Source organism: Pseudomonas ekonensis, assembly GCF_019145435.1.
GTDB classification, from domain to species: domain Bacteria; phylum Pseudomonadota; class Gammaproteobacteria; order Pseudomonadales; family Pseudomonadaceae; genus Aquipseudomonas; species Aquipseudomonas ekonensis.
On record NZ_JAHSTS010000001.1, the window covers coordinates 2,615,144 to 2,669,850 of the forward strand.

Annotated in this window: 59 protein-coding genes and 3 tRNA genes (2 of these 62 running past the window's edge); 38 read left to right on the plus strand and 24 right to left on the minus strand. The window is 63.5% G+C overall.

Annotation, left to right across the window (positions count from 1 at the left end):
• Positions 1-341: the end of an MFS transporter gene (locus tag KVG96_RS11510; RefSeq protein WP_217892176.1), read on the plus strand. Its footprint begins 970 nt before the window's first position; only the last 341 of its 1,311 coding nucleotides appear in the window; its start codon lies beyond the left edge, outside the window; it ends in the stop codon at positions 339-341.
• An 86-nt stretch (positions 342-427) separates the two neighbouring features.
• Here KVG96_RS11510 and KVG96_RS11515 read toward each other — a convergent pair whose 3' ends face one another.
• Positions 428-793 (minus strand): VOC family protein, encoded by a 366-nt coding sequence (locus KVG96_RS11515; RefSeq protein ID WP_217892177.1) that lies wholly within the window; start codon positions 791-793, stop codon positions 428-430.
• Positions 790-1,503, minus strand: coding sequence for an SDR family oxidoreductase (locus KVG96_RS11520; protein ID WP_217892178.1), 714 nt, complete (start codon positions 1,501-1,503; stop codon positions 790-792). Before KVG96_RS11520 ends, KVG96_RS11515 begins: the two co-directional genes overlap by 4 nt.
• Positions 1,504-1,603: 100 nt before the next feature.
• On the opposite strand from KVG96_RS11520, the gene KVG96_RS11525 reads away from it, so the two are divergent.
• The 3 genes from KVG96_RS11525 to rarD all read left to right on the plus strand — a co-directional run bounded on the left by KVG96_RS11525 (position 1,604) and on the right by rarD (position 4,731).
• Positions 1,604-2,503, plus strand: a complete 900-nt coding sequence (locus KVG96_RS11525) for a LysR family transcriptional regulator (protein WP_217892179.1) — start codon at positions 1,604-1,606, stop codon at positions 2,501-2,503.
• Positions 2,504-2,571: 68 nt separating this feature from the next.
• Positions 2,572-3,585, plus strand: coding sequence for an aldo/keto reductase (locus KVG96_RS11530; protein ID WP_217892180.1), 1,014 nt, complete (start codon positions 2,572-2,574; stop codon positions 3,583-3,585).
• A gap of 264 nt (positions 3,586-3,849) precedes the next feature.
• The gene (rarD, locus tag KVG96_RS11535; protein ID WP_085633693.1) at positions 3,850-4,731 is read left to right on the plus strand and encodes an EamA family transporter RarD; all 882 of its coding nucleotides are present in this window, start codon (positions 3,850-3,852) and stop codon (positions 4,729-4,731) included.
• A 177-nt stretch (positions 4,732-4,908) separates the two neighbouring features.
• On the opposite strand, the gene hppD is transcribed toward rarD, so the two are convergent.
• Both hppD and KVG96_RS11545 read right to left on the minus strand, forming a co-directional pair.
• Positions 4,909-5,985 (minus strand): 4-hydroxyphenylpyruvate dioxygenase, encoded by a 1,077-nt coding sequence (gene hppD / locus KVG96_RS11540; protein WP_217892181.1) that lies wholly within the window; start codon positions 5,983-5,985, stop codon positions 4,909-4,911.
• A 246-nt stretch (positions 5,986-6,231) separates the two neighbouring features.
• Entirely contained in the window at positions 6,232-7,179 is a 948-nt protein-coding gene (locus KVG96_RS11545) for a DMT family transporter (protein WP_217892183.1), read from the minus strand.
• A gap of 76 nt (positions 7,180-7,255) precedes the next feature.
• Here KVG96_RS11545 and KVG96_RS11550 point away from each other — a divergent pair, with 76 nt between their 5' ends.
• The 3 genes from KVG96_RS11550 (at position 7,256) to KVG96_RS11560 (ending at position 10,367) form a co-directional block, all read left to right on the plus strand.
• Positions 7,256-8,128 (plus strand): LysR family transcriptional regulator, encoded by an 873-nt coding sequence (locus KVG96_RS11550; RefSeq protein WP_217892184.1) that lies wholly within the window; start codon positions 7,256-7,258, stop codon positions 8,126-8,128.
• Between the two features lie 103 nt (positions 8,129-8,231).
• The gene (locus tag KVG96_RS11555) at positions 8,232-9,767 is read left to right on the plus strand and encodes an EAL domain-containing protein (RefSeq protein ID WP_217892185.1); all 1,536 of its coding nucleotides are present in this window, start codon (positions 8,232-8,234) and stop codon (positions 9,765-9,767) included.
• Between the two features lie 234 nt (positions 9,768-10,001).
• A complete protein-coding gene (locus KVG96_RS11560; protein ID WP_217892475.1) occupies positions 10,002-10,367 on the plus strand; it encodes a histone-like nucleoid-structuring protein, MvaT/MvaU family in 366 nt (121 codons plus the stop codon).
• A 206-nt stretch (positions 10,368-10,573) separates the two neighbouring features.
• Here KVG96_RS11560 and KVG96_RS11565 read toward each other — a convergent pair whose 3' ends face one another.
• The gene (locus KVG96_RS11565; protein WP_217892186.1) at positions 10,574-11,092 is read right to left on the minus strand and encodes a DUF4946 domain-containing protein; all 519 of its coding nucleotides are present in this window, start codon (positions 11,090-11,092) and stop codon (positions 10,574-10,576) included.
• A gap of 140 nt (positions 11,093-11,232) precedes the next feature.
• Between KVG96_RS11565 and gloA the strand changes: the two genes are divergently transcribed.
• The gene (gene gloA / locus KVG96_RS11570) at positions 11,233-11,754 is read left to right on the plus strand and encodes a lactoylglutathione lyase (protein ID WP_085583898.1); all 522 of its coding nucleotides are present in this window, start codon (positions 11,233-11,235) and stop codon (positions 11,752-11,754) included.
• A gap of 63 nt (positions 11,755-11,817) precedes the next feature.
• Here gloA and ahpF read toward each other — a convergent pair whose 3' ends face one another.
• The 3 genes from ahpF to KVG96_RS11585 all read right to left on the minus strand — a co-directional run bounded on the left by ahpF (position 11,818) and on the right by KVG96_RS11585 (position 15,152).
• The gene (ahpF, locus tag KVG96_RS11575; protein ID WP_217892187.1) at positions 11,818-13,380 is read right to left on the minus strand and encodes an alkyl hydroperoxide reductase subunit F; all 1,563 of its coding nucleotides are present in this window, start codon (positions 13,378-13,380) and stop codon (positions 11,818-11,820) included.
• A 131-nt stretch (positions 13,381-13,511) separates the two neighbouring features.
• The gene (gene ahpC, locus KVG96_RS11580; RefSeq protein ID WP_085583902.1) at positions 13,512-14,075 is read right to left on the minus strand and encodes an alkyl hydroperoxide reductase subunit C; all 564 of its coding nucleotides are present in this window, start codon (positions 14,073-14,075) and stop codon (positions 13,512-13,514) included.
• Between the two features lie 138 nt (positions 14,076-14,213).
• Entirely contained in the window at positions 14,214-15,152 is a 939-nt protein-coding gene (locus KVG96_RS11585) for a site-specific integrase (protein WP_217892188.1), read from the minus strand.
• A gap of 176 nt (positions 15,153-15,328) precedes the next feature.
• On the opposite strand from KVG96_RS11585, the gene KVG96_RS11590 reads away from it, so the two are divergent.
• Positions 15,329-16,345 (plus strand): DNA-binding protein, encoded by a 1,017-nt coding sequence (locus KVG96_RS11590; RefSeq protein WP_217892190.1) that lies wholly within the window; start codon positions 15,329-15,331, stop codon positions 16,343-16,345.
• On the opposite strand, the gene gorA is transcribed toward KVG96_RS11590, so the two are convergent.
• Together gorA and galU are read right to left on the minus strand one after the other, a co-directional pair.
• On the minus strand, positions 16,342-17,700 hold the full coding sequence (gene gorA, locus KVG96_RS11595; RefSeq protein WP_217892192.1) for a glutathione-disulfide reductase: 1,359 nt from the start codon (positions 17,698-17,700) through the stop codon (positions 16,342-16,344). The genes KVG96_RS11590 and gorA overlap by 4 nt on opposite strands.
• A gap of 130 nt (positions 17,701-17,830) precedes the next feature.
• Positions 17,831-18,670 (minus strand): UTP--glucose-1-phosphate uridylyltransferase GalU, encoded by an 840-nt coding sequence (gene galU / locus KVG96_RS11600; RefSeq protein ID WP_085583911.1) that lies wholly within the window; start codon positions 18,668-18,670, stop codon positions 17,831-17,833.
• A gap of 224 nt (positions 18,671-18,894) precedes the next feature.
• Here galU and KVG96_RS11605 point away from each other — a divergent pair, with 224 nt between their 5' ends.
• Together KVG96_RS11605 and KVG96_RS11610 are read left to right on the plus strand one after the other, a co-directional pair.
• Positions 18,895-19,083, plus strand: a complete 189-nt coding sequence (locus KVG96_RS11605) for a hypothetical protein (protein ID WP_217892193.1) — start codon at positions 18,895-18,897, stop codon at positions 19,081-19,083.
• Positions 19,084-19,224: 141 nt separating this feature from the next.
• Entirely contained in the window at positions 19,225-19,515 is a 291-nt protein-coding gene (locus tag KVG96_RS11610; RefSeq protein ID WP_217892194.1) for a hypothetical protein, read from the plus strand.
• Between the two features lie 2 nt (positions 19,516-19,517).
• On the opposite strand, the gene KVG96_RS11615 is transcribed toward KVG96_RS11610, so the two are convergent.
• Entirely contained in the window at positions 19,518-19,748 is a 231-nt protein-coding gene (locus tag KVG96_RS11615; protein ID WP_085583917.1) for a hypothetical protein, read from the minus strand.
• A gap of 70 nt (positions 19,749-19,818) precedes the next feature.
• Complete coding sequence (locus KVG96_RS11620) at positions 19,819-20,175, minus strand: hypothetical protein (RefSeq protein ID WP_217892195.1); 357 nt, start codon at positions 20,173-20,175, stop codon at positions 19,819-19,821.
• Between the two features lie 212 nt (positions 20,176-20,387).
• Between KVG96_RS11620 and KVG96_RS11625 the strand changes: the two genes are divergently transcribed.
• The 5 genes from KVG96_RS11625 to ada all read left to right on the plus strand — a co-directional run bounded on the left by KVG96_RS11625 (position 20,388) and on the right by ada (position 23,527).
• Entirely contained in the window at positions 20,388-20,690 is a 303-nt protein-coding gene (locus KVG96_RS11625) for a DUF1883 domain-containing protein (RefSeq protein ID WP_085583922.1), read from the plus strand.
• A gap of 34 nt (positions 20,691-20,724) precedes the next feature.
• Positions 20,725-20,895 (plus strand): hypothetical protein, encoded by a 171-nt coding sequence (locus KVG96_RS11630; protein WP_217892196.1) that lies wholly within the window; start codon positions 20,725-20,727, stop codon positions 20,893-20,895.
• A 92-nt stretch (positions 20,896-20,987) separates the two neighbouring features.
• A complete protein-coding gene (locus KVG96_RS11635) occupies positions 20,988-21,704 on the plus strand; it encodes a 2OG-Fe(II) oxygenase (protein WP_217892197.1) in 717 nt (238 codons plus the stop codon).
• A 5-nt stretch (positions 21,705-21,709) separates the two neighbouring features.
• Positions 21,710-22,387, plus strand: coding sequence for a DNA oxidative demethylase AlkB (gene alkB / locus KVG96_RS11640; protein ID WP_217892198.1), 678 nt, complete (start codon positions 21,710-21,712; stop codon positions 22,385-22,387).
• 72 nt (positions 22,388-22,459) lie between these two features.
• Positions 22,460-23,527, plus strand: a complete 1,068-nt coding sequence (ada, locus tag KVG96_RS11645; RefSeq protein ID WP_217892199.1) for a bifunctional DNA-binding transcriptional regulator/O6-methylguanine-DNA methyltransferase Ada — start codon at positions 22,460-22,462, stop codon at positions 23,525-23,527.
• Here ada and KVG96_RS11650 read toward each other — a convergent pair.
• Both KVG96_RS11650 and acuI read right to left on the minus strand, forming a co-directional pair.
• On the minus strand, positions 23,524-23,985 hold the full coding sequence (locus tag KVG96_RS11650) for a GyrI-like domain-containing protein (RefSeq protein WP_217892200.1): 462 nt from the start codon (positions 23,983-23,985) through the stop codon (positions 23,524-23,526). The genes ada and KVG96_RS11650 overlap by 4 nt on opposite strands.
• 61 nt (positions 23,986-24,046) lie before the next feature.
• Positions 24,047-25,030 (minus strand): acrylyl-CoA reductase (NADPH), encoded by a 984-nt coding sequence (gene acuI, locus KVG96_RS11655; RefSeq protein WP_217892201.1) that lies wholly within the window; start codon positions 25,028-25,030, stop codon positions 24,047-24,049.
• A gap of 174 nt (positions 25,031-25,204) precedes the next feature.
• On the opposite strand from acuI, the gene KVG96_RS11660 reads away from it, so the two are divergent.
• The 17 genes from KVG96_RS11660 (at position 25,205) to KVG96_RS11740 (ending at position 39,259) form a co-directional block, all read left to right on the plus strand.
• A complete protein-coding gene (locus KVG96_RS11660) occupies positions 25,205-27,658 on the plus strand; it encodes an autotransporter (RefSeq protein ID WP_217892202.1) in 2,454 nt (817 codons plus the stop codon).
• A gap of 95 nt (positions 27,659-27,753) precedes the next feature.
• A complete protein-coding gene (locus tag KVG96_RS11665) occupies positions 27,754-28,818 on the plus strand; it encodes an NAD(P)H-dependent flavin oxidoreductase (RefSeq protein ID WP_217892203.1) in 1,065 nt (354 codons plus the stop codon).
• Between the two features lie 166 nt (positions 28,819-28,984).
• On the plus strand, positions 28,985-29,752 hold the full coding sequence (modA, locus tag KVG96_RS11670; protein WP_217892204.1) for a molybdate ABC transporter substrate-binding protein: 768 nt from the start codon (positions 28,985-28,987) through the stop codon (positions 29,750-29,752).
• Complete coding sequence (modB, locus tag KVG96_RS11675; protein ID WP_085583937.1) at positions 29,753-30,433, plus strand: molybdate ABC transporter permease subunit; 681 nt, start codon at positions 29,753-29,755, stop codon at positions 30,431-30,433.
• 3 nt (positions 30,434-30,436) lie between these two features.
• The gene (gene modC, locus KVG96_RS11680; RefSeq protein WP_217892205.1) at positions 30,437-31,516 is read left to right on the plus strand and encodes a molybdenum ABC transporter ATP-binding protein; all 1,080 of its coding nucleotides are present in this window, start codon (positions 30,437-30,439) and stop codon (positions 31,514-31,516) included.
• 71 nt (positions 31,517-31,587) lie between these two features.
• Entirely contained in the window at positions 31,588-32,622 is a 1,035-nt protein-coding gene (locus KVG96_RS11685) for a DNA topoisomerase IB (RefSeq protein ID WP_217892206.1), read from the plus strand.
• Between the two features lie 91 nt (positions 32,623-32,713).
• Positions 32,714-32,944: a hypothetical protein gene (locus tag KVG96_RS11690; RefSeq protein WP_217892207.1), complete on the plus strand. Its 231-nt coding sequence runs from the start codon at positions 32,714-32,716 to the stop codon at positions 32,942-32,944.
• Positions 32,945-33,075: 131 nt separating this feature from the next.
• Positions 33,076-33,306: a hypothetical protein gene (locus KVG96_RS11695; RefSeq protein WP_085583945.1), complete on the plus strand. Its 231-nt coding sequence runs from the start codon at positions 33,076-33,078 to the stop codon at positions 33,304-33,306.
• Positions 33,307-33,430: 124 nt separating this feature from the next.
• Positions 33,431-34,060, plus strand: coding sequence for a LysE family translocator (locus tag KVG96_RS11700; protein ID WP_217892208.1), 630 nt, complete (start codon positions 33,431-33,433; stop codon positions 34,058-34,060).
• A gap of 91 nt (positions 34,061-34,151) precedes the next feature.
• A complete protein-coding gene (locus KVG96_RS11705; RefSeq protein ID WP_217892209.1) occupies positions 34,152-34,397 on the plus strand; it encodes a DUF1652 domain-containing protein in 246 nt (81 codons plus the stop codon).
• A gap of 93 nt (positions 34,398-34,490) precedes the next feature.
• The gene (locus tag KVG96_RS11710; protein WP_217892210.1) at positions 34,491-34,757 is read left to right on the plus strand and encodes a hypothetical protein; all 267 of its coding nucleotides are present in this window, start codon (positions 34,491-34,493) and stop codon (positions 34,755-34,757) included.
• 144 nt (positions 34,758-34,901) lie between these two features.
• Positions 34,902-35,759, plus strand: a complete 858-nt coding sequence (locus KVG96_RS11715; protein WP_217892211.1) for an SDR family oxidoreductase — start codon at positions 34,902-34,904, stop codon at positions 35,757-35,759.
• Between the two features lie 57 nt (positions 35,760-35,816).
• On the plus strand, positions 35,817-36,149 hold the full coding sequence (locus KVG96_RS11720) for a hypothetical protein (RefSeq protein ID WP_217892212.1): 333 nt from the start codon (positions 35,817-35,819) through the stop codon (positions 36,147-36,149).
• Positions 36,150-36,190: 41 nt separating this feature from the next.
• Positions 36,191-37,228, plus strand: a complete 1,038-nt coding sequence (locus KVG96_RS11725) for an acyl-CoA dehydrogenase family protein (protein WP_217892213.1) — start codon at positions 36,191-36,193, stop codon at positions 37,226-37,228.
• Positions 37,225-37,983 (plus strand): PIG-L deacetylase family protein, encoded by a 759-nt coding sequence (locus KVG96_RS11730; RefSeq protein WP_217892214.1) that lies wholly within the window; start codon positions 37,225-37,227, stop codon positions 37,981-37,983. The genes KVG96_RS11725 and KVG96_RS11730 overlap by 4 nt, the downstream gene beginning before the upstream one ends.
• Entirely contained in the window at positions 37,980-38,591 is a 612-nt protein-coding gene (locus KVG96_RS11735; RefSeq protein ID WP_217892215.1) for a class I SAM-dependent DNA methyltransferase, read from the plus strand. Before KVG96_RS11730 ends, KVG96_RS11735 begins: the two co-directional genes overlap by 4 nt.
• Positions 38,588-39,259 carry a glycosyltransferase family 2 protein gene (locus KVG96_RS11740; protein ID WP_217892216.1) on the plus strand — a complete coding sequence of 224 codons (672 nt, stop codon included), beginning with the start codon at positions 38,588-38,590 and terminating at the stop codon, positions 39,257-39,259. The genes KVG96_RS11735 and KVG96_RS11740 overlap by 4 nt, the downstream gene beginning before the upstream one ends.
• Positions 39,260-39,264: 5 nt before the next feature.
• Here KVG96_RS11740 and ligD read toward each other — a convergent pair whose 3' ends face one another.
• Positions 39,265-41,745 (minus strand): DNA ligase D, encoded by a 2,481-nt coding sequence (gene ligD, locus KVG96_RS11745; protein WP_217892217.1) that lies wholly within the window; start codon positions 41,743-41,745, stop codon positions 39,265-39,267.
• 33 nt (positions 41,746-41,778) lie between these two features.
• Complete coding sequence (gene ku, locus KVG96_RS11750; RefSeq protein WP_217892218.1) at positions 41,779-42,612, minus strand: non-homologous end joining protein Ku; 834 nt, start codon at positions 42,610-42,612, stop codon at positions 41,779-41,781.
• 267 nt (positions 42,613-42,879) lie between these two features.
• On the opposite strand from ku, the gene KVG96_RS11755 reads away from it, so the two are divergent.
• Positions 42,880-43,356 carry a PA2171 family ribosome-binding persister protein gene (locus tag KVG96_RS11755; protein WP_217892219.1) on the plus strand — a complete coding sequence of 159 codons (477 nt, stop codon included), beginning with the start codon at positions 42,880-42,882 and terminating at the stop codon, positions 43,354-43,356.
• 60 nt (positions 43,357-43,416) lie between these two features.
• Positions 43,417-44,379: a DUF72 domain-containing protein gene (locus KVG96_RS11760; RefSeq protein ID WP_217892220.1), complete on the plus strand. Its 963-nt coding sequence runs from the start codon at positions 43,417-43,419 to the stop codon at positions 44,377-44,379.
• 42 nt (positions 44,380-44,421) lie between these two features.
• Here KVG96_RS11760 and KVG96_RS11765 read toward each other — a convergent pair whose 3' ends face one another.
• The gene (locus KVG96_RS11765; protein ID WP_217892221.1) at positions 44,422-45,732 is read right to left on the minus strand and encodes a hypothetical protein; all 1,311 of its coding nucleotides are present in this window, start codon (positions 45,730-45,732) and stop codon (positions 44,422-44,424) included.
• Between the two features lie 23 nt (positions 45,733-45,755).
• Positions 45,756-46,643, minus strand: a complete 888-nt coding sequence (locus KVG96_RS11770; RefSeq protein ID WP_217892222.1) for a GNAT family N-acetyltransferase — start codon at positions 46,641-46,643, stop codon at positions 45,756-45,758.
• 266 nt (positions 46,644-46,909) lie between these two features.
• Between KVG96_RS11770 and KVG96_RS11775 the strand changes: the two genes are divergently transcribed.
• The 3 genes from KVG96_RS11775 (at position 46,910) to KVG96_RS11785 (ending at position 52,273) form a co-directional block, all read left to right on the plus strand.
• A complete protein-coding gene (locus tag KVG96_RS11775; RefSeq protein ID WP_217892223.1) occupies positions 46,910-49,021 on the plus strand; it encodes a type VI secretion system Vgr family protein in 2,112 nt (703 codons plus the stop codon).
• Entirely contained in the window at positions 49,018-49,605 is a 588-nt protein-coding gene (locus tag KVG96_RS11780) for a DUF4123 domain-containing protein (RefSeq protein ID WP_217892224.1), read from the plus strand. The genes KVG96_RS11775 and KVG96_RS11780 overlap by 4 nt, the downstream gene beginning before the upstream one ends.
• Positions 49,606-50,419: 814 nt before the next feature.
• The gene (locus KVG96_RS11785; RefSeq protein ID WP_217892225.1) at positions 50,420-52,273 is read left to right on the plus strand and encodes an ABC transporter ATP-binding protein; all 1,854 of its coding nucleotides are present in this window, start codon (positions 50,420-50,422) and stop codon (positions 52,271-52,273) included.
• A gap of 8 nt (positions 52,274-52,281) precedes the next feature.
• On the opposite strand, the gene KVG96_RS11790 is transcribed toward KVG96_RS11785, so the two are convergent.
• The 6 genes from KVG96_RS11790 to uvrC form a co-directional block, all read right to left on the minus strand.
• Positions 52,282-52,719 carry a GNAT family N-acetyltransferase gene (locus tag KVG96_RS11790; RefSeq protein ID WP_217892226.1) on the minus strand — a complete coding sequence of 146 codons (438 nt, stop codon included), beginning with the start codon at positions 52,717-52,719 and terminating at the stop codon, positions 52,282-52,284.
• 146 nt (positions 52,720-52,865) lie between these two features.
• Positions 52,866-52,952, minus strand: a tRNA-Leu gene (locus tag KVG96_RS11795).
• Between the two features lie 194 nt (positions 52,953-53,146).
• Positions 53,147-53,220 (minus strand) — tRNA-Cys (locus KVG96_RS11800).
• 46 nt (positions 53,221-53,266) lie between these two features.
• Positions 53,267-53,342 (minus strand) — tRNA-Gly (locus tag KVG96_RS11805).
• Positions 53,343-53,402: 60 nt separating this feature from the next.
• Positions 53,403-53,963, minus strand: a complete 561-nt coding sequence (gene pgsA, locus KVG96_RS11810; RefSeq protein ID WP_085582590.1) for a CDP-diacylglycerol--glycerol-3-phosphate 3-phosphatidyltransferase — start codon at positions 53,961-53,963, stop codon at positions 53,403-53,405.
• Between the two features lie 32 nt (positions 53,964-53,995).
• Positions 53,996-54,707 carry the 3' portion of an excinuclease ABC subunit UvrC gene (uvrC, locus tag KVG96_RS11815; RefSeq protein ID WP_085582566.1) on the minus strand. 1,112 nt of this gene lie beyond the right edge of the window, so only the last 712 of its 1,824 coding nucleotides appear in the window; the start codon falls outside the window, past its right edge — the gene reads right to left on this strand; the stop codon is at positions 53,996-53,998.

Genomic DNA, 54,707 nt, shown 5'->3' on the forward strand with positions numbered 1-54,707 from the left:
TGCCGATGCTGATGGGGGCGGCCGGCCTGCTGATCGCGGTGAACTTCGCCGCCAACCCGACCCTCGCCATCCTCGGCCTGACCCTCGCCACCATGGGCGCCCTCACGGGCCTGCCGATGTTCTGGCCGGTGCCCACGGCGATGCTCAGCGCCGGCGCGGCGGCGGGCGGCCTGGCGTTGATCAACTCCATGGGCCAGATGGCTGGCTTCCTGAGCCCGTACCTGGTGGGCTGGGTCAAGGACAGCACCGGCTCGACCGACGCGGCGCTGTACCTGCTGGCGGCCGTGATCGTCGGCGGCAGCCTGCTGGCGCTGCGCATGACGCGCACGTTGCGGGCGTAATCCGCGAGCGATGCGCAAACGGCCCTTTCGGGCCGTTTTTCATGGGCGAACCATCGCCTTTGGGAGACAGAGCCGCCATCACGCACTCAAGCAACCCCCGCTTTCGCATCCAACTCGATCACCAGCCCGCCGGGCATCTGCACAAAAATCTGCCAGATCCCGTCCTCCGGCACCTGCGCCACCTGATACGGCAAACCGCTGGCCTGCACTCGTTTGAGCACGAGCGCCGCGTCGTCATCGGTGCGAAAGGCAATGTGGCTCAGCGCCGTTTCCTCCCGCGAAGGCTGCTCGATCACATGCACCACCGCCTGGGCATCCTGGTACAGCCAGCGGCCAGGAAACGGGAACGGTGGCCGCCTCCCCGGCTTCAGTCCCAACAATTTATCGAAGGCGTCTTGCACCGCTTGTCCGTCCGGCGTGCTGAACGCCAGGTGATCGAAATGCCAGGTCATAACAATCCGCCTCCGTCGACGTCGATGATGCTGCCGCTGATGAAGCCGTTTTCCATCGCCAGCATGAACGCGGCGGCCAGGTCCTGCGGCGTGCCGATCCGGCCCACCGGCAATGCCGCCGAGGTGCGTGCGAACATCGCCGCACGTTGGCTTTCGTCCATGCCGGCGTAGGCTTCGGTGTCGGTCACGCCGGGGCTGACCACGTTGACCCGGCGCGGCGCCAGCTCCTTGGCCAACTGTTTGGCCAGCGCCTCAAGCGCTGCGTTCAGGGTGGTCTTGACGAACTGCCCGGCCACGAACTTGCGCGACAGCAGACCGGACGTCAGGGTGATGCTGCCCCGCTCGCTCAGGTACGGCAGCGCTTGCTGGATCGAACGCACCGCGCCCCAGAACTTCACGTCGAACGCCTGTTGCGCGAGCAGCAGGTCACTGTCGGCCAGGGGCTTGGCGCCGACGTTCGGGCCTGCGGTGATCACCAGATGATCGAAGGCGCCGATGCGTTCGAACAATTGGCGCAACGACGCGTCATCGGTGATGTCGGCGGACGCCTGACGGACATCGCCGGTGCCGCCGGCATCGGTCCGTCGGCCGACTGCGTAGACACAGGCGCCGCGCGCGGCGGCGCCGGACGCGACGGCGGCACCGATGCCGCTGCTGCCGCCGATGACGACGACGGTCTGGCCGCGCAAGGAAGATTCGAGTGGTTTCATGACAGTGGCTCCGCTGGGCTTTAGGAGATTCCATATTCACGGGTTGCCAATCGAAGAAAAATCCCGGTAAATCGGAAGGATCTTTAAAGGATTTTTACCAATGAGCTCGATACTCGATCTGGAGATCTTCGTCCGCACCGCCGACTCGGGCAGCATTTCCGCCGCGGCCCGGACACTGGAGCTCACCCCGGCGGCCGCCAGCATCGCGCTGAAGCGCCTGGAGACGCGCCTGGGCATTCGCCTGTTCGCCCGTTCCACCCGCAGCATGCGCCTGACCGAAGAAGGCCGGCGCTATCTGGACAGCGTGCGCCTGGCCCTGGCCACGCTGGCCGAGGGCGAGCAGGCGCTCAAGCAGCAGACCGAAGGCTTGAGCGGCGTCCTGCAACTGGCGGCGCCGTCGGACTTCGGGCGCAATGTGCTGTTGCCGTGGCTGGATGACTTCAAGCGCGAACATCCGCACATCCAGTTGCAGTTGCTGCTCAACGACCGTCACGCGGATCTGTTTCGCGAGACGGTGGACGTGGCGCTGCGCTTCGGCGTGCCCAGCGATTCGACGCTGGTGGCGTTGCCGATCCTGCCCGACCATCGTCGCGTGGCCTGCGCCAGTCCCGCCTACGTGGAGCGCCACGGTTCGCCGCAACACCCCGGCGAACTGAGCGGGCACAGCGCTCTGCTCTACCTGCGCAACGGTCGGCCGTACAACATCTGGCGCTTCAGCCGCGGCGACGAAACCCTGGAGGTCGAAGTCCGCGGCGACTACTTGAGCGACGACGGCGAAGTCGCCCGGCGCTGGGCCTTGGCCGGCCACGGGGTCGCCTACAAGGCCTGGCTCGACGTGGCCGACGACGTGCGCGCCGGCCGGCTGGTGACGCTGTTCGACGACTGGCAAGGCGAAAGCGTGCCGTTCAATCTGCTGTGCCCGCACCGGGTGCAGGTGTCGGAACGGGTCAAGGTGCTGCTGGCGTTCCTGCGCGAACGCTGCAAAACGTTGAGCCGATAATTCACTTTGCCGCGCCGGGGGCTTCTGGTATTTGATGGAGGCTTTCCCACCGGCAAAAGGAATTCGGCATGAGCTATCGCACTTTGGGGCACTCGGGGCTGCAGGTGTCCACCCTCACCCTGGGCACGATGATGTTCGGCGAGCAGACCAGCGCGGAAGATTCGCTGCGCATCATCGACAAGGCCTGGGACCAGGGCATCAACTTCATCGACACCGCCGACGTCTACACCAACGGCCGCTCGGAAGAGATCGTCGGCGAAGCCATCGCCCGCCGTCGCCACGAATGGGTGCTGGCGACCAAGGTCGGCTTCGGCCCGGCGGACGGCGTGCCGAACCGCAGCGGCTTGAGCCGCAAGCACCTGTTCAATGGCCTGGAGGCCAGCCTGACCCGGCTCGGCACCGACTACCTCGACATCTATTACCTGCACCGCGAAGACCACAACACCCCGCTGGAAGTGACGGTTTCGGCCATCGGCGACCTGATCCGCCAGGGCAAGATCCGCTACTGGGGCCTGTCGAACTACCGGGGCTGGCGGATCGCCGAAGTGGTGCGCGTCGCCGACAAGCTCGGCGTCGACCGCCCGGTGATCAGCCAGCCGCTGTACAACATCGTCAACCGCCAGGCCGAAACCGAGCAGATCACCGCCGCCCAGACTTACGGCCTCGGCGTGGTGCCTTACAGCCCGCTGGCCCGTGGCGTGCTCAGCGGCAAGTACGCGCCGGACGTAACGCCGGATGCCAACAGCCGTGCCGGGCGCCAGGACAAGCGGATTCTGGAGACTGAATGGCGCGTGGAGTCGCTGCGCATTGCCCAGCAGATCCAGCAATACACCAAAGAGCGCGGGGTCGGCATTGTCGAGTTTGCGATTGCCTGGGTGCTGAACAACGGCGCGGTAACGTCGGCGATTGTCGGGCCGCGTACCGAAGCGCAATGGGATGCCTACACCAAGGCCCAGGCGGTGAAGATCACGGCCGAGGACGAGGCGTTCATCGATTCGCTGGTCACGCCTGGGCATGCCTCGACGCCGGGGTTCAACGATGTGAGCCATTTCGTGTCGGGACGCCGGCCGCGTTCGGCCTGAGGGCTGTTTGAAGCCATCGCCAGCAGGCGGTCTCCTACAGGGACTCGGGTGAATGCGGGTTCTGCGGTCATCTGCAAACAAGGTGGGAACCAGCCTGCTGGCGATGGCGTCCGCCAGGTCGCCGCAAGGCAACATCAAGGAATCTCTCCCCCGGTTTTTGTGCTTATCTTCACGATGTGGGAAATATTGAGCACTCGGGCAATATTCAGCACAAAAACCACGTATCCTGCGCGCCCCGTTTGACCTGCAACCCGCGAGGACAGTTTGGCTAAAGGTATCGCTCTCTCGGTGACGGCTTCGACGCTGTTTGCCGTCATGTATTTCTACACCTCGTTGCTCAGCCCGCTGAGCGGCGTGGAAATCTACGGTTGGCGGATGCTGCTGACCGTGCCCTGCATGACCGTGTTCATGCTGCTGTCCGGCGAATGGCGTCGGGTGGCGGAACTGCTGCGCCGGTTGGCCGGGCAGCCGAAGCTGATCGGCGGCCTGGCGCTGTCGTCCGCCCTGCTCGGCGTGCAGTTGTGGCTGTTCATGTGGGCGCCGCTCAACGGCTACAGCCTCGATGTGTCGCTGGGCTACTTCCTGCTGCCGCTGGCCATGGTGCTGACCGGCCGGATCGCTTACGGCGAGAGCCTGTCGTACCTGCAGAAGGTCGCCGTGTTCTTCGCCAGCCTGGGCGTGCTCAATGAGCTGTATCAGGTGGGTGGTTTCTCCTGGGCGACGCTGGTGGTGGTGGTCGGCTATCCGCTGTATTTCGTGCTGCGCAAACGCCTGAAAACGGACAACCTCGGCGGCTTGTGGGTCGACATGACCCTGATGCTGCCCGTGGCCTACTGGTTCGTGCGGGGCGGCGAGCAAGGCTTCGGCGTGTTCGACCAATACCCGGCCCTGGCCTGGCTGATTCCCCTGCTCGGCCTGATCAGCGCCTCGGCGCTGGTGGTGTACATCATCGCCAGCCGTCTGCTCCCGTTCAGCCTGTTCGGCCTGCTCAGCTACGTGGAGCCGGTGCTGCTGCTGGGTGTGGCGCTGCTGCTGGGCGAAAGCATCAAGTCCGGCGAATGGCTGACCTACATCCCGATCTGGATGGCGGTGATGGTGCTGGTGTTCGAAGGCTTCAAGCACCTGATGCGCCAACGCCGCCCATAAGCCCCGCACCAGAGACCTGTAGGAGCGAGCCTGCTCGCGATGGCGTCTTCAGACTCGAATGGATATTGACTGAACGATCGCCATCGCCAGCAGGCTCTCTCCCACAAGGGCATGTGAAGGCATGAAAAAGCCCGGCCTGCAGGATTGCAGGCCGGGCTTTTTTGCATCGGTCGAAGCTTACTCGGTGGTCAGCACGCCACGACGCACCTGGTCACGCTCGATCGACTCGAACAGCGCCTTGAAGTTGCCCTCGCCGAAACCGTCGTCACCCTTGCGCTGGATGAATTCGAAGAACACCGGGCCCATCAGGGTTTCCGAGAAGATCTGCAGCAGTAGGCGCTTGTCGTTCGGCTCCGAAGAACCGTCGAGCAGGATGCCCCGTGCCTGCAGTTGATCGACCGGCTCGCCGTGGTTCGGCAGGCGGCCTTCGAGCATTTCGTAGTAGGTGTCCGGCGGCGCGGTCATGAAGCGCATGCCGATCTTCTTCAGCGCGTCCCAGGTCTTGACCAGGTCGTCGGTGAGGAACGCCACGTGCTGGATGCCCTCGCCGTTGAACTGCATCAGGAACTCTTCGATCTGGCCGGCGCCCTTGGACGACTCTTCGTTGAGCGGGATGCGGATCATGCCGTCCGGCGCGGTCATCGCCTTGGAGGTCAGGCCGGTGTATTCGCCCTTGATGTCGAAGTAGCGGATCTCGCGGAAGTTGAACAGCTTCTCGTAGAAGTTCGCCCAGTAGGCCATGCGGCCGCGGTACACGTTGTGGGTCAGGTGGTCGATGATCTTCAGGCCCGCGCCTTTCGGATGGCGGTCGACGCCTTCGAGGAACACGAAGTCGATGTCGTAGATCGAGCTGCCTTCGCCGAAACGGTCGATCAGGTACAGCGGCGCGCCGCCGATGCCTTTGATCGCCGGCAGGTTCAGCTCCATCGGGCCGGTCTCGATGTGGATCGGCTGGGCGCCGAGCTCCAGCGCACGGTTGTAGGCCTTCTGCGAATCCTTGACCCGGAACGCCATGCCGCACACCGAAGGACCGTGCTCGGCGGCAAAGTACGAGGCGACGCTGTGGGGTTCGTTGTTGAGGATCATGTTGATCGCGCCCTGACGGTACAGGTGCACGTTCTTGGAGCGGTGGGTCGCGACCTTGGTGAAGCCCATGATCTCAAAGATCGGCTCCAGGACGCCGGGCGTCGGCGACGCGAATTCGATGAATTCAAAGCCCATCAGGCCCATTGGGTTTTCGTACAGATCTGCCATGGTTGGCGCCTCATCATTCTTATCAATTAACCAGAGTTAGTTGCCAGTAATGCTGAGACCGCGGGGCGGCGCACAGGAGACGCCGCGCACACTGCGGGCGAGGAAGTCACCGTAGATCAGTTGTAACCCGAATATCTTCATTGTCGACCCAAGGCTCTTGCGGGCGAGGCTTCTGCTGCCAGAAGACGATTATTATTGTATGCGTAACCGGATTCTACACAGCGTAAAACGGATTGTCTGCCCTCTCTATAAAATCCGCCTTTTGCGCGCCGCTGCAAAGGGTTTGTTGCACAGGTAGATCCCCGCCAGGATCAACGCCCCGCCCAGGCACATGGCCGGCGTCAATTGCTCGCCGAGCAACAGGGCACCGAGGATCACCGCCGTCAGCGGATTGAGGGCAATGAACACGCCGGCACGCGTCGCACCGATCTTGCGGATGCCGTCGTAGTAGCCGATGTAGGCCAGCGCCGAACCGAGCACGCCGAGGTAGGTCAGGCTCCACCACTGCTGCGCGCCAAGGTTGGCCAACGCCGCCCAGTCCAGTTCGCCGCGCAGGGCCGCCAGCGCCCACAACATCCCTGTGCCAAGCAGGATGGAGTACGTCACTGTCTGCACCGGACCGAGGCTCCGGCTGAGGCTGCGGGAAAACAGCGAATACACGCCCCAGCCCAGCAGGCAGCCGAAGATCAGCAGATCGCCGATCCAGGCCCCGGGCGATGCCGCCAGCGATTGCGGGTCGCGGCTGACGATCACCGCCCCCGCGCCGGCGATGCACACCGCAATGCCGAGGACTTTCATTCGCCCCAGCCGTTCCTTGAACAGCAGCCAGGACGCCAGACCGATCACCGCCGGATTCAACGCCACGATCAGCGAAGCCCGCGACGCGTTGATGTATTGCAGGCCGTAAAAGAAGCACAGGTTATAGAAGAAGATCCCGAAGAAGCCCAGCACTGCCAGTTGCAGCCATTGCCGGCGGCTCGGCCGGGCCAGCGGAATCCGCGCCAGCCGCACAAAGACCAGCAGCGCCGCGCTGGCCAGCAGGAACCTGAGGCTGGCGGCGAACATCGGGCTCAGGTGGCCGGCCAGCAGCCGACCGGCCACCCAGGTGCCGCCCCAGACCATGGTGACCAGCGCCAGGTTCACGTACACCGGCACGTCCGAAGGCGCCGGACGGGTTTGCTCATAACCGGACATAACACTCCCGAGACAAAGAGAACGGATGCCGTATCATTGGTTCGATTGTTCATCATCGTAAAATGAGTAAAAGCTCATGACCCTGACTCAACTGGAAATCTTCTCGCGGGTGGCCGAACTGCGCGGGTTCACCCTCGCCGCCAATCGCCTGGGCATTTCGCAGTCGGCGGTGTCCCATGCCATGAAGTCGCTGGAGCAGGAACTGGGCGTCGAACTGCTGCGTCGGCACACCGCCCGAGTGGAGCTCAGCGACATCGGCGAACAACTGCTGCTGCGCGCCCGGGCCATGCTCGGGCTGGCCGACACTTTGCGTCAGGAAGCCGCCGATGCCCGGGGGATGAAGCGCGGCACGCTGCGCATCGGCTCGTTCGGCCCGACCTCTTCGGTCACGCTGTTGCCGGGCATCCTTGAGGCGTACCGCCAGACCCATCCGGGCATCGAGGTGCACATCGAAGAAGGGCCGGATCGGCAGGTGATCCAGTGGCTGGAGGAGCGACGCATCGACATCGGTTTCGTGGTATTGCCGCAAGAGCGCTTCGACACGTTTCCCCTGATCGAGGACCGGATGGTCGCCCTGCTCCCGGCCGGCCATCCGTTGGCGACACGGGCGCAAGTGAGCCTCAAGGATCTGTGCGACGACCCGTTCGTGCTCACCGAGGCCGGCTCTTCGGAACTGGTCTGGCGCCTGTTCAGCGCGGCCCGCCTGAGCCCCAACATCCGTTACCGCTGCTCGCAGCTGTTGAGCACGCTCGACGTCGTCAGCCGTGGCGACGCGGTCAGCCTCGTGGCCGAAGGTTCATTGCCTGCGGACACCGCCGCCCGCTACGTGAAACGGCCGTTGTCCCCCGCCGTGCGCCGTCAGGTGGGGCTGGCCGTGCTGGATCGCCGCCAGGCGTCACCCGCCACCCTCGCCTTCATAGAGTCGGCGATCCGGCGCCATCACCCTTGAACGGCACAGGCACCGACAGCCATCTATCATGGGCGTTGACAACTCATTTTCCGGAGAACGCCCTGCATTCAAGGACGGCTCTCCCCCGCGACAGGATGCGCCCATGCCGCTGACCGCCCGATCCCGCCGCAAGCCTGGCACCCGGATCCTCGTGACCTTGCTGTGCGGCTTGCTGCCGATCCTGTCGGGCACCGCCATTCTTTATCTGCAGGCCGAGCGCACCTTGCACCAGAGCGCTGAGCAGACCGCCGACGAAGCGCTGCGTCAGTTCGAACTGATGCTCGACAACACGGCCCAGGCCGCCCGCGAACTGCTGCCTCTGGCCGGCCAGCCTTGCGACACGGCGCAGCTGGCCCTGCGCGAACAGGTCACCCGCCGCCCCTTTGTCCGCTCGACCAACCTGGTGTGGGACAACAACCTTTATTGCAGCTCGCTGTTCGGCCACTTCAAGGAGGCCGTCAACCCCGGCGACTACACCCAGGGCAAGCTATGGCTCATGAACGGCAACCCGGTGACGCCCAACACCGCATTGCTGGTCTATCGGCTGAGCGATGGCCGGAGCGGCGCACTGACCACGCTGGACGGCTATCACCTGAGCAACATCCTGCGCCTGATCGGACGGCAGACCCTGTTGCTGTTGCAAGTGGGCAACAACTGGCTGTCCGCCGACGGCAAAGTGCACCAAGGCGCTCTCCCCCCGCTGCCGGTGGCGCAAAGCACGCTGAACTCATCGCGCTATGCCTTTTCGGTGTCGGCAGGATTTCCCGAGGGCGAGGTGTGGCGTTACATGGCGGACGAATACCCGCCCTTGTTCAGCCTGCTGATCTTTTTCGGCGCGGTGTCCGGCGCCATCGGCTACATCGTGCAGAAACGCTCCACATCACCGAGCCATGAAATGCTCCGCGCACTGGAGGCCGGAGAGTTCATTCCCTACTTCCAGCCGGTGGTCCACGGCGACAGCAAGCAATGGTCGGGAACCGAAGTGCTGATGCGCTGGAACCACCCGAAAGAAGGCCTGGTCCGCCCCGACCTGTTCATTCCCTTTGCCGAGCATTCAGGCCTGATCGTGCCGATGACCCGCTCACTGATGCAGCAGACCGCTGCCCTGCTGGGGCCGGTTTCGCCTGCGTTCGTCACGCCCTTCCACATCGGCATCAACATCAGCGCCCGCCACTGCCAGAACCTGGAACTGGTGCAGGACTGCCGTGAATTCCTCGCTGCGTTCGAGCCGGGCAGCATCCATCTGGTGCTGGAGCTCACAGAACGCGAACTGATCGAGCCCACCGACATCACCCACCGCCTCTTCTGCGAATTGCGCGAAGCGGGGGTGAAGATCGCCATCGACGACTTCGGCACCGGCCACTCGAGCCTGACTTACTTGCGCACGTTCAACGTCGACTTCCTGAAGATCGACCAGAGCTTCGTCGCCATGATCGGCCTCGACGCCTTGTCGCGGCATATCCTGGACAGCATCATCGAACTGTGCGCCAAGCTGGATCTGGGCATCGTCGCCGAAGGCGTGGAGACCGAAGAGCAAAGCCAATACCTGACGTTACATCACGTCAACTTCCTTCAAGGCTACCTGTACGGCAAACCCATGCCGGCGGCCGATTTCATTAACGCATTAACTCACCGTTAATTAGGCGTCCCATCCTTCCCCCTGTGGCCTGGCGCACCAATTTGAAACAAAACAACGCGATTGTTACATGAAGAAAAAGTCAGGATTTACTCTTGCGGCATTAACTACTACAATTTTTCTTACCTGTTGCAAGATAGACAGGTGAGCCAATTATCACCGAGTCGCTTCAAGGCTGACGTCCGAAGGCTTTGTTTGCGGTTGGTATCAGCCAAACACACTATTGGAGTAACGATATTGTCCAGACTCGCTGAATTTCGTGCAGCTGAAAAAGCCCTTCAGGAACAGCTCAAGCAGCTGGAATCGCTGAAGAACGATGCCGGGCTCAAGAAAGAAATCGAATTCGAAGAGAAGCTTCAGGGACTGATGAAGAGCTACGGCAAAGGCCTGAAGGACATCATCGCCATCCTCGATCCGAACCCGGCAAAATCCGGCCTGCAAGTGTCTGCAGCACCCAAGACCCGCCGCGCCCGCGTGGTCAAGGTGTACCAAAACCCGCACACCGGCGAACTGATCGAGACCAAAGGCGGCAACCACCGCGGCCTGAAAGCCTGGAAAGAACAGTACGGGGCAGCCACCGTCGATTCCTGGTTGCGCGGCTGATCTTGCGCCAACAGAAAAAGCCCTGCCGATGCAGGGCTTTTTTGTGGACAATATTTAACAAATGCAACGAATCCCGTCTGAAAAGTTGATCGGCCTTGCGCCTGGCGCACTATGAATTTGCAGCAGGATATTGCCGGCCGACTCGCGGTTATCTTTGTGCTTAATGCTTTCGGGTATCTAAAACGGTGCAGACCGCCCGGTCAGGTTTAAAGTTTCAAGCTGTTTCGTATCGACGCTATTTCGTCCGTGCTCTGTTTGAACATCTCGGCCTCTCCGGCATACGAAAGTACATAGGCCTTCTGAGCGTCGAGCGCAGCGACCAATGTTTGCGACAACACATGCCTGCCGTTTTCGGTGACCGTGCAGGTGGTCTCAAGTGCGGAAAGCGAACCCAGGACGGCTGAGTGGATCCTGTTGCACACACTCTGGTAGCCGCCCTGGAAGAAATCCTTCTGCACCGCTTTGCGCATCTCCAGCAGCACCCCTTGCAGGTTGACTTGATGGCCGGTTTCCACCTGGGTCATGGTCAACTCCATCACCATCACCTGATTCCCTTCGGCGTCGGTCTTCACCCCGCGCTGACGCGATACCTGCGGCGATGTGTCAGGCAGGGCCTCAACCTGCCAGCCGGCGGGCCAGGCGATCTCCGGCGCCTGGGCCACTGCCCCGGTGGCGCACAACGACAAGCCAAGAAAAACGAACAGCGATTTGAACGGTCGGATCATTGCGAAAGACACCGGCAGACTGAGCCGAGCAGTCTGAGCCCCGCCCTGCGGCAGGGCAAGCCTGCACGTGAGGTTTGGCGATGTCCCAAGGCATGCGTATCATTGCGCCATTCACTCGCCCCATTCGTCACGGAGGGCCCATGAGCCTGCACGAACTGAACACTTTCCCCGGCGTGACCGCCACCCCAGACAGCGCAACCCGCAACTTCGTCTTCAACCACACCATGCTGCGCGTAAAGGACATCACCCGGTCGCTGGACTTCTACACCCGCGTGCTCGGTTTCTCGCTGGTTGAAAAGCGCGACTTCCCGGAAGCCGAATTCAGCCTGTACTTCCTGGCGCTGGTCGACAAGGCGCAGATCCCGGCGGACGCCGCGGCCCGCACCGAATGGATGAAGTCGATCCCCGGCATCCTGGAACTGACCCACAACCACGGCACCGAGAACGACGCGGACTTCGCCTACCACAACGGCAACACCGACCCGCGCGGTTTCGGCCACATCTGCATCTCGGTGCCGGACATCGTTGCCGCCTGCGAGCGCTTCGAGGAACTGGGCTGCGACTTCCAGAAGCGCCTGACCGACGGCCGTATGAAAAGCCTGGCGTTCATCAAGGATCCGGACGGCTACTGGGTCGAAATCATCCAGCCGGCACCGCTGTAAAAAGCGCCCCAAAACGAAAAACCCCATGAGCGATCATGGGGTTTGTCGTTTCTGGCTAGAGGCTTATGCCGGGGCCGACGTGCGGATCAGGTGATCGAATGCGCTCAGGGAAGCCTTGGCGCCCTCGCCCACCGCGATCACGATCTGCTTGTACGGCACGGTGGTCACGTCGCCTGCGGCGAAGATGCCGTGGATCGACGTTTCGCCGCGGTTATCGACGATGATCTCACCGCGCGGCGACAACTCGATGGTGCCCTTGAGCCAATCGGTGTTGGGCAGCAGGCCGATCTGCACGAAGATCCCCTCCAGCTCGACGCTGCGCAATTCATCCGACTGACGATCCTTGTAGCGCAGGCCGTTGACCTTCTGCCCGTCGCCGGTGACCTCTGTGGTTTGCGCGCTGGTGATCACGGTCACGTTCGGCAGGCTGTGCAGCTTGCGCTGCAGTACCGCGTCGGCACGCAGCTGTACGTCGAACTCCAGCAAGGTCACGTGGGCCACGATGCCCGCCAGGTCGATGGCCGCTTCCACGCCGGAGTTGCCGCCGCCGATCACCGCCACGCGCTTGCCCTTGAACAACGGGCCGTCGCAGTGCGGGCAGTACGCCACGCCTTTGTTGCGGTATTCCTGCTCGCCCGGCACGTTCATTTCCCTCCAGCGCGCACCAGTGGCCAGAATGACGCTCTTGGCTTTCAGGCTCGCGCCGCTGGCGAAACGGACTTCGTGCAGCTCGCCGTTCTTGCCCGGGATCAGCTTGTCGGCGCGTTGCAGGTTCATGATGTCCACGTCGTATTGCTTGACGTGCTCCTCCAGCGCCACCGCCAGTTTCGGCCCTTCGGTCTCCTGTACGGAGATGAAGTTCTCGATGGCCATGGTGTCCAGCACCTGACCGCCGAAGCGTTCAGCGGCGACGCCGGTGCGGATGCCTTTGCGGGCTGCGTAGATGGCTGCCGAAGCGCCGGCCGGGCCACCGCCGACCACCAGCACATCGAAGGCCTCTTTGGCGCTGATCTTCTCGGCCTGACGCTCGATGGCGCCGGTGTCGAGCTTGGCGAGGATTTCCTCAAGGCCCATGCGGCCCTGACCGAAGTTCTCGCCGTTCAAGTAAATGCTCGGCACGGCCATGATCTTGCGGTCGTTGACTTCGTCCTGGAACAGCGCGCCGTCGATGGCGACATGGCGGATGTTCGGGTTCAGCACGGCCATCAGGTTCAGCGCCTGGACGACATCCGGGCAGTTCTGGCACGACAGCGAGAAGTACGTTTCGAAACTGAATTCGCCCTTGAGCGAACGGATCTGTTCGATCACCTCGGCGCTGGCCTTCGAAGGGTGACCGCCGACCTGCAGCAAGGCCAGTACCAACGAGGTGAATTCGTGGCCCATCGGAATGCCGGCGAAACGCAGGCTGATGTCCGCACCGGGGCGGTTGATCGAGAACGACGGTTTGCGGGCATCGTCGCCGCTGTCGATCAGGGTGATTTGGCTCGAAAGACTGGCGACGTCTTTCAGCAGTTCAAGCATTTCACGGGATTTCGCACCGTCGTCGAGAGAAGCGACGATCTCGATCGGCTGGGTGACCCGTTCCAGGTACGATTTCAACTGGGCTTTAAGATTGGCGTCCAACATACGGGCGATCTCCTGAACTTTCTTTGAGGCGAAAAAAAACGCCCGAGCGAATCTCGCCCGGGCGTTTTCATTGGGCGGTGCAGCTTACTTAGGTAGGTGCGGAGTTCCGCCCTGCATTGCGTGTCACAGACTTAGATCTTGCCGACCAGGTCCAGGGACGGAGCCAGAGTGGCCTCGCCTTCTTTCCACTTGGCCGGGCAGACTTCGCCTGGGTGGGCAGCGACGTACTGAGCGGCCTTGATCTTGCGCAGCAGCTCGGAAGCGTCACGGCCGACGCCGCCGTCGTTCAGTTCAACGATCTTGATCTGGCCTTCTGGGTTGATCACGAAGGTGCCGCGGTCCGCCAGGCCGGCTTCTTCGATCAGCACGTCGAAGTTGCGGGAGATGACGTGGGTCGGGTCGCCGATCATGGTGTACTGGATCTTGCCGATGGCTGGCGAGGTGTTGTGCCAGGCAGCGTGGGCGAAATGGGTGTCGGTGGAAACGCTGTAGATCTCTACGCCCAGTTTCTGGAAGGCTGCGTAGTTGTCGGCCAAGTCTTCCAGCTCGGTCGGGCAAACGAAGGTGAAGTCGGCTGGGTAGAAGAATACGACCGACCACTTGCCTTTCAGGTCAGCGTCCGAGACTTGCACGAAGTCGCCGTTTTTGAACGCGGTGGCTTTGAACGGTTTTACTTGGCTGTTGATGATAGGCATTGATGACTCTCCGTCAGGGGTTGTGAACTCGATGGGGTGAATCCTACCCACTCGCTCGACGGATGGCTCATTGGCAAACCTGATGCTGCTGATTTGTTTTCGCTATTAGCTGACTGTATTAATAGAAGAAAACGATATCTAAAGCGACGGCGGCTTATCCGTGATCCGAACCATCCCTTCAAAGGGGCTGGCTTCAACATAGCGCATGGCGGACTTCATATCCTTCCAGCCCACATAGCTCATCAGTGACTTGAGGTCCCAACCGCTCTGGTTCGCCCAGGTCGCGAAACCGCGGCGCAGCGAATGGGTGGTGTAGTGCTCGGCCTCGATGCCGGCGCGCTTGAGCGCCTGGCGCAGCAGCGGAATCACGCTGTTGGCGTGCAGCCCCTCCTCGCTCAGGTGCCCCCAGCGATCCACCCCGCGAAAGACCGGGCCGCGCACCAGGGCCGCCTCGGTGATCCATTCGATGTAAGCCTGCACCGGACACAGCTTGAGCAGCGCCGGCGCCTGGTAGGTCTTGCCCAGGTTCTCCCGGTCGCCCTTGCTGCGCGGCAGGTACACGGTGATGCCTTTGCCGGCGCGGGCCTGGACGTGCTCGATCTCGAGGCGGCACAGCTCGTCGCTGCGAAAGCCGCGCCAGAACCCCAGCAGAATCAGCGCCCGGTCACGGCAGGCCTTGAGCAACTGAGGCCGCTTCTGTTGAGCCCTGGCTTCGCTGATCTCCTGATCCAGCCAGGCCACCGCCTGTTCCAGGTGCTGCAGTTGCAAAGGCTCGGCCTGTTTCTCTTGGGCCGGATGCAGCGCGCGGATGCCCTTGAGCGTCTTGCGCACGAGCGGCGCCTTGGTCGGGTCGGCAAATCCCTGGCTGCTGTGCCATTGCGCCAGCGCCGATAGACGCAGCTTCAGCGTATTGATCGACAACACACCGGCATGGGCCACCAGGTAGCGGGCGACGCTTTCCGCCGTCGCGGGCAGGAAGCCGCCCCAGGTCACTTCGAAATGGGCGATGGCCGCGCGGTAGCTGCGGCGGGTGTTGTCACGGGTGGCGGCTTGCAGGTAGCGATCCAGATCGCTCATGGACGGGTTTCTCACAGGTGTACTGACGGACTGCGCACAACGCGCAATTCAGCGCTTCGCACGGGATAATACGAGTATATCCCGCCTCTTGATAATCAAACATTTAACTTATTTTTTGGCATGGTACACTGCATTTTTCATGGCATGTAGCACAGTACGTAAAGGTAGGTTCACTCATGGCCCGTGGTGGCATCAATAAGGCACTGGTTCAAGCGGCGCGGCTGGCGATTCTGGCCCGCGGAGAACACCCGAGCATCGACGCGGTACGCATCGAAATGGGCAATACCGGCTCGAAAACCACCATTCATCGCTATCTGAAGGAACTGGATGACGGGAGAGAACCCGTCGAAGCGCCGTCCGAACCGATCGACGACGAACTGACCGCCCTGGTCGCCCGCCTGGCGCAACGGCTCAAGGAGCAGGCACAGGAGCCGATCGAACAGGCCCGCGAGGCATTCGAAGAACAGCGCGAGGCGCTGGAGGCCGAGCTGAACCAGACCCGCCAGGCGCTGACGCAACTGGAACAGCAACACGACATCCAGAGTGCCGCACTGGCCCGCGAATCCGAAGCGCTGACCGACACCCGGTCGATGCTTCAGACGGAACAGACCCGCAACGCCGGACTGAACCAGGCACTGGCGGATTTTGAATTGCGCCTGAAGGACAAGGACGAACAGATCCGCTCGCTGGAAGAGAAGCACCTGCACGCCCGCGACGCCCTTGAGCACTACCGCAACGCCATCAAGGAACAGCGCGAACAGGAACAGAGCCGCCACGAAGGGCAAGTGCAGCAGTTGCAGATGGAATTGCGCCAGGCCCAGCAAAGCGCGCTGGTGCGCCAGGATGAAATCACCCAACTGCACCGTGACAACGAACGCCTGCTGACCGAAAACCGCGGTTCGCTACGTGAGCTCAGCCTGCTGCAGGATCAGCTCAAGCACAGCAACCAGCGCCAGGACCAGTTGTTCGAGCAAGCGTCCCGCGCCGACAGCGAACGCACCCTCCTCCAGGAACGCTTGCGCGTCGCCGCCCTGGAAAGCCAGACGCTCAAACAGAGCCTCGACGAACAGGCGCAACTCAATCAGGGACTGGAGAAGGAACTGACCAAGGCACAGGCCAGCCTGGAGGACAGCTTGCGCCTGGCCGCCACCGTGGCGGCAGCGGCAGACGCAGCCGAGCCGAAAGGCGCTTAAGCGCCGACCGGCGAACGCATGGTGACAAACTCTTCGGCCGCCGTCGGGTGAACCCCGATGGTGTCGTCGAAGTCACGCTTGGTGGCGCCGGCCTTCAGGGCGATGGCCAGCCCCTGCACGATCTCGCCGGCGTCCGGGCCGACCATGTGGCAGCCGAGCACTTTGTCGGTCTTGCCGTCGACCACCAGCTTCATCAGCGTGCGCTCCTGGCAATCGGTCAGGGTCAGCTTCATCGGGCGGAAGCGGCTTTCGAAGATCACAACGTCATGCCCGGCGCTCCTCGCCTCCTCTTCCGTCAGGCCGACGGTGCCGATGTTCGGCAGGCTGAACACCGCCGTCGGGATCATCTTGTAGTCCACCGGACGGTATTGCTCAGGCTTGAACAGACGCCGCGCCACCGCCATGCCTTCGGCCAGCGCCACCGGCGTCAGTTGCACGCGACCGATCACGTCGCCCAGGGCGAGAATCGAAGGCTCGCTGGTCTGGAACAGCTCATCGACCTTGACGAAGCCCTTGTCGTCCAGCGTGACGCCGGTGTTTTCCAGCCCCAGGTTATCCAGCATCGGACGCCGCCCCGTCGCGTAGAACACGCAATCGGCTTCCAGGACACGACCGTCCTTGAGGGTGGCCTTCAGGCTGCCGTCGGGTTGTTTCTCGATCCGCTCGATGTCGGCATTGAACTGCAGATCCATCCCGCGCTTGGTCAATTCTTCCTGCAAATGCTTGCGCACCGAACCGTCGAAGCCGCGCAGGAACAGATCGCCGCGGTACAGCAGCGTCGTGTCCGCACCCAGACCGTGGAAAATCCCGGCGAACTCGACCGCGATGTAGCCACCGCCCACCACCAGTACCCGTTTCGGCAGTTCCTTGAGGAAGAAGGCCTCATTGGAGCTGATCGCATGCTCGCGCCCCGGAATCTCCGGCACCTGCGGCCAGCCGCCGGTGGCGATGAGGATGTGCTTCGCCGTGAAGCGCTCACCGTTGACCTCGACCTGATGCGGGTCGACGATCTTCGCGTGACCTTCGTGCAGGGTCACGCCGCTGTTGACCAGCAGGTTGCGGTAAATGCCGTTCAGGCGATTGATCTCACGGTCCTTGTTGGCGATCAGCGTCGCCCAATCGAAATCGGCCTCGCCCAGATTCCAGCCGAAGCCCGACGATTGCTCGAAGTCTTCGGCGAAATGCGCGCCATAGACCAACAGTTTCTTCGGCACGCAGCCGACGTTGACGCAGGTGCCGCCCAGGTAGCGGCTCTCGGCCACGGCGACTTTCGCACCGAACCCCGCCGCAAAGCGCGCAGCGCGCACACCGCCGGAACCGGCGCCGATCACATAAAGGTCAAAATCGTAGGCCATATCTCTCTCCTTGACAGCTCACCAGCATACCCGCAGTCGTTCATTGGGCAAGCGCTGCCATCCAAATGGGGCCGGAAAATGAAAAAACCACCCGAAGGTGGTTTTTTCGTGCAGACGCGACAGTCGCTTATCAGTAAGCCTTGCCGGTCTTGTAGAAGTTCTCGAAGCAGAAGTTGGTCGCCTCGATGTAGCCTTCGGCGCCGCCGCAGTCGAAACGCTTGCCCTTGAACTTGTAAGCCATGACGCAGCCGTTCTGGGCCTGCTTCATCAGAGCGTCGGTGATCTGGATCTCGCCGCCCTTGCCTGGCTCTGTCTGCTCGATCAGGTCGAAGATGTCCGGGGTCAGGATGTAGCGGCCGATGATCGCCAGGTTGGACGGCGCGTCTTCCGGTTTTGGCTTCTCGACCATGCTGTGCACGCGGTAGATGTCGTCACGGATCATTTCGCCGGCGATCACGCCGTACTTGTTGGTTTCCTGAGGATCGACTTCCTGGATCGCAACGATGGAGCAGCGGAACTGCTTGTACAGCTTGACCATCTGGGTCAGCACGCCGTCGTCTTCGAGGTTGACGCACAGGTCGTCCGCCAGCACCACGGCGAACGGCTCGTCGCCGATCAGCGGACGGCCGGTCAGGATCGCGTGGCCCAGGCCTTTCATTTCGGTCTGACGGGTGTACGAGAAAGAGCACTCGTCCAGCAGACGGCGGATGCCGACCAGGTATTTTTCCTTGTCGGTGCCTTTGATCTGGTTTTCCAGCTCGTAGCTGATGTCGAAGTGGTCTTCCAGGGCGCGCTTGCCGCGGCCGGTGACGATGGAGATCTCGGTCAGGCCGGCTTCCAGGGCCTCTTCGACGCCGTACTGGATCAGTGGCTTGTTTACCACCGGCAGCATTTCCTTGGGCATGGCTTTAGTCGCTGGCAGGAAGCGAGTACCGTAACCGGCTGCTGGGAACAAGCATTTCTTGATCATATAAGTCCTTGAAAGGGCTGTGTGTACGAGTTTCGGCGCAGTCTAATCAGGCGGCGTGCACCTTACAATGCCCCGCACTGGCTAACCGACGCCAACATAGAGAAATATTCCGGCCGATAGTTCCATAGCCGCTTCAAGACTGCGCAATCAGCGTAGCTCAAATCAGCCGATGCGCCGTTTTGCCGGTATCATGGCGCCTTTGAACCAGCCGACGAGACAGAGAGATGGCCGCAGCAAAAAGCATCAACGGGTATTTGGTCAGCCAGGCGAAAGACGGCCAGTGGTGGATCAGCAACGCCAAGGGCGAGCAGGTCGTCGGCCCGCTGCCCACCGAGGCGATGGCGGTCGAGGTGGCTGCCGTGTTCGAAGACACCCCGCCAGGCCCTAAACGCCGAGGCGACGATCAGGACTGAGCTGCATCGAAGTCCCCAGGCCCTGCCGTTGCGCAGGGCTTTTTTGAGCCGTCCCTGCGGGGACTGGCCAATCGCTATAACCTTTTCGCGCCAACGCTGTCAGATCGTTTGGCCACCCTTTTTTGCAAGGATGAATGTGTCATGACCGCCCTCTTCAGAACCCTGCCGCTGATCGCCCTGCTGGCCCTGGCCGGTTGCGCCTCCTCGCAGCCCACCTACCTGGACGACGGCGAACAAGGCCTGAGCATCGATTGCTCCGGCGAAGCCAATTCCTGGGCCAGTTGCTACGAGAAGGCCGACGACTCCTGCGCCGGCACCGGCTACCGCATCATCGGCACCGACGGCACGCCGTCCGCCCGGGACAGCGACAAGACCCTGGGGCTCGACGTCGGCAACTACAAGACCCGCAGCGTCGTGGTGGTCTGCAAGTAGGCCTACAGGTGGATCTCCGCGAACTTGACCCCCAATCCGCGCACCACGTCGATCAGGTCGTCGAGCCGGCTGAAGGACTCGACCTCATCGTTGTCGTCCACCAGGAAGTAGCTGCGTCCGCCGCTCTTCTTGAAGAACACGATCCACTCCCCCAGGTTCGCCGGGTTCTGGATCACGTGGGTGGCAGAGATCAGGCCCTCTGCATGCCGTTCGCGCACTTGTTCCCGCTTCATGCCTCTCTCCAGAAATGACGAAGCCGCCAAGGGCTCCTTGACGGCTCCGATGCCGACCGCCGGCAGTCTATCAGCCCGAGATGCAGGCGTTGGCGGCGTTGCGCACATCCCGGGGGCGCACAGGGACGTTGGACATGCGCTCGTGCAGCTTGATGCTGCTGCCGCCGGAGCGCTCCTCGATGTCGAACACCGCCGCAGGGCCCGAAGACAGCTTGCCGGGCACGATCACCCGAACGCCGTCCTTATGGGGCTCGACCTGCAAGGCGCCGCGGGTGTCCGCCAGCCTTTGCGCCAGGCACCCGGCATATTCATGGGGTTTCTTGCCGGAAATCACGTTCATGGTCGGCAACGTGGCGTCGATCTCCGAAACGCTCGCGCAACCGCTCATTGCCAACACCGCCGGCAGCCAAACCGCACCCCACTTCATACATTTCCTCCAATAAAGCCCCTCCGACAGCACGAATGCCGTTTTTCTCCGGGGGCCTGTTGCGTTTATCGCGCATCGCACCGCGAAAATCCGTTTTAAATTGTCAAAGCAGCGCCCGACGGCGGGATAATAACCCGTCCGGGCTGATAAACTGCGCCCACAGCCCATGCTATCGTTTTGATTTAGCAGAAAAAGCCCTTCTGGAGGCGCCCATGAAATTCATTCACCAGCGCGAGCACCTCAACGAAGACGATATCGTCGTCATCCAGTGCTCGCAGACCTGCAACATCCGCCTGATGAACGACGCCAACTTCCGCAGCTTCAAGAACGGCGGCCGTCACACCTATCACGGCGGCGCCTTCGACAAGTTTCCGGCGCGCATCACCGCCCCCAGCACCGGCTACTGGAACATCACCATCGACACCGTCAGCCGCCGGGCGATCAGCGTGACCCGCAAGCCGAACCTGACGCACTCGATCAAGATCATCCGCCGCTCCAGCTCCAAACTCAGCTGAGCCGCCCCTCATTCCTGGACAGGCAGACACTTCCGTGGCCCAAACGACCAAATACGTCATCAAGTACAAACTCAACGGCGAACGTCGCTTCGAATTCGCGCAACTGGAAAAAGGCACGCCGGACGAAGCCGAGGCTGCCCTTAAGGCCCTGCACGGGCAGAGCGGCGACGTGATCAGCGACATCAGCGTCAGCAAGGCGCTGTAAGGCGCGGGCGGACATTCGACCGCAAGCAGCGGAGTGCCGCGAGACGGGCATCCGCCCAGACTGACCGCTTCGATCTGCGCCAAGGAGCCGGAATGTCGAACCCGCCCACCCCTTCCCCGCTGGATTCGCTCGACTGGTTCGAGCTAGAGCGGCAGCTGGATCAAGACGGCTGCGCCATCATCCGCAACCTGTTGCGCCCGGAAACCTGCGACCGCCTGAGAGCGCTCTACCCGCAATCCGAACCGTTCCGCTCGCAGGTCATCATGGCGCGCCACGGTTTCGGCCGCGGCGAATACAAATACTTCGGCTACCCGCTGCCACCATTGGTCGAACGCCTGCGAAGCGCGCTCTATCCGCGCCTCGTGCCGTTGGCCAACCGCTGGTACGAGCGGATGGGACTGGAGGAACGCTTCCCCGGCGATCATGCGCAGTTCCTGGAGCGCTGCCATGCTGCCGGACAATGCCGTCCTACACCGCTCTTGCTGCAATACGGCCCGCAGGACTACAACTGCCTGCACCAGGATCTGTACGGTGAGCACGTCTTTCCGCTGCAAGTGGCGATTCTGCTGTCGGAGCCGGGGCAGGACTTCATCGGCGGCGAATTCGTCCTCACCGAGCAGCGCCCACGCATGCAGTCCCGCCCGCAGGTCATGGACCTGAAGCAGGGCGACGCCTTGATCTTCGCCGTCAACCAGCGGCCGGTCAAAGGCGTGCGCGGCGACTACCGGGTGACCATGCGTCACGGCGTCAGTCGCCTGCACAGCGGCACACGGCATACTCTCGGGATCATCTTTCACGACGCGACATGACGGCCATGCAACCGACAACCCTCGACCTGTTCGCCGACACCGAACCACAACCGCCGCGCACCGAGCAGATCGGCGAGCAGTCGTGGTGGCTGCGGGGGTTCGCCCTGCCTTGTGTCGATCCGTTGCTCGCCGCGCTGGACAGGATCCTCAGCGAAGCGCCGCTGCGCCACATGATGACGCCCGGTGGCTTCAGCATGTCAGTGGCCACCAGCAGCTGCGGCGCACTGGGCTGGATCACCGACCGCAGCGGCTATCGCTACTCGCCTGTGGATCCGCTCAGCCAACAGCCCTGGCCGGCGATGCCGGCGGCGTTCTCCGATCTGGCGCAAGCGGCGGCGGCAGAGGCAGGATTTGCCGGATTCACGCCGGATTCCTGCCTGATCAACCGCTATGTTCCCGGCGCGAAGATGTCGTTGCACCAGGACAAAGACGAAAAGGACTACGCCGAACCGATCGTTTCCCTCTCGCTCGGGTTGCCGGCGACGTTTCTGTTCGGCGGTTTCGCCCGTGCCGACGGCACCCGGCGCATCCCGCTGCTGCACGGCGACATGGTGATCTGGGGCGGCGTCGACCGTCTGCGCTACCACGGTGTGCTGCCGGTCAAGCCCGGCCTTCACCCGCGCCTGGGCGAGCAACGGCTGAACCTGACCTTCCGCTGCGCCGGATCCTCGCGCAGAATTTGACCGCAAGCCCCGGAGTGTTGCCGTCAGCCAGGCTGGTTAACCTGAATCAAACAGGTCAACGGACGAACCATCATGAAAACGCTTTGCGCGACACCGAACACTGAAGACGATCCACGCTGGGCCGCCGTCCTCGCCCGAGATCCCCGGGCGGACGGGCAGTTCGTGTATGCCGTGAAAACCACCGGCGTCTACTGCCGTCCCAGCAGCCTGGCACGCCTGCCCAAGCCGCAGAACGTGGAGTTCTTCGATACCGCGCAAGAGGCCGAAGCGGCGGGCTATCGCCCCAGCAAACGGGCGGGCAAGGATCAGAGCAGCATGGCCGCCCAGCATGCGGCAACGGTGGCGGCGGCGTGCCGGCGGATCGAGTCGGCCGAACACCTGCCGCCGCTCAATGAATTGGCCGAGGCCGCCGGCCTGAGCCCGTTCCACTTTCACCGGGTGTTCAAGGCCGTCACCGGCCTGACGCCCAAGGGATACGGCGCGGCCCATCGCTCCCGCAAGGTCCGGGAGCGGTTGGCGGACAGCGGGACGGTCACCGATGCGCTCTACGATGCCGGATTCAACTCCAACAGCCGCTTCTACGAGAGCGCCGACCAGATGCTGGGCATGACGCCCGGCGATTACCGTGCAGCGGGCAGGAACAACGACATCCGCTTCGCCGTCGGCCAATGCTCGCTGGGGGCGATTCTGGTGGCGCAGAGCGAGCGCGGGGTTTGCGCGATCCTGCTGGGAGATGACCCGCACCAACTGGTGTGCGACCTGCAGGACAAATTCCGTCAGGCCAACCTGATCGGTGCGGACAGCGGATTCGAGCAGTTGATCGCCAGCGTCGTGGGTTTCATCGAGGCACCGGCGCTGGGCCTCGACCTGCCGCTGGACGTGCGCGGCACAGCGTTTCAGGAGCGGGTCTGGCAGGCGCTGCGGGACATTGCGCCCGGCAGCACCGCCAGCTACGCCGACATCGCCCAGCGCATCGGCGCGCCCAAGGCCGTGCGCGCCGTGGCCCAGGCGTGCGGCGCCAACAGCCTGGCGGTGGCCATTCCCTGCCATCGCGTGGTGCGCAGCGACGGCAACCTGTCGGGCTACCGCTGGGGCGTGGAACGCAAGCGTGCGCTGCTTGAGCGCGAAGCCCAGCCTTAGCGGATGCCGATGTGGACCGCCACCGAGTCGGGGCCGGTATAGGCCTCGAAGTCGGTGGCGTAACGCCGCTCGACCTGAGGGTTATCCTCGAAATAGCGCCAGATCCGGCCCCACGTGGCGATGACCGCCTCGGGCAGCGCGCCATGCCCTTCGAACACCAGGTAGTCGCCGCTCTCGATCCGCACCGTTTCGAAGTCGGTGCTGTCCCGATCGAGGATCGCGACGCCCGCCGTCACATCGAACGCCCCCGACGCATCCGACTCATAGGCCGAATACACGCCATAGACCGGTGATTCGGTCTGTTTGCCGGGAATGACGGCCGCCAGCCCTGCCTTATGGAACCGATCCCACATCGGGCCGATCTTCGCGGTGTGCCCGTCATGTTCGGCGAGGTTGGTGGTACGTACCCGCAGCCCCGCGACCGTGAAACCATTGACGTAAAGTTGCTTGAGATCCATCGAATGCGCCGCTCCATGTGCCTGAACGCGGCCCCGCAGGGCCGGGAAGGCGCTTACTGTGTCAGCGATTGACGTCCACCACAACCCGTCCGCGCAACTGGCCGGCCAGCAGCTTCGGCGCTGCGGCGATGGCCTCGCTCAGGGCGATCTCGTGGCTGATCAGCGGCAACAGGGCGAAGTCCAGGTCTTTGGCCAGGCGGTTCCAGGCTTCGATCCGCCGGGCCTTGGGCTGGGTCACGCTGTTGATGCCGGCCAGCGTCACGCCGCGCAGGATGAAGGGCGCCACCGACGCAGGGAAATCCATGCCCTGGGCCAGTCCGCAGGCGGCGACCGTGCCTTCGGCGCGGGTACTGGCGCAGGCGTTGGCCAAGGTGTGGCTGCCCACCGAATCGATCACGGCCGCCCAGCGCTCCTTGGCCAGAGGCCGGCCGGGCTCGGACAAGGTCGCCCGGTCGAGGATCTCGCCGGCACCCAGTCGTTTCAGGTATTCGTGCTCGGAGAGGCGACCGGTGGACGCCACCACGCGATACCCGAGCCGGTTCAGCAAGGCGATGGCGAAACTGCCGACACCGCCGTTGGCGCCGGTCACCAGCACCTCGCCCTGCGCCGGCGTCACGCCGTTGCGCTCCAGCGCCATGATGCACAGCATGGCCGTGTAGCCGGCGGTGCCGATGGCCATGGCCTGCGCGGCGGAGAACGCGTCGGGCAGCGGTATCAGCCAGTCGCCGTTGAGCCGCGCCTTCTGCGCCAGGCCGCCCCAATGGCTTTCGCCCACGCCCCAGCCGTTGAGCAGCACCTGATCGCCGGCCTTGTGGTCCGGGTGCGAACTGGCCTCCACGGTGCCCGCCAGATCGATCCCCGGCACCATCGGGAACTGGCGCACCACGGGGCTGCTGCCGGTGATCGCCAACCCGTCCTTGAAGTTCAGTGTGCTGTACGCCACGCGCACCGTCACATTGCCGTCCGGCAGTTGACCGTCGTCGAGGGTTTGCAGGCTGGCGCGGTAACCGCTGTCGTCTTTGTCGATCAGAATGCCGTTGAACATGACTGCCTCGCTGGGAAGGTTTCGGGGTCGTGGCATTCAAATACCACACTGCAACACATTGCCACACACGACTTTGCGCCAATCGGCAAATCCGCCGGGTGATTCCATGGCGGGCGGCTATGCTTTTTCGACGATCCCTTCGCCCCCGAAAACCTCATGTCGATGGAGCTGACAATGACCCGTCCCCGTTGGTTTCTCGCCTGTCTCATGCTGTGCCTTTTCGCCTTGGGCAGTGCCTGGGCCGCGCCGGCTCCCGCGAGCAAAGGCACGGGCACGGCCACCGACGAGCCGACATGGCCGCAAGTCATCACCAGCGGCGCCGCCAAGCTGACGGTCTACCAGCCGCAGCTCGACAGTTGGGACGGCTACACCCTCAAGGCCCGCGCCGCCGTCGAAGCCACCGGCGCCGACGGCAAGTCCATCTACGGCGTCGTCCAGTTCAGCGCCCACACGCTGGTGGACAAGGCCACGCGCTGGGTCGCCCTCGATCAGTACAACATTATCAAGGCCGACTTCCCGTCCGATGCGAGCCAGGCCGCCACCTGGGTCACCGCGCTGCAAAAGGATGCCGCCAACCGCAAGAAAACCATTTCCCTCGATCAGCTGGAGGCCGCCGTCGGGGTGCTTGCCGCCGAGCAGAAGGCCGACGCCGCGCCGCTGGAGAACACCCCGCCTGCCATCCTCAGCTCGGACGTCCCGGCGCTGCTGGTGTACATCGACGGCGAACCAGCCTACCGACCGGTGGAAGGCACCGGGCTGCAACGGGTGATCAACACCCGGCCGCTGCTGCTCAAGGACGATCAAGGCAAGCATTACCTGCACGTGTTCGACGGCTGGATGGCCGCGGACCGGTTGAACGGCGACTATTCGCGCCTGGCCTCCCCGCCCGCCGGCCTGGAGAAGGCCAAGAAAGCCGCGATCGACAGCCGCCAGGTGGACCTGCTGACCGGCCAAGGCGATCCCAAGGCCAAGGCGCCGAGCCTGGCCAAACCGCCGCAGCCGAAAATCTTCATCGCCACCACGCCGACCGAACTGATCGTCACCGACGGCGCGGCGCAATGGCAGCCGATCCAGGGCACGCGCCTGCTGTATGTCAGCAACACCACCGGGCACATCTTCAAGGAGATCGGCGACCAGAACAGCTACGTGCTGATTTCCGGGCGCTGGTTCCGAGCCGCCGACATGAACGGCCCCTGGACCTTCACCCCGGCCGACAAGCTGCCAGCGGACTTCGCCAACATTCCCGACGACAGCCCGAAAGAAAACGTCAAGGCTTCGGTGGCCGGCACGCCGCAGGCCAAGGAAGCGGCCATCGCCGCGACCATCCCGCAGACCTCGGCGATCAAGAAAAGCGCAGTGAAGATGACCGCCCCCGCCTTCGATGGCGAACCTCAGCTCAAGGCCATCACCGGCACCCCGCTGCAGTACGTGGTCAACAGCGCCACGCCGATCATCCGGGTCGACACCGACAGCTGGTACGCCGTGGAGAACGGCATCTGGTTCACGGCCACAAGCGTCAACGGGCCGTGGACGGTCGCAGGCTCCGTGCCGGCGGTGATCTATTCGATCCCGCCCAGCTCACCCATGCACTACCTCACCTACGTCAAAGTCTACGAATCGAGCGGCGACACGGTGGTGGTCGGCTACACGCCCGGCTACCAGGGCTCCACGCTGGATCCGGCCACGGGCGTGGTGGTCTACGGCACCGGGTATCCGTACACGCCCTGGGTCGGCAGCGTGTGGTACGGACCTCCGGTGACGTACGGCTTCGGCGTCGCCATCCGCTACACGCCGTGGACCGGTTGGACCTTCGGTTTCGGCTTCGGCTGGAGCTGGGGCGGCAGCACCGTGGCGATGGGCTGGGGCTGGGGCGCCTATCCGTGGTGGGGCAACTACGGCTGGGGCTATGCCTGGGGCCCGCGCCTGTATCCGGCGCCGCTGGCCTGGGGTGGCGCCGCCTACGGCTACCGTGGCGGCGCCGTTGCCTGGGGCCCGGGCGGTTGGGCAGGCACCACCGGCAATATCTACAGGCAATGGGGCGACCGGGCGACGGTGAGCCGTTATGGCGGCGGCTACAACGCCTGGACCGGCAACCGCTGGGCGGGACAGGTCGGGGCCTCCTACAACTCACGCACCGGCGTCTCGGCGGCGGGCCAGCGCGGCGCGGTGCACAACGTCTACACCGGCAACTACGCCGCCGGGCGCAGTGGCGCGGCGGTCGGCCCCGAAGGCGGCGCCATCGCCGGACAGCGGGTGACGGCCGGCAATGCGCGCACCGGCACCCAGGTCACCGCCAGCCGGGGCGCCGTGTACAACCCCAACACCGGCAACACCACCCAGTACGGCGGGATCCGCGGGCGCGACGGCGGCGCCGCGCGCATCGGCGACAACGTGTATGCCGGGCACGACGGCAATGTCTACAAGAAAACCGACGACGGCTGGCAATCGATGGTCAAGGGCGGCGCCACCCGCGCGCCGGTCAACAACACCGCGCAACTGCAGAACCTCAACCGCGAATCCGCCGCCCGCAACTTCGGTAATCAGCGCCTGAACGAATTCCACGATTCCTCGCGGGTCATGAACCGTTCGTTCGGGGGCGGCGGTGGTGGCGGGTTCCACCGACGCTGAAGGCCGCAAATCCCGGCTGGCCTTGCAGCCGGGTTTGCTGGTACAAAACCGGCTCTGCCGTCCCTGCCCGTTTTGTCGTTCGGAGAACCCTTTCCATGAGCCAATGGCCAGACACCCGCATTCTTGACCTCTTCGGCATTGAACTGCCGATCATCCAGGGCCCGATGGCCGGCGCCACGAACGCTTCCATGGTGATCGCCGCGTGCAACGCCGGCGGCCTCGGTTCGATGCCTGCCGCGATGCTGAGCCTCGACCAGTTGCGTGAAGCATTGAGAAACATCCGCCAGGGCACGTCGAAGCCGTTCAACGTCAACTTCTTCTGCCACCAGCCGCCGGCCCCCGACGAGCAGCGCGCCCGGGACTGGAAAGACCTGCTTGAACCCTACTACCGCGAACTGGGCGTCGATTTCGACGCGCCGACACCGGTGTCCAACCGCGCACCCTTCGATGCGGCAGCGTGCGAGGTGCTGGAAGAATTCAAGCCTGAAGTGGTGAGCTTCCACTTCGGCCTGCCGGAGAAAGCCCTGCTGGAGCGGGTCAAGGCCACCGGCGCGAAGATCCTGTCGTCGGCCACCACCGTCGATGAGGCCGTGTGGCTCGAGCAGAACGGCTGCGATGCGATCATCGCCATGGGCTACGAGGCCGGCGGCCATCGCGGGATGTTCCTCAGCGATGACCTGAGCAGCCAGGTCGGCACCTTCGCCCTCGTGCCGCAGGTGGTGGACGCGGTGAACGTACCGGTGATCGCCGCCGGCGCGATTGCCGACGCGCGGGGCGTTGCCGCCGCCTTCATGCTGGGCGCCTCGGCGGCGCAGGTCGGCACCGCCTATCTGTTCACGCCGGAGGCCAAGATCAGCGCCTCGCACCACAAGGCCTTGCGCACCGCCAAGGAAAGCGAGACCGCCATCACCAACCTGTTCACCGGCCGCCCGGCGCGGGGCATCCTCAACCGGGTGATGCGCGAAGTGGGCCCGATGTCGGCCAAGGCGCCGGCGTTTCCGCTGGCCGGCGGTGCGCTGATGCCGCTGCGGGCCAAGGCCGAAGCCGAGTTCAGCAACCTGTGGGCCGGCCAGGCGTTCACGCTCGGGCGGGACATCGGCACCGCAGAGCTGACCCGGCAACTGGCCGAAGGCGCGTTGGCGAAACTGGCGGGCCGATGATCCCGAGCGGGCGCAGGCTCAGCCCCTTCGTCCGGCACCGAATCGCGCTTTCCGTTTGAAGGCATTTCGCTATATAGTCACCTATATAGCGAATCACCCCTCGCATCGGCGCAGTCCACCTCCAACAACAACTGCGCACTGCACACGCCAACCACGGAGCTGTTACATGACCATTCGTGCCTCACGTTTTGCCCCCGCTTGCCTGGCTTCCCTGATCGCCGTCTTCACCCTGGGCAGCGCTCAGGCCGATGAAGTGCAAGTGGCCGTCGCGGCGAACTTCACCGCGCCGATCCAGGCCATCGCCGCCGATTTCGAGAAAGACACCGGGCACAAACTGGTGGCCGCCTACGGCGCCACCGGCCAGTTCTACACCCAGATCAAGAACGGCGCGCCGTTCGAAGTGTTCCTGTCCGCCGACGACACCACGCCGGAAAAGCTCGAGAAGGAAGGCGACACCGTCAAGGGCTCGCGTTTCACCTACGCCGTCGGCACCCTGGCGCTGTGGTCGGCCAAGGAAGGTTATGTCGACGCCAAGGGTGACGTCCTGAAGAAGAACGAGTACCAGCACCTGTCCATCGCCAACCCGAAAGCCGCGCCTTACGGCCTGGCCGCCACCCAGGTGCTGGACAAGCTGAAACTGACCGACGCCACCAAGGCCAAGATCGTCGAAGGCCAGAACATCACCCAGGCCTATCAGTTCGTGTCCACCGGCAACGCCGAGCTGGGCTTCGTCGCCCTGTCGCAGATCTACAAGGACGGCAAAGTCAGCAGCGGTTCGGCATGGATCGTTCCGGCCAGCCTGCACGATCCGATCAGGCAGGACGCGGTGATCCTGAACAAAGGCAAGGACAGCGCCGCCGCCAAGGCCCTGGTGGATTACCTCAAAGGCCCGAAAGCCGCTGCGGTGATCAAGTCCTACGGTTACCAGCTGTAAATGTCGCTGACGAGTGCCGATTTCGCGGCGATCTGGCTGACCCTGAAGCTGGCGTCCCTGACCACCGCGATCTTGCTGGTGGTCGGCACTCCGATTGCCCTGTGGTTGTCGCGTAGCCGCTCCTGGCTGCGCGGCCCCGTCGGTGCGGTGGTGGCCCTGCCCCTGGTGCTGCCGCCGACCGTCATTGGCTTCTACCTGCTGCTGGCGCTGGGCCCCAACGGGTTCATCGGCCAGTTCACCCAATGGTTGGGGTTCGGCACCCTGACATTCAGTTTCACCGGCCTCGTGGTCGGCTCAGTGCTGTATTCCATGCCGTTCGTGGTGCAGCCGCTGCAGAACGCCTTTTCCGCCATCGGCACCCGCCCGCTGGAAGTGGCCGCGACCTTGCGCGCCAATCCCTGGGACACGTTCTTCAGCGTGATCCTGCCGCTGGCCCGCCCCGGCTTCATCACCGCCGCGATCCTCGGGTTTGCCCACACCGTCGGCGAATTCGGCGTGGTGCTGATGATCGGCGGCAACATTCCCGACAAGACCCGCGTGGTCTCGGTGCAGATCTACGACCACGTCGAGGCCATGGAATATGCGCAGGCCCATTGGCTGGCCGGGGCCATGCTGGTGTTTTCGTTCCTGGTGCTGCTGGCGCTCTATTCCAGCCGCAAGACCCGCGCCGGCTGGAGCTGACGGATGATCGACGCGCGCTTGACCCTCTCCTACTCCGGCTTCAGCCTGGACGTCGACCTGCAGTTGCCCGGCCGCGGCGTGACGGCGCTGTTCGGCCAGTCCGGGTCGGGCAAGACCACCTGCCTGCGCTGCATCGCGGGCCTGGAGCGAGCCGAGAAGGCCTTCATCCGGATCAACGACGAAGTCTGGCAGGACAGCGACAAAGGCCTGTTCGTGCCCCCGCACAAGCGGGCGCTGGGCTACGTGTTCCAGGAGGCGAGCCTGTTCCCGCACCTGTCGGTGCTGGCCAATCTGCAGTTCGGCCTCAAGCGCATCGCCCGGCCGCAGCGCCGGGTCGATCTGCGCCAGGCCACCGAACTGCTGGGGATCGGCCACTTGCTGAACCGGCACCCGCAGCATTTGTCCGGCGGCGAGCGCCAGCGCGTCGGCATCGCCCGGGCGCTGCTGACCAGCCCGAAGCTGCTGCTGATGGACGAGCCCTTGGCCGCCCTCGACAGCCAGCGCAAAAACGAAATCCTGCCTTACCTGCAACGCCTGCACGACGAACTGGACATTCCGGTGCTGTACGTCAGCCATGCCCAGGACGAAGTGGCGCGGCTGGCCGATCACCTGGTGCTGCTCAGCGGCGGCCGGGCGCTGGCCAGCGGCCCGATCGGCGAAACCCTGGCCCGCCTCGACCTGCCGCTGGCCCAGGGCGACGATGCCGGCGTGGTGATCGAAGGCCAGGTCAGTGCCTACGACGCCGGCTATCAATTGCTCAGCCTGCAATTGCCGAACACCCGGATGAACATCCGCGTGCCCCATGCGCCGATGGACATCGGCCAACCGCTGCGCTGCAAGGTGCAGGCCCGGGACATCAGCCTGTCGCTGCAGGATCCGGAACACAGCAGCATCCTCAACCGACTGCCGGTCACCGTGGTCAGCGAACTGGCCGGGGACAACGCCGCGCACGTCCTGATCCGCCTGGACGCCGGCGGCACGCCGCTGCTGGCGCGGATCACGCGGTTCTCCCGGGATCAGCTGGGCGTGCACCCGGGCCAACGCCTCTGGGCACAGATCAAGGCCGTAGCCGTACTGGCGTAAATCGTTCGCACGTCGACGGGCGGGCGCGGTCAATCGCCATGACAGCCCGAACCGCCACCAGGACGTCCGACATGGCCGATACCGTCCACACCGACCCATTGCCGCCTGGCCTGCATTACGTCGATGACAGCGGGCCCGGCATCACCCGCAAGCAGGTGCGCGGCAGCTTCCGCTACTTCGACCCGGCGGGCCGGCGCATCACCGACCCGGACGAGATCCAGCGCATCAATGCCTTGGCGGTTCCGCCGGCGTACCTCGATGTGTGGATCTGCCCCGACGCCCACGGCCACCTGCAAGCCACCGGACGCGATGCCCGGGGCCGCAAGCAGTACCGCTATCACCCGCGCTGGCGCGAAGTGCGCGATGCCGACAAGTACGCCCGGCTGCGCGCGTTCGGCCTGGCGCTGCCGAAACTGCGCAAACGGCTCGAAGCCATGCTGTTGCCGCCCGGCTTCAGCCGCGACAAGGTCATGGCCACGGTCATCACGCTGCTGGACGCCACGCTGATCCGCGTCGGCAATGCGCAGTACGCACGGCACAACCGCTCGTACGGCCTGACCACCCTGCGCAACCGGCACGTCGAGGTCAACGGCAGCGCGATCCTGTTCCAGTTCCGCGGCAAGAGCGGCATCGAGCACCGGATCACCGTCCGGGACCGGCGCCTGGCGCGGATCATCCGGCGCTGCCTCGAACTGCCCGGCCAGAACCTGTTCCAGTACCTGGACGAAAACGGCGAGCGGCACACCGTCACCTCCTCCGACGTCAATGCCTGCCTGCAAGCCCTGACCGGCGCCGAGTTCACCGCCAAGGACTACCGCACCTGGGCCGGCAGCGCCCTGGCGTTGGCGGTTCTGCGCGAACAGCGGTGGGACTCCGAAGCCGAAGCAAAGCGCCAGGTGGTGGAGATGATCAAGCAGGTCGCCCGCGCGCTGGGCAACACGCCGGCGGTGTGCCGCAAGTGCTACATCCACCCGGCGGTGATCGATCGGTTCATGCTCGGCGAACTGGCCGGGCTGCCGCGCCCGCGCATGCGCAAGGGCCTGCGCGCCGAAGAGGTCGCCCTGGCGATGTTCCTGGAACGCGAAGGCATGACGGAGGTGGTTTAAGCCGCTGGCCGACGAACCGGCCTGTCCGTCTTTTGCACGTTCGGCACAGGGTTCTATAGTTGATCTGACACGAATTCGCTGTGGTGACGCCATGGAAGACATTTTCATCGTCAAGCGCTGCAACCGGATCATCATCCACGGGCGGCGCGCCGGGGAAAGCCTGCACGAACCCGCCGAGGCCATCGGCTGGTTCCGCATCTGCGACACGCGCACCGGCGGATTCATCGGCGACGGCTACGACCTTGAGGACGACGCCCGGCGCGAATGCCGCCGGCTCAACGCAGCCAGCTCACCGTTACCGGCCCGCCAGAACCGCGGCTGATGCGGCTGTTTTGCGGGTCTATACTGAAACCAGCTGAAGGAGCGGCGCCCCATGGCGGAGAGCTCGCGCGTCGCGGGCTTTTTTGCTGACTTCCCATTGCTGCGCAGCGGTTTCATGAACGGAGGTGCTCCATGTCCGAAAAAGAGTCCATCACCACCCTCCTCACCTTGCTCGACGCGCGGCAGGCGCGCCTGGCGGCGGCCTGCAAAGAGATCGCCGACTGGGTCGACCACCAAGGCGGCCATCCCACCGCCCTGCGCATCCGCGACCGTCTGAACGACATCGAGAAGGACACGCCGCTGATCCGCAGTACCCTGTCGGCGCTCAAGCCTGTGGACCGGCCGTTGCCACGGTTCAGGTGATCCGGGCGTTTCGATGTCGCACGTGGATGCCTGACTGTTGCGGCGCATTGCAGGCCCACTGTATCTGCTGGCCTGCGATGACGGCCGGTTAGGATGAGCGCTTCCCTGTCAGGAAGCCGCCCCGATGCCCGACGCCGCCAATCTCTACCTGTTCATCGTCGCCTCGTTGCTGTTGCTGATCGTGCCCGGCCCGAACATGACGTTCGTCACCAGCCATGCGCTGGCCCACGGCCGGCGCGCAGGCCTGGCCGCTGCGTTGGGCATCACCGTGGCCGACGTGCTGATGACCCTGGCGGTCGGCACCGGGCTCGGCGCACTGGTGATGAGCTGGGCGCCCGCCTTCGACTGGCTGCGCTGGGGCGGCGCCTGTTACCTGATGTGGCTGGCCTGGCAGGCCCTGAAGACCGCCCCTGAAGACCGCGAAGCGCAGACGACGCAGGCCTCACTGCGCAAGGTGTTCGCCCAAGCCACGCTCAACAGCCTGTTGAACCCCAAGGCGCTGCTGTTCTTCATGGTGTTCCTGCCGCAGTTCGTCACCCCGGGGGGCGACAACATCACCCTGCAACTGCTGTTTCTCGGCGTGCTGTTGGCGCTGATCGCCTGGGTCTTCCACGCCCTGCTGGCCTGCGGTGCCGGACGCCTTCACGGCCGCATGTCCGCCAGCCGGTTGTCCAAGCGTTGGGGGCGTTACGGCCTGGCGGCGGTCATGACGGCCCTGGCAGCACGGGTGTTGCTCCTGGGACGGCCGGAATAGGCAGGCCCGCTGGAATCATCTGGCCACCCTTTACACCGTCCCCGCAGCGTCTAGCCTTACCATGCCGTGGGCAGCGGAGATGAAACGCAACATGGACACCCTGAGCAAGAATGAACTCGAAAGCGTGCTGCTGGATCGTCTGCCGCAGTGCGCTGTCGCGTGCTCGATCAACGAGGACGGCAGCCTGTCCGTCGAGGTGACAGGGCCGGACGGGCATCAGTTCACCATCGCCAGCATCGACCGGTCGAAGTACCGGGACGACGCCGGCATCAACAGGCTGGCCAGGGAGATCCTCCAGGAAATGGTCCTGTCGCGGCAAACATCCCATCTTCATTGACGGTCCCGCCCTGCCACCGGTCAGCCGACCTGCACCTTTGCCTGCGTCCGACGTTCCAACGCGGTATGCCCTGGCTGACAAGAGGTGTGTGCCATGAACAGAAAGATCACGGTGCTGACGCTGGCCGGTCTGCTGTCGTCCTGCCCGCTGTTTGCGATGGCGGCCGAGAAGGCCGCGCAAGAATCCGCCGTTCCCCCCAGCGCCGTGCCGGGCCTGAACCAGGGCGGCTCGGCCGCCGGAGACGACAAGGCCGACAAGAAAGGCGAGGAAGCCTCGGGATCGAACTCCGGAGCCGATCCGAATACCCAGAAAAGAGACGCCGAATCATCGGACGAAGGGACAAAGCAGGACGGAAGCTGAGCCTGTCCTTTTTGGCTTCGGCTCGAACCCGGGGGGTCTCGACCGTCCGTCGCTGATTTGCCAATAATTCTCAACTTAATTCACACCGCTCGGCTCCCAATTGAACGGAACGTCACGCCTCGTCGTTCATCTGGAGATGCCGCCATGCCTGCTTATCCCCGCCCACCCTTCCCGCCTCAGTCGCAACCGGTTCCGGGCCGCCAGACGCTGATGGATCCCCGCCCGGACTGCGGCGAGCAGAGTTACCGCGGATCGGGCCGGCTGGCCGGCAAGGCCGCGCTGATCACCGGCGCTGACAGCGGCATCGGCCGCGCCGTCGCCATTGCCTTCGCCCGCGAAGGGGCGGACGTGGCGATCGCCTACCTCGACGAGCACGAAGATGCCCAGGAAACCGCCCGTTGGGTCGAGCAGGCCGGCCGCCAATGCCTGCTGCTGCCGGGCGACCTGGCCCGCCGGCAGCAATGCCTCGACATCGTCGCCCGCACCGTGGAACGCTTCGGCCGCGTCGACATCCTGGTCAACAATGCCGCATTCCAGATGACACATCCCACGCTGGCCGACATCAGCGACGAGGAATGGCAGATGACGTTCGATGTGAACATCACGGCGATCTTCCGCCTCTGCCAGGCCGCGGTGCCACACATGCCGGCGGGCGGCTCGATCATCAACACCAGCTCGATCAACTCCGACGCGCCCAACCCGACCCTGCTCGCCTACGCCACCACCAAAGGCGCAATCGCCAACTTCACGGCAGGCCTCGCCCAATTGCTGGGCGAGCAAGGCATCCGGGTCAACAGCGTTGCGCCCGGCCCCATCTGGACACCGCTCATCGTCTCCACCATGCCGCCGGACAAGGTGACGCATTTCGGCGACAACACCCCGCTGAGGCGCCCGGGACAGCCGGTGGAGGTGGCGCCGCTCTACGTGCTGCTGGCCAGCGACGAGTCCAGCTACGTGTCCGGCTCGCGGTTTGGCGTGACCGGAGGCAAACCGATCCTGTAGACCCCATGCCGGCCTGCCGGCGCACGCTCCCACTTTCGCCCCATCAGGAAACGCATCATGCCCAGTCCCCGCCAGCACACCCAGACCCGCGCTTGCCGTGAGTTCGCCCTGCAACAGAACCAGCGCCTGATCCGCCAGGCCCATGCCCTGAATGCAGAAGCCTTCGCGTTGATCGCCAACGTCCGCACGAACGTCGACACCTTTGAGCAGTACCACCTGTTGCGCAACAAGGCCGAAGAGAAGTTTCAGGAGGCCAAGGAGCATCTTCGCCTGGTCAACGAAACGTTTGCCGAGCCTGCCGCACCGGCCGATCGTCCCCGACCGTTGAGCGCAGGAAAACCCCGTCAGGCGATCGCCCATGAACCCGTCCTGCGCCTCACCGGGCGCTGAACCACTGCCGGCCCGCCGTGCCCAGTGAGAGAGATCCGCCAATGAGTGAACCCCACCGCTTCTCGATATCCGCCCTGGAGGCCGCCTTGCAGGCGCAGACGCTGCCGCCGGCCTTGACGCCCCGGGCGCTGGCGCACGTCCTGCTGACGCTGTGCCGCAGCGGCCTGGACGACTTGCCGATGCCCGGACAAGGCAGCACGCTGCTGCGCTGGCAGGCCCTGGCAAGGGTCGCGGCGTTCGACCTCAGCCTGTGCAAGCTCTATGAAGGGCACACCGATGCGCGGGCGATCATGCATCACTGGGCGGCACCCGCCCTCCCGCCCGGCAGCACATGGGGCATGTGGGCCGCCGAACCGCCGCAAGCCAAGGTCACCGTCCAGGCCCCGCGCCACGACGGCCGCGTGCGCCTGCACGGAGTCAAGGCCTGGTGCTCCGGCGCGACCACCGTCAGCCATGCCTTGCTCACGGCCTGGAATCCGGACGGCCAGCAGCAACTGGTGGCGGTCGCGCTTGATCAACCCGGCGTGCACGTCACCGGCAACGGCTGGCAGGCCGTCGGCATGGCGGCCACGCGAAGCGTGGAGGTGCAGTTCGACGGTGCGCAGGCCCATCCGGTCGGACCGCCAGGCGGCTATTTGGCGCGGGCCGGCTTCTGGCACGGCGGCGCCGGCATCGCCGTCTGCTGGTTCGGGTCGGCGCAGGTCATCGCGGAAGCCTTGCGCAAGCACTGCACCCGCAGCGAAGACCCGCACGGCCTGGCCCACCTGGGCGCGGTGGACTATTCGCTCCACTGCACCGCCAACCTGCTGCGCGCCACGGCGCACTGGATAGACCGTCATCCCACCGCAGACGCCCTGCTCCCCGCACAACGCCTGCGGGCCCAATGCGAACACAGCGCCGGACAGGTGATCAGCCATGCGGGACGGGCGTTGGGGGCCACCGCCTACTGCCGTGACGCCCATCTGGCCCGCCACTTATGCGACCTGCCGGTGTACCTGCGGCAAAGCCACGCCGAGCGCGACCATGCGGCGCTGGGCGCGGTCGCCGCCCGCGAGCGGCCGGGGAGCTGGATGCCATGAGCGCCAACCCCATCACGGGACAAGGCACCTCACCCGAGGCCTGGCAGGCTTCGCGCCGGCTCGCCGAGGTCACGCCGGTTCAGGCGCAGGCGCTGGTGCCGAACGGGTCGCGCGCGGTCATCGTCTCGCCCCATCCGGACGACGAAGTGCTGGGCTGCGGCGGACTGCTGCAGGCGCTCGCCCGCGAAGGCCGGCACATCCTGCTGGTGTCGGTGACCGACGGCGAGGCCAGCCACCCCGGATCCGCCTGGTGGACGTCGGGCCGCCTGCGGGCGACTCGTCGGCAGGAAAGCGCGCAGGCTCTCGCCCGTCTCGGCATCCCGGACGAGCGGCTGACCTGGCTGCACGGCGGCTTTCCCGACACGGCCGTCGCGCAGCACGAACAGCCGTTGGCGGATTTCCTGGTGGACTGCCTGCGCCCCGGCGACACCGTTTTCACCACCTGGCGCCAGGACGGCCATTGCGACCATGAAGCCGTCGGCCGCGCCAGCGCCGCAGCGGCAAGACAGGTCGGCGCGCGCGTGCTTGAGGTGCCCATCTGGGCCTGGCACTGGGCCGCTGCGCAGGATCCCCGCATCCCGTGGCGGCGCGCCCGCAAGGTGTTCCTGGACGAGGCCGTCCTGGCGCGCAAGCGGCATGCGGTGCAGGCCTTCGCCAGCCAGACCGAACCCGATCCGGCATCGGGCAACCCTCCCGTGCTGACGCCCCGCACCCTGGAGCGTCTGTTGCACGACTTTGAAGTGGTGTTTCTATGAGCGTCGCCAATGCCTATTTCGACCATCTGTTCAGTCGCAGCCCCGATCCCTGGTTCATGCGTGAACGCTGGTACGAACGACGCAAGCGTGACATCGCCCTGGCCGCGCTGCCGCAACGCCGCTACCGCCGGGGCTTCGAGGCCGGGTGCGCCAATGGCGAGCTGAGCGTCAGGCTGGCGGAGCGTTGCGACAGACTGCTGTGCTGCGACGTCTCGGCCCTGGCGGTCAAGCTTGCGGCCGAGCGCCTTCACAAGGCCGACCATGCCCGCGCCTATCAGGCCCGCGTGCCTGACCAATGGCCGGGCGGCGCCTTCGACCTGATCGTCATCAGCGAGCTGGGTTACTACCTCGACGCGGCGGACCTGCGCCGGATGGTCGAGTTGGTGAGGGCCGCGCTCACCGCCGACGGCGCCCTGCTTGCCTGCCATTGGCGCCATCCGGTTGCGGTGTGCCCGCAGACCGGCGACCAGGTGCATGCGTGTCTGTACGAACACCTGCACCTGAGCCGTTCGGTGCGCCACGAGGAAGCGGACTTTCTGCTGGAGGTCTGGGAAGGCAGCGACCTGTCCGTCGCCGACCGCGAAGGCCTGACGGAGCGCACGCCGTGATCGGGGTCGTGGTGCCGGCCCACAATGAGCAAGCGCTGCTGGCCGACTGCCTGAGCGCCCTGTGCCTGGCGGCGTGCCATCCCGGCCTGGCCGGGGAAACCGTACGGGTCCTGCTGGTGCTCGATGACTGCGTCGACGGCAGCGGAGCCGTCGCCGCAGATGCCGGCATCGAGTGCCTGAGCGTCAGCGCCCGCAATGTCGGCTATGCCCGCGGCATCGGCGTCAGCCATTTGATCGCCTTGGGCGCACGCTGGATCGCCTGCACCGATGCGGACAGCGAAGTGGCACCGGACTGGCTGGTGGCCCAGCTGTCGCTTGACGCGGACATGGTGTGCGGCACGGTGCACGTGCGCGACTGGGGCGGAATCGGCATGGCGATCCGGCAGCGTTACGCCGACGCCTATACCCACGCGGAGAACCATCGCCACATTCATGGCGCCAACCTGGGCTTTTGCGCCGTGGCGTACCTGCGGGCCGGCGGGTTCAAGCATCTGCCGGTGGACGAGGACGTGTGCCTGGTCAAGGACTTCGAGCGCTCAGGCGCCAGCATCTCCTGGAGCCAGAGGCCGCGGGTGGTCACCAGCGCACGGCTGGAGGGGCGGGCTCGGGACGGTTTTGCCGGCTACCTGCGAAGCCTGGTGCGCGGCGAAGAAGCCGGTTCAGGCTAGCCGCCTCATGCCTGCTTCTTGAGGCCCAATTGTTTGCGCATCACTGCGGTGATCGACTGGCGCACGTCGCCGTACCCGGCCCAAGGGTCGTCCACCTCACCCAACCGCTGCGCCAGGTTGAACAGGGTCCATTGTCCGGCGCCTTTGATGTCCGCCAGTTCGTCGCGGTGGATCGGCACGGACACCGGCAGCCCCTCGCGGGCCCGCAGCGAATACGCGCAGGCGGTGGTGGCGCCGCGGCCGTTGCGCAGGTAGTCGATGAAGATCCTGCCCACACGGTTTTTCGGCCCGGAGACCGCCGAGATCCGCTCGGGGAACAACGCGGCCAGGTGCTGAACCATCGCCTGACTGAAAGCCTTGACCTCATCCCAGCCCGCCCGGCGCACCAGCGGCACCACGACGTGCATGCCCTTGCCGCCGCTGGTCTTGAGGAACGCCTGCAGGCCGAGCTCATCGAGCAGGGTCAGCGTCAGCCCGGTGGCCTCGACCATCATTTTCCAGGGCAACGCGGGATCCGGGTCGAGATCCAGGATCAGCCGGTCCGGCTTGTCGAAGTCCTTGGCCGTGGCGTTCCAGGTATGCAGTTCCAGCGTGTTCATCTGCACCGCGCCCATCAGCGCCGGCAGTTGATTGAGGATGATGGCCACCTGCCCCGCTTCGGCCTTCGAGTACTGGCGCAGCCCGGGAATGGCCAGGTGCGCGGCGTGCTTCTGGAAGAACAGCTCGCCGGCCAGGCCGTCCGGCGCACGCACCAAGGCCACCGGGCGCCGGGCCAGGTGCGGCAGGATCCGGTCCGCCACCTGGGCGTAATACTCAGCGACCTGACCCTTGGTGGCGCCGCTGCTGGCGTCGACGATGCGGTCGGGATGGGTCAGGTGCCAGCGGCCGCCGGCCGGGCTGCCCTTGGCCTTCGCCGGCGCCGGGCGTTCCGCCGCCACAGCGTCGGCCGGTTTGTCGTCGCGCAAGCCATGGAACACCGAATGGCGCACCACGCCGTCACGGGTCATCTGGCCGTAAGCGACTTCGGCCAGCAGTTCAGGCTTGACCCAGTGCACCTCGCGGAGCGAAATACCGGCCGGGTTTTTCTTCAACGGGCTGCGGCTTACCGTCAGCGGTTTCAGGCGCGAGTGGATGTGCTGCAGAGTCGTGGCGCTGAACCCGGTGCCGACCTTGCCGGCGTAGCGCAAGGTGCCGCTGTCCTGGTCGTGCAAGGCCAGCAACAGAGCGCCGAACGCACTGCGGGTGCCCTTGGGTTCGGTGTAGCCGACGATCACGAACTCCTGTCGCTGGCTGCACTTGAGCTTGATCCAGTCGGGGCTTCGGCGGCCGACATAGAGGCTGTCGGCCCGCTTGCCGATCAACCCTTCAAGCTTCATGTCGCAGGCACTCGCCAGCAAAGACGCGACAGGCTGGTCGAAGGACTCGGAGTAGCGCAGCGGCGCAGCCTTGTTATCCGTGAGCAAGGCTTGCAGTGCAGCGCGGCGCTCCTTCAGGGGTCGGTCACGCAGATCCTGGCCGTTCAGGAAAGGCGCATCGAAAACGTAGTAGACGATGCGTGCGTCGGCGTGCTCATCAAAGGCGTTCTGCAACGCCTGGAAATCGGCGATGCCGTCATCGCCGACCACCACCATCTCGCCGTCCAGCCAGGCGGACTTCAGTCCGAGTCTGGCCAGCACCCGGGCCTGCCGGGGCATCTTCGCCGTCCAGTCCAGCCCGCTGCGGGTGAACAGCTTCACCTGCTTGCCGTCGATCCGGGCCAGCATGCGGTAACCGTCGAACTTGATCTCGTAGCACCAGTCACCCGGCGGCGGCGAATCCACCAAGGTGGCCAGTTCGGGCTTGAGCGAGGCCGGCAGCGCCGTGCGCGGTTCGGCCTTGCCTCTGGCCTTGCCTCTGGCCTTGGCGGTGGCCGCTTTCGGCGGCTGCGCGATCAGCGTGCGGTCGCTCAAGACGCTGTCCGGGCGCGCCTCCAGCACGTCGTAGTCGGCTTCGGCCCGGGCCTGGTCGTCATCGGACTTGACCAGCAGCCACTGCTCCTTCTTGCCCGCCAGCCGGGTGCGGAACAAATTCCAGGCGCCCGCCAGTTTTTCGCCCTGCAAGTGAAACCGCAACTTGCCCTTCGTGTAGCCTTCATGGGGATCGCCTTCGGGCACCCAGACGCCGCGGTCCCAGACGATCACATCCCCGGCACCGTAGTGGCCCTGCGGGATGTGCCCCTCGAACGTCGCGTAGTCCAGCGGGTGATCTTCGACATGCACCGCCAACCGCCGCACCGAAGGATCGAGCGAAGGGCCTTTGGGGATGGCCCAGCTCTTGAGCGTGCCGTCCAGCTCCAGGCGGAAGTCGTAGTGCAGGTGGCTGGCGTCATGCTTCTGGATGCAGAACTGCAGCGCCTTGGCCTTGCTGCCGCGCGCCCGTTTGCCTGCGGGTTCGGGAGTGGCGTCGAAGTTGCGCTTGCGTTGGTATTCCGTCAGGGGTTTGGCCATGTCACGGCTCCATGATCCGTCGGGGCTGCGTGGCTACGACGCCTTGCGGCGGGTGCGTTTGGGCGCTGGCTTGGCCTTGCCGCCGCCCAGGCTGCGCTTGAGCAGTTCGGTTAGGTCGACGATGTTGGTCTCTTTGCGCTCGGCGGCGGTGTCCGGCGCGGCCACCGTGGCGATCTTGCCTTTGCTCGCCTTTTCTTCGACCAGGGCCATGATGGTGTCCTTGAAGTCGTCCAGGTACTGCTCCGGCTCCCAATGGCTGCTCATGTCGTCCACCAGACGCTTGGCCATCTGCAGTTCCTTCTTGTCCAGCTTGGGCTGGGTGACGCTAGCGTCCAGTTCCAGGCCTTCGAGGCTGCGCACCTCGTCGGGCCAGCGCAGGGTGATCATCACCAGCGCATCCTCCAACGGGCGCAACAGCGCCAGATGCTGCTGCGTATGCAGCACCACCCGCGCCAGGGCGACTTTGCCCGAAGCGGTCAGCGTCTCCCGCAGCAGCGCGTAGACCTTGCCGCCGCGCCGGTCCGGGCTCAGGTAATAAGGCGTGTCGAAATGCTGGAGAGGAATCTCGTCGGCCGCGACGAAGGAGAAGATGTCGATGGTCTGGGTCGCCTCGGGCCGGGCTTTGCGGATCTCGTCTTCGCTGATGACCACGTAGCGCCCTTTCTCGAACTCGATGCCCTTGACGATGTTGTCCTTGTCGATCTCCTTGCCGCTGACCTTGTTGATCCGCCGATAGCCGACCGGCTCCATGCTGCGCTTGTCCAGCCAGTCGAAATCCAGCCGCTGGCTGACGACGGCAGAACTCAAGGACACCGGGATGTGCACCAGTCCGAAGCTGATCGCACCTTTCCAGATCGCACGGGCCATGTCGGTCTCCTGAATGAGTTTGAGGAGCGGTTTGTTGGGTGGAGCGTTCCGGGCATCGGGGAGTTCAAAAAGAATGCCGGTCGAACCGTGTCCGTAATCTGCAATGCCGGCCCACCGCGTTTCATGCAGGCTGCATGAAGGCCCTTTGCGACTGGCGCCTGCAACCCGCTGATTCGCTTGCCGCTTTCGTCAGCACCGGGTTGGCACGTCCTATGCGATGAATCAGCAATCACGCCTGTGATCCATTCATCCCAAAAGGTAAGCGCCATGAACGCCATCGACCTTCTTAAAGCCGACCACGAACGCGTCAAGGACATCCTTGCCCGCTTGAGCGAATCGACGGAACGGGCCTTGAAAAAACGCACCGAACTGCTGGGCAAACTGGAGACGGAAATCTCCATCCATACGCGCCTGGAAGAGGACATTCTCTACCCGGCCTTCAAGCAGGCCGGCAGCAAAGAACAGGACGTGATGTATTTCGAAGCCAAGGAAGAACACCGCACCGTCGATAGCCTGGTGCTGCCAGACCTCAAAGCCACCGACCCGGGAACGCCCGAATTCGCCGGCCGAGTGAAGGTGGTGCGCGAGCTGCTGGAGCATCACATCGAAGAGGAAGAAAAAGAGATGTTTCCCCAGGCCAGAAAACTCCTGGGCAAGGCCACGCTGGATGAGTTGGGCAAGCAGATGGAAAACCTGAAAGGCAAGCTCAAAAAAGAGATGGCCACCGAGCACATCGCGGCATGAGCAGGCGTCGCGAACGCACCGTCATCGTCCAGGATGATGTGGCGGCACAGGGGGCTGACGATGGGCAGTGATGTGCGCATCGGCATATCAGGCTGGCGCTATGCCCCTTGGCGAGGCGATTTTTATCCTGAAGGCCTCATTCAAAGAAAAGAACTCGCCTTCGCTTCGCGGGCCGTCAACAGCATCGAAATCAACGGTTCGTTCTATGCCCTGCAAACGCCCGACCGGTATGCGGATTGGGCCCGGCAGACCCCGGACGATTTCGTGTTCAGCGTCAAGGCGCCCCGCTTCATCACCCATGTCAAACGCCTGCGGGACATCGAAGAGCCTTTGGCCAACTTCTTTGCGTCGGGCGTGCTCCGACTACGCCGCAAGCTGGGGCCGATCTTGTGGCAGTTTCCGCCCAGTTTCAGGTTCGACGAAAACCTGTTCGACGAATTTCTCCGGCAATTGCCCCACACCAGCAACGCCGCCAAGCGCCTGGCCAAACACAGCCACGAACGACTGCACAAAGAAGGATACCTGGAGAGCGCCGCCGGACTGGCCGTGCGCCACGCGGTGGAAATCCGCAATGAGAGTTTCCTGACGCCGGCGTTCGTGGAGTTGCTGCGCCGTCATGACGTCGCGCTGGTGGTGGCCGACACCGCCGGCAAATGGCCCTGCATCGAGGATCTGACCAGCGACTTCGTCTACATGCGCCTGCATGGAGACAGGAAGTTGTACAGCAGCGGATACTCGGAAAAGGCGCTACAGCGCTGGCATGAACGCATTGAACTCTGGCGGCGGGGAAAACAGCCCGAAGACGCCCGTCTCGTGCTGCACAAGGCAGGCAGGCGGCGCAAGTCGCGGGATGTCTTCTGCTATTTCGATAACGACATCAAGGTGCGTGCCCCCTATGACGCGCACCGGCTGCTGGAAATGCTGGATCTGACCGCTCAGTTGTCCGTCACGCCCGGGACGTTGCCGGAGATGGATTCCCGCTTGCATGAAAATACCGACCCTGAACTACCAAACTTGAAATGATCGGATCAGAACAAGCAGCAAAGAGACATCACTCCCCCCCAACTAAATTGCCCTCTCTTTATACTTGAGCAAAATTTTCTCTATCATCAACGAGCGAATGCGAACCGCTGGAACTCCATACTCTTCTTCAAATTCCTTAGAAAGCTTTCCGACACTGACAACCTCGCCCTGGTATTCAATTTTGACTTCATCCTCCCAAGTCAAGGTAGACAGGTACTCATCCCGCATCTTCTCGTATGCGTTGGACCAGTACTCAGTGCCCAAACTGACTTTTTCTATGGTCTTCTGTTTCACCCTAAATGTTTTATGCGTGACGTTACCCCGCCTTCGCGACAGGTTTTCTTCCGCAACAAACGTGTCAGTCACATCCGAATCTTCCGATGAAGTAATGAAACAGGGGTCATACATCAGCTCGTCGCCGATAATAATAACCTGCTCAAGCGGCCTTTTAGCCCCGCCCTCAGTTTTCACGACGTCCATTTTACCGACCTGCTTACCACTCCCATCCGATGCCGATTGCATGTTCCACTGATGGCTCGGAGTGCCCGCACCGCTTCCCATAGAGGCATATCTAAAGGTTGACTGGAATGGATAATTTTTTTCGCGGTCAGTTTCGTAACCATTCTGCAAGTTCCCCTTGTTTACAACATTGACATCTGACATCACTACCATGCCGCGCTCACCGTAATACAGGCCAGCCTGTTGGGCTGCGAGCCTAGATATGCCGAATCCTGCAATCGCCTGATCGCTTCGCCATGCAACAATTCCGACACCAAGCTGCGCCATGGCCTCCCCAAGATATTTCACATAGCTTTTTGCCTCACTTTCATGAACAACCAAAAACGTGGGCCGCTCTTCAGCGTGCGCAGCCCACAACAGTTCCTTACAAAACTCAACATCACTTAATAACTTCGGACAACCTATTGACGGAACAGTCATGACCTTCCGATTGACTGCCTTGCAACGAGGCTCGAGCAGCATGTCAAAACAAAACTTTAATCGAGGAGTCCCCCGCCGCAGCCGCAATTCTTCGCACGCTTTGCGATTCAGAATTCGCGAACAGCTTACGGGTTGATACTTCATCGCACCTTGACCACGATTAATATGATACCGGGCAACATAAGAGCACTTTGCTACAGCCCCGGAGCTTGCTGACTCCAGAAATTTTTCAGGCTTGTCAGGATAGCCGAGCCCAAGTTCTATGCTGAACTCATCTTCCAGCACTTCCATTGAATCGTTTTCGGCACTAGGGCACTCTTCCATAATGATGGGTTCGCCTTCATCTCCCTCGTAATAATCCTCATAGACCGACTCAATATCCTCCATCATTCTCATAGATCTGGTATCTTCCATGGCATCGTGCTCCTGAAGTGCCGCTAAATACGAAATTCGTAGATCCTGTTGCAGGTGCCGTCGCTCGGCGGTGTTATTTCTTTTCCCCCCAACACCTCAACCAATCGTATTGACGGCACATTCGTTCGAGCTATTTCCGTCAGAAGGCTCATGGAATGACATTTCCTGCTCAGATGGTTAAGTAGCTTTCCGACGGCTGCGGTAGCGACACCATGTCCCCAAAAGGGCCTCGCGACCCAATAGGCGACAGAGGAAAAGAGCCGTTCTTCACGCAAGGTGATTGCGCCGACGCACCCAGCCTCCGGGTGGCTGATGGCGTACGCTTCGCGCCCCTCATCGGCACTGACTGACCTGATGTGCGCCTGAACCTGCTCCAGGCTTGTGTACGGCCGCATTCGGCCAAGCTTCCAGACATCAGGATGGAGCGCGTGGCGAAAGTAGGAATCGGCATGGACTGACGCCAAGGGCTCAATCGATATCGAAGGTGAATCCAGTGTGAAGGCATGCGCCCGTTGTGGTGACCGCCATTCTGGTTGCGCATCGAACGGAAACGGAATCTGCGCTCGGGTGACGATATCGAAGTCAGTGGCACACGCCCATCCATCTGGCGTCATGCCGTCGAACAGAGGTGCCATGAGCCTGTCCATGCCCTGCCCGCTTGTTTCCAGTTTCTCTCGCACGGCGGAATAATCTGCAAACAAAGGCCCGATGATGAAAGACAACCGAACGAACGCTCGAAGATCCGCAACCGATCTCACTGAATATTGCTCGGACTTCTCTAGCGCGGTCCTTAAACGGGCATCAATCTCCACCGCAGATAATCCCATCAAATTGTGCGGCGCCGTTTTCTCCAGATCCTTGACTACCCGTCTGCCGAGCTGCTCCCGCGCACCGCGGTCGAACGCTTCCATTTGCTCGCGTCTGATCATAAGCATTCAAGTGCCCGTCCCTAGCCTGTCCAGCCTTTTTTCTTAAGGTTTAAGCTCCACAGAATAGTGGCACCCAGCCATTTTGCAGACTATCTTGACCCCGTCGCACTCAAGGCCTAAGCAGCCTGGCACCTGCGTTCATCGGAACGACTGGCATTCACCGTTGAGCCATAAGCAGTGTCAGTTTTCATGAATGGATCTCACACCCGCATGATTTCGTCATGCGATTCCAGGAAGGAGCCCAAGGCATGCTCGATTCCAACGTGACGCATATCACCTTCAATCTCGAAGGCATTTCAAACGATCTCCAGGTCTTGGGTTTCGTTGGCCGCGAAGCCCTCAACCAACCTTTTTGCTTCGACCTCGAACTGGTCAGCGCCCGTCCCGACCTCCCGCTCGAAGAGCTGCTACACAAGCCCGGCGTCCTCACCTTCGGCGCCACCGGCGAGGGCACGATCCATGGCCTGGTGTACCGCATCGAGCAAGGCGACTCCGGCCGCACCCTCACCCGCTACAGCCTGAGCCTGGTGCCGCAGCTGGCCTACCTGCGCCACAACCACGACCAGCAGATCTTCCAGCACCTCACCGTGCCCAAGATCATCGCCCGGGTTCTGGAGGACCGCGGCATCCTCGCCGACGCCTACAGCTTCCAGCTCGGCGCCGAGTACCCCGAGCGCGACTACTGCGTGCAGTACGACGAGTCCGACCTGCACTTCATCCAGCGCCTGTGCGAGGAGGAAGGCATCCACTTCCATTTCCAGCACAGCGCCGGCGGCCACAAGCTGGTGTTCGGCGACGACCAGACCGTGTTCCGCAAGCTCAAGCCGGTCAGCTACCAGCAGGACTCCGGCATGGCCGCGGACAAGCCGGTCATCAAGCGCTTCAACCTGCGCCTGGAGACCCGCACCAGCCGCGTCGCCCGCCGCGACTACGACTTCGAGAAGCCCAAGATCCTGCCCGAGGCCGCCGCCAAGTCGGCGTTCATGCCGGATCTTGAGGACTACGACTACCCCGGCCGCTTCACCGCCCGCGAGCGCGGCAAGCAGCTGGCCACCCGCGCCCTGGAACGCCACCGCAGCGACTACGCCCTGGCCGAGGGCAAGGGCGACGAGCCGACCCTGGCCTGCGGCCACTTCCTGACCCTGGCCGAGCACCCGCGCGCCGAGTGGAACGACCTCTGGCTGCTGCTGGAGGTGATCCACGAGGGCAAGCAGCCGCAGGTCCTGGGCGAGAACGTCACCAGCGACGTCACCGACGGCAAGGACGACTTCCACCAGGGCTACCGCAACACCTTCCTCGCCACCCCGTGGGACGCCCACTACCGCCCGGCCCTCGAACACCCCAAGCCCCGCGTGCTCGGCAGCCAGACCGCCGTCGTCACGGGACCCGCCGGCGAGGAGATCCACTGCGATCAGTACGGGCGGATCAAGGTGCAGTTCCACTGGGACCGCGACGGCCAGGCCGACGACAAGACCACCTGCTGGCTGCGCGTGGCCAGCGGCTGGGCCGGCGCGGCCTACGGCGGCATCGCCATCCCCCGCGTGGGCATGGAGGTGCTGGTCACCTTCCTTGAGGGCGACCCCGACCAGCCGCTGGTCACCGGCTGCCTGTACCACAAGGAAAACGTCGTCCCCTACGACCTGCCCGCGAACAAGACCCGCAGCACCTTCAAGACCTTGAGCTCCCCCGGCGGCAAGGGCTACAACGAACTGCGCATCGAGGACCGCAAGGGCGCCGAGCAGATCTACCTGCACGCCCAGCGCGACTGGGACGAGAACATCGAGCACGACCAGCGGATCCGCATCGGCAACGAACGCCACGACACGGTCGAGGCCAACGCCTACAGCGAGTTCAAGGTCGAGGAGCACCGCATCACTCATCTGAATCGCATCAGTGAAATGCGCGCCGACGACCACCTCACCGTCGCAGTGACCCAACACGTGAAGGTCGGCACCGGGCAGTTCGTCGAGGCCGGCACCGAGATCCACTACCACGCCGGCGAGAAGGTCGTGGTCGAGGGCGGCATGGAGCTGACGGCCAAGGCCGGCGGAAGCTTCGTGAAGGTGGATGCGGGGGGCGTGACCATCAGCGGGGCCGAGGTGAAGGCCAATACCGGCGGCGCGCCGGGGGTGGGGAGCGGGATTGCGGTGTTGGCGCCCGTCATTCCATGGGCAGCGGACCGGGATAAAAACGGGCAACTGTTGAAGCCCGCCACGGTTGCCGGGCCGCCCGAGGCGTCTGTACCTGCCCCCACGATCGCCGAGCGCAAGCAGGCCCGCCTTCAACGTCAGAACAGCCAGGCCCTGACCCTCAAACGTGCGGCCGAAAACGGCACGCCCTTCTGTGAGGTCTGCTCATGACCAACGCCCTTCCTGAGTTGGATCTTGGCCTGGTGACATGGCTCATGGGCGAACTGTGGAGCGAGGGCGTTCACCCCGGCGCGCCGCAGGTTTACGCATTGCTCGACGGCGCACGAGACGAGCGGATCGAACCCATGATCCGTACAAGCGAGGCCGAATTCATCTGCCTGTATGCCGGCAAGCTCGAACCGGCGCTGTCCGCGGCCGCCCCCTACCTGGTTCATCTCGACCCGAACAAGCCGTTCACCGGCGCACTGCTGGATGCCGGTTGGGGATCCAATTGGGGCTACTTTATCGTTGCGCCGGCCGACGTATCCCTTCGCCAACTACGACGCCACTTTCGAACATTGCTCAAGGTCGAGGATTTCGCAGGCAACCCGCTGGTGTTCCGCTTTTACGATCCGAGGGTGCTGCGCACGTACTTGCCTACCTGCCTGCCGGAGGAGCGTTCCGCGCTCTTCGGCCCTTGCCTGCTGTTCATGGCGGAAACCACAACGGCCGGTTCGCTGATTGCCTATCCAGCCGTTGCGTCCGCCTCTGCCGAGGCCGGCGGGCATGTGCGCACGCTGCCTTCGCTCAAATGAAGTGAACGCTTCAAAGAGACTACCCCCCCCACAACGGCATTCGAAAAGCAGCAAAAACCCGCCGGAGCGGGTTTGTTGAATGCTGTCAGTACGTAAGCATGGTTCGGGTCGATTGACCGTCGACGACCTTTATGCGACTTGCGATCCGGCCGCCCTGTCGGGTCACACCGCCGTAAAGCGATGGAGCCTCCCAGCTCACCTCGGCACTGACAAAATACTGTCCTGCAGGCAAATCTGTGAATTTGAAGTTGCCCCCTCCGTCCGCTTGGGTGGTTCGGACAAAAGGAATCTGTCTGGGATCCGACGGTGCAAGCGGCTTACGTTGAACGAATGAGACGTCATGCCACTGTTCTGAGTAGCTGGTGACAGGGACCAATGTGACCTCTGATCCGGCACCGAACTTCACGTCGCCGCCCCGGGTCTTCAGGAACGCCTGCCCTTCAACAATTCCGGTTCCTTTTGCAGGAAGCCTTGAATACTCCTCAACCGGGAATGGAATTCGCTGAACCGGCTGAGGGGTCGTAGCGCACCCGGAAAGCAATGCAACACAGAATGTTACTACCGAAAGTTTTCTTATCACGCGAGTACTCTCCTTGTAGACGGAGGCAATCTAACATCATCCGCAGCGGGCACCAAAACTTGCCGCACAAGGCACTGCGCTGACGACAGGCAGATCCAACGCAATAAAAAACCTGGCTCGAAGGCCAGGTTCACCGGGTTGTACGTCTGATGGCGATGAGATTTTTTGGCGCACGAGGAATCCGATCCTCGTCACTGGCACAATCCCCTCACCTTGACCCTTTCGGAGGCCACAATGCTTCGCGTGTTTGAACGAATGCTGGATCCTTTCCCACCCGATGAGGCACCGCCTCCGCCGGTAGGCCTGGCTCGGTTCCTGTGGGCCTGCACCCGCGGCGCCCGGGGTTATGTCCTTGCGCTCGCCCTGCTGAGCGCCGGTGTGTCGGTGTACGAAGCCTGGCTGTTCGCCTTTCTCGGGCAAGTCGTGGATCTGCTCGCCACCTGGCAGGCCGGCGGCGCGGTGAGCGACCAGGAAACACAAGTGCTGTGGGGCATCGGCGTCGTGTTGCTCACCAGCGTCGGGCTGGTGGCCCTGCGCACGATGGTGCAGCACCAGATACTGGCGATCAACCTGCCGCTGAGACTGCGCTGGGACTTCCACCGGCTGATGCTGCGCCAGAGCCTTTCATTCTTCGCCGATGAGTTTGCCGGCCGTGTCACGACCAAGGTGATGCAAACGGCGCTGTCCGTGCGGGAAGTCTTGTTCACCGTCATCGAAATCGCCCCCGGCATCGGGGTCTACTTCATTGCGATCATCGCCCTGGCCGGCGGCTTCGATCTCAAGCTCATGCTGCCGTTCATCGCGTGGGTCGCCCTGTTCGGGCTGGCCATGCTGTATTTCGTACCGCGCCTGGGGCAAGTCGGGCAGGAGCAGGCCCACGCCCGGTCCTCGATGACAGGACGGGTTTCGGACGCCTACAGCAACATCACCACCGTCAAACTGTTCTCCCACTCCAAACGGGAGGCCCATTTCGCACGCGCGGCGATGGAGGACTTCAAGCAGACCGGGTTTCGCCAGATGCGCCTGGTCAGCCAGTTCGAGATCGTCAACCAGGCGTTGGTGGTGGCGCTGATACTCGGCGCCGGCGGTTATTCGCTGTGGCTGTGGCACCACGGCGAAGTCGGCACCGGGGCGGTCGCCGCGATCACCGCCATGGCGTTGCGCATCAATGGCATGTCGCACTGGATCATGTGGCAAATGACATCGCTGTTCGAAAACATCGGCACCGTTCAAGACGGCATGGCCACCCTGACCCGCGGGCCAAAGGTGCAAGATGCGCCGAACGCAGGCGTGCTGGTGCCCTTCGGCGGCGCAGTGACCTTCGACAAGGTGCGTTTCACCTACAACGGCGAACGCCAGGTCTTCGACGGACTGAGCCTGAACATCCGCCCGGGCGAAAAGATCGGCTTGGTAGGCCGCTCCGGCGCCGGCAAGTCGACGCTGATCAATCTGCTGCTGCGTTTCCATGACGTCGACAGCGGCGAGATCCGCATCGACGGGCAGAACATCGCCAAAGTCACCCAGGACAGCCTGCGCAGCGCCATCGGCATGGTCACGCAAGACACCTCCCTGCTCCATCGCTCCATCCGCGACAACATCGCCTACGGCCGGCCGGACGCGACCGATGAGCAGATCCGCCTGGCCGCCGCCAACGCCCAGGCCGACGGTTTCATCCGCCAGTTGAGCGACCGGCAAGGCCACACCGGCTACGACACCCTGGTGGGCGAGCGCGGCATCAAGCTGTCCGGCGGCCAACGCCAGCGCATCGCCATTGCCCGCGTGATGCTGAAGAACGCCCCGATCCTGTTGCTCGACGAGGCCACGAGTGCCCTGGATTCGGAAGTCGAAGTCGCCATCCAGGAAAGCCTCGACGAAATGATGCAGGGCAAGACCGTCATCGCCATCGCACACAGGCTGTCCACGATCGCGGCCATGGATCGCCTGATTGTCATGGACGAGGGGCGTATCGTCGAACAAGGCACCCACGCCGAACTGCTCGAGAGGAACGGCATCTATGCCCGGCTCTGGCAGCATCAAAGCGGTGGGTTCCTGGGTGAAGACCAAGGGTTGGCGCAGGCGATGGAATAGATGAGCGATCAGCGGCTCAGGAACTTCACAAAAATCAGTTCAGGGTCGCCCGGATCGAGATTCTCGACGACGCCGCTCGCCTGAAACCCGGACTGCGCCAGCAACTGGCGCATGGGGACGTTCGACGCATTGGTAGACGTGAAGATTTTCTCAGCGCCCGTGACGCGCTCCAGATGGGCCACGATCTGCCGCCCGACCCCGCAGCGCCTGTGGGCGGTGGAAACCACCACCAGCGAAATGAACCATTGCCCGAAGAAGCCTTGGTTCAGGCAGCCATAGCCGACCGGAACGCGTGCGTCGAGTGATCCGAGGGCAACCCAGCACTCGGACGAGCCCACAGCCGTTTCGATCAATGCGCGGCGGCCGGCATCGGTTGCCGCCAGCGGATCGAGGCGGTAAAGGCTCTCCAGATCGCCCGGCACCGCTTGCCTGATAACCCTGTGCATAATCGTTTCCCTCCGGTTGGACAGGCGGGAGTGTACTTCAGCTTGGAATCGATGACGGTTCAGCGAATTGCGGAAGCACTTTCCTCTTTGCGGAACAAAAACAAAAAGGCTTGCGTGAGAAGTCTCACGCAAGCCTTTGATTTGTATGGTGCCCGAAGCCGGAATCGAACCGGCACGCCCTTACGAGCGGGGGATTTTAAGTCCCATGCGTCTACCAGTTTCGCCATTCGGGCGGTAGCGCGGTGTCGCTTTGTGTCTTTGCCCTTCTCCCGATCCGGCAGAAAGAGCGGCTGCACAGCAGACGGGGAAATATATACATCACTTCCCTGTGAAGCAAGTTGGCATAAGCCGTTTTCAGGTCTCAATGTTGCCAGCGCTGAAAATAAAAAAGCTCCGTAAATCATGGATCTACGGAGCTTATTTAAAGTGGAGGCCGAGGTCGGAATCGAACCGGCGTAGGTGGATTTGCAATCCACTGCATAACCATTTTGCTACTCGGCCTCAAAACATTTGCTGTCTAGTAGCACAACAACAAACGTGTACAAATTGGAGCGGGAAACGAGACTCGAACTCGCGACCCCGACCTTGGCAAGGTCGTGCTCTACCAACTGAGCTATTCCCGCTTGGTGTGGCGCATTCTATAGATTTAAGAAGCGCCGTCAACCCTTTGATTCAAAAAAGTTTTATTTTTTTTCCACATCGGTCTTCAGGTGTGGCCAGGCAGCCCGCAGGTACTGAACCATCGACCACAGCGTCAGGCCGGCGGAGACCATCAGCAAGGCGTAGCCCAGCAGGACCCAGAAGCTGAAGTCCTTCGGATTGGCCAGCAGGATGACCAGCGCGAGCATCTGCGCGGCGGTTTTCCATTTGCCCAGGTTCGAGACGGCGACATGGGCGCGGGCGCCCAGCTCCGCCATCCACTCGCGCAGCGCCGAGACGACGATTTCGCGGCCGATGATGACGGCGGCCGGCAGCGTCAGCCAGAAGTTGCCGTGTTCCTGCACCAGCAGCACCAGGGCCACCGCCACCATGAGCTTGTCGGCCACCGGATCGAGGAACGCCCCGAACGGTGTGCTTTGCTTCAGGCGGCGAGCCAGGTACCCGTCAAGCCAGTCGGTTGCCGCAGCGAAGGCGAACACCGAGCTCGAAGCCAGGTAGCTCCACTGGTAAGGCAAATAGAACAGCAAAATGAAGATCGGGATGAGCAGGACGCGGAGTACGGTGATCAGGTTTGGGATATTCATCGACACAACTGGCTACGAGGTGAATGGGCATATTACTCACTATGCAGGTTCGCATAAATCGACTCTGCAAGCTTTTTGCTGATGCCCGGTGCTTTGGCGATTTCTTCGATGCTTGCACGAGACAGCTCCTGCAATCCACCAAAATGTTTCAGCAAGTCGCGGCGGCGGGTCGGCCCTACCCCGGCGACGCCTTCCAGCGTCGAGGTGCGGCGGGCCTTGCCGCGCCGGGCCCGGTGGCCGGTGATCGCAAACCGGTGGGCTTCGTCGCGGATCTGCTGGATCAGGTGCAGCGCCGGCGAGTCGCCGCGCAAGGTGAACTCATGCGCCGCATCATTCAGATACAAAGTCTCGAAGCCTGCCTTGCGGGTCGCGCCCTTGGCCACCCCGAGCAGGATCAGGTCCGGCACGGCCAGTTCGTTCAGCACGTCGCGGGCCATCGACAGCTGCCCCTTGCCGCCGTCCACCAACAGGATGTCCGGCAACTTGCCCTCCCCGTCCTTCAGCTTGCTGAAGCGCCGGGTCAGGGCCTGGTGCATGGCGGCATAGTCGTCACCGGCCGTCACGCCTTCGATGTTGTAGCGCCGGTAGTCCGACTTGATCGCCCCCTCGGGGCCGAACACCACGCAAGAGGCGACGGTCGCCTCGCCGCTGGAATGGCTGATGTCGTAGCACTCCAGGCGCTGCGGCGGTTCGTCCAGGTTCAGCACGTCGGCCAAGGCCTCGAAGCGTGCGGCGACATGCTGC

Bases quoted from the DNA above. Each gene is read 5' to 3' on its own strand.
- KVG96_RS11515 (WP_217892177.1), bottom strand. From the start codon at position 793: ATGACCTGGCATTTCGATCACCTGGCGTTCAGCACGCCGGACGGACAA.
- KVG96_RS11520 (WP_217892178.1), bottom strand. From the start codon at position 1,503: ATGAAACCACTCGAATCTTCCTTGCGCGGCCAGACCGTCGTCGTCATC.
- KVG96_RS11525 (WP_217892179.1), top strand. From the start codon at position 1,604: ATGAGCTCGATACTCGATCTGGAGATCTTCGTCCGCACCGCCGACTCG.
- KVG96_RS11530 (WP_217892180.1), top strand. From the start codon at position 2,572: ATGAGCTATCGCACTTTGGGGCACTCGGGGCTGCAGGTGTCCACCCTC.
- hppD (WP_217892181.1), bottom strand. From the start codon at position 5,985: ATGGCAGATCTGTACGAAAACCCAATGGGCCTGATGGGCTTTGAATTC.
- KVG96_RS11545 (WP_217892183.1), bottom strand. From the start codon at position 7,179: ATGTCCGGTTATGAGCAAACCCGTCCGGCGCCTTCGGACGTGCCGGTG.
- KVG96_RS11550 (WP_217892184.1), top strand. From the start codon at position 7,256: ATGACCCTGACTCAACTGGAAATCTTCTCGCGGGTGGCCGAACTGCGC.
- KVG96_RS11555 (WP_217892185.1), top strand. From the start codon at position 8,232: ATGCCGCTGACCGCCCGATCCCGCCGCAAGCCTGGCACCCGGATCCTC.
- KVG96_RS11565 (WP_217892186.1), bottom strand. From the start codon at position 11,092: ATGATCCGACCGTTCAAATCGCTGTTCGTTTTTCTTGGCTTGTCGTTG.
- gloA (WP_085583898.1), top strand. From the start codon at position 11,233: ATGAGCCTGCACGAACTGAACACTTTCCCCGGCGTGACCGCCACCCCA.
- ahpF (WP_217892187.1), bottom strand. From the start codon at position 13,380: ATGTTGGACGCCAATCTTAAAGCCCAGTTGAAATCGTACCTGGAACGG.
- ahpC (WP_085583902.1), bottom strand. From the start codon at position 14,075: ATGCCTATCATCAACAGCCAAGTAAAACCGTTCAAAGCCACCGCGTTC.
- KVG96_RS11585 (WP_217892188.1), bottom strand. From the start codon at position 15,152: ATGAGCGATCTGGATCGCTACCTGCAAGCCGCCACCCGTGACAACACC.
- KVG96_RS11590 (WP_217892190.1), top strand. From the start codon at position 15,329: ATGGCCCGTGGTGGCATCAATAAGGCACTGGTTCAAGCGGCGCGGCTG.
- gorA (WP_217892192.1), bottom strand. From the start codon at position 17,700: ATGGCCTACGATTTTGACCTTTATGTGATCGGCGCCGGTTCCGGCGGT.
- galU (WP_085583911.1), bottom strand. From the start codon at position 18,670: ATGATCAAGAAATGCTTGTTCCCAGCAGCCGGTTACGGTACTCGCTTC.
- KVG96_RS11605 (WP_217892193.1), top strand. From the start codon at position 18,895: ATGGCCGCAGCAAAAAGCATCAACGGGTATTTGGTCAGCCAGGCGAAA.
- KVG96_RS11610 (WP_217892194.1), top strand. From the start codon at position 19,225: ATGACCGCCCTCTTCAGAACCCTGCCGCTGATCGCCCTGCTGGCCCTG.
- KVG96_RS11615 (WP_085583917.1), bottom strand. From the start codon at position 19,748: ATGAAGCGGGAACAAGTGCGCGAACGGCATGCAGAGGGCCTGATCTCT.
- KVG96_RS11620 (WP_217892195.1), bottom strand. From the start codon at position 20,175: ATGAAGTGGGGTGCGGTTTGGCTGCCGGCGGTGTTGGCAATGAGCGGT.
- KVG96_RS11625 (WP_085583922.1), top strand. From the start codon at position 20,388: ATGAAATTCATTCACCAGCGCGAGCACCTCAACGAAGACGATATCGTC.
- KVG96_RS11635 (WP_217892197.1), top strand. From the start codon at position 20,988: ATGTCGAACCCGCCCACCCCTTCCCCGCTGGATTCGCTCGACTGGTTC.
- alkB (WP_217892198.1), top strand. From the start codon at position 21,710: ATGCAACCGACAACCCTCGACCTGTTCGCCGACACCGAACCACAACCG.
- ada (WP_217892199.1), top strand. From the start codon at position 22,460: ATGAAAACGCTTTGCGCGACACCGAACACTGAAGACGATCCACGCTGG.
- KVG96_RS11650 (WP_217892200.1), bottom strand. From the start codon at position 23,985: ATGGATCTCAAGCAACTTTACGTCAATGGTTTCACGGTCGCGGGGCTG.
- acuI (WP_217892201.1), bottom strand. From the start codon at position 25,030: ATGTTCAACGGCATTCTGATCGACAAAGACGACAGCGGTTACCGCGCC.
- KVG96_RS11660 (WP_217892202.1), top strand. From the start codon at position 25,205: ATGACCCGTCCCCGTTGGTTTCTCGCCTGTCTCATGCTGTGCCTTTTC.
- KVG96_RS11665 (WP_217892203.1), top strand. From the start codon at position 27,754: ATGAGCCAATGGCCAGACACCCGCATTCTTGACCTCTTCGGCATTGAA.
- modA (WP_217892204.1), top strand. From the start codon at position 28,985: ATGACCATTCGTGCCTCACGTTTTGCCCCCGCTTGCCTGGCTTCCCTG.
- modB (WP_085583937.1), top strand. From the start codon at position 29,753: ATGTCGCTGACGAGTGCCGATTTCGCGGCGATCTGGCTGACCCTGAAG.
- modC (WP_217892205.1), top strand. From the start codon at position 30,437: ATGATCGACGCGCGCTTGACCCTCTCCTACTCCGGCTTCAGCCTGGAC.
- KVG96_RS11685 (WP_217892206.1), top strand. From the start codon at position 31,588: ATGGCCGATACCGTCCACACCGACCCATTGCCGCCTGGCCTGCATTAC.
- KVG96_RS11690 (WP_217892207.1), top strand. From the start codon at position 32,714: ATGGAAGACATTTTCATCGTCAAGCGCTGCAACCGGATCATCATCCAC.
- KVG96_RS11695 (WP_085583945.1), top strand. From the start codon at position 33,076: ATGTCCGAAAAAGAGTCCATCACCACCCTCCTCACCTTGCTCGACGCG.
- KVG96_RS11700 (WP_217892208.1), top strand. From the start codon at position 33,431: ATGCCCGACGCCGCCAATCTCTACCTGTTCATCGTCGCCTCGTTGCTG.
- KVG96_RS11705 (WP_217892209.1), top strand. From the start codon at position 34,152: ATGGACACCCTGAGCAAGAATGAACTCGAAAGCGTGCTGCTGGATCGT.
- KVG96_RS11710 (WP_217892210.1), top strand. From the start codon at position 34,491: ATGAACAGAAAGATCACGGTGCTGACGCTGGCCGGTCTGCTGTCGTCC.
- KVG96_RS11715 (WP_217892211.1), top strand. From the start codon at position 34,902: ATGCCTGCTTATCCCCGCCCACCCTTCCCGCCTCAGTCGCAACCGGTT.
- KVG96_RS11720 (WP_217892212.1), top strand. From the start codon at position 35,817: ATGCCCAGTCCCCGCCAGCACACCCAGACCCGCGCTTGCCGTGAGTTC.
- KVG96_RS11725 (WP_217892213.1), top strand. From the start codon at position 36,191: ATGAGTGAACCCCACCGCTTCTCGATATCCGCCCTGGAGGCCGCCTTG.
- KVG96_RS11730 (WP_217892214.1), top strand. From the start codon at position 37,225: ATGAGCGCCAACCCCATCACGGGACAAGGCACCTCACCCGAGGCCTGG.
- KVG96_RS11735 (WP_217892215.1), top strand. From the start codon at position 37,980: ATGAGCGTCGCCAATGCCTATTTCGACCATCTGTTCAGTCGCAGCCCC.
- ligD (WP_217892217.1), bottom strand. From the start codon at position 41,745: ATGGCCAAACCCCTGACGGAATACCAACGCAAGCGCAACTTCGACGCC.
- ku (WP_217892218.1), bottom strand. From the start codon at position 42,612: ATGGCCCGTGCGATCTGGAAAGGTGCGATCAGCTTCGGACTGGTGCAC.
- KVG96_RS11755 (WP_217892219.1), top strand. From the start codon at position 42,880: ATGAACGCCATCGACCTTCTTAAAGCCGACCACGAACGCGTCAAGGAC.
- KVG96_RS11760 (WP_217892220.1), top strand. From the start codon at position 43,417: ATGGGCAGTGATGTGCGCATCGGCATATCAGGCTGGCGCTATGCCCCT.
- KVG96_RS11765 (WP_217892221.1), bottom strand. From the start codon at position 45,732: ATGGAAGATACCAGATCTATGAGAATGATGGAGGATATTGAGTCGGTC.
- KVG96_RS11770 (WP_217892222.1), bottom strand. From the start codon at position 46,643: ATGGAAGCGTTCGACCGCGGTGCGCGGGAGCAGCTCGGCAGACGGGTA.
- KVG96_RS11775 (WP_217892223.1), top strand. From the start codon at position 46,910: ATGCTCGATTCCAACGTGACGCATATCACCTTCAATCTCGAAGGCATT.
- KVG96_RS11780 (WP_217892224.1), top strand. From the start codon at position 49,018: ATGACCAACGCCCTTCCTGAGTTGGATCTTGGCCTGGTGACATGGCTC.
- KVG96_RS11785 (WP_217892225.1), top strand. From the start codon at position 50,420: ATGCTTCGCGTGTTTGAACGAATGCTGGATCCTTTCCCACCCGATGAG.
- KVG96_RS11790 (WP_217892226.1), bottom strand. From the start codon at position 52,719: ATGCACAGGGTTATCAGGCAAGCGGTGCCGGGCGATCTGGAGAGCCTT.
- pgsA (WP_085582590.1), bottom strand. From the start codon at position 53,963: ATGAATATCCCAAACCTGATCACCGTACTCCGCGTCCTGCTCATCCCG.